48 protein-coding genes and 1 pseudogene are annotated in these 50,993 nt (G+C 66.4%); 23 read left to right on the top strand and 26 right to left on the bottom strand.

What is annotated here, in order from left to right; translation table 11 throughout:
• Positions 1 to 65: 65 nt before the first annotated feature.
• Positions 66 to 359, bottom strand: a complete 294-nt coding sequence (locus QMX96_RS18725; protein ID WP_043860925.1) for a hypothetical protein — start codon at positions 357 to 359, stop codon at positions 66 to 68.
• Between the two features lie 104 nt (positions 360 to 463).
• Between QMX96_RS18725 and pbpC the strand changes: the two genes are divergently transcribed.
• The 3 genes from pbpC (at position 464) to QMX96_RS18710 (ending at position 6,372) form a co-directional block, all read left to right on the top strand.
• Positions 464 to 2,806, top strand: coding sequence for a peptidoglycan glycosyltransferase PbpC (pbpC, locus tag QMX96_RS18720; RefSeq protein WP_282362209.1), 2,343 nt, complete (start codon positions 464 to 466; stop codon positions 2,804 to 2,806).
• Positions 2,807 to 3,092: 286 nt separating this feature from the next.
• A complete protein-coding gene (locus tag QMX96_RS18715; protein WP_349016794.1) occupies positions 3,093 to 4,589 on the top strand; it encodes a collagen-like triple helix repeat-containing protein in 1,497 nt (498 codons plus the stop codon).
• 109 nt (positions 4,590 to 4,698) lie between these two features.
• The gene (locus QMX96_RS18710; RefSeq protein WP_043860928.1) at positions 4,699 to 6,372 is read left to right on the top strand and encodes a POTRA domain-containing protein; all 1,674 of its coding nucleotides are present in this window, start codon (positions 4,699 to 4,701) and stop codon (positions 6,370 to 6,372) included.
• Between the two features lie 92 nt (positions 6,373 to 6,464).
• On the opposite strand, the gene QMX96_RS18705 is transcribed toward QMX96_RS18710, so the two are convergent.
• Positions 6,465 to 6,872, bottom strand: a complete 408-nt coding sequence (locus tag QMX96_RS18705) for a response regulator (RefSeq protein ID WP_043860929.1) — start codon at positions 6,870 to 6,872, stop codon at positions 6,465 to 6,467.
• Positions 6,873 to 6,887: 15 nt separating this feature from the next.
• Positions 6,888 to 7,073, bottom strand: coding sequence for a Flp family type IVb pilin (locus QMX96_RS18700; protein ID WP_043860930.1), 186 nt, complete (start codon positions 7,071 to 7,073; stop codon positions 6,888 to 6,890).
• A gap of 324 nt (positions 7,074 to 7,397) precedes the next feature.
• Between QMX96_RS18700 and cpaB the strand changes: the two genes are divergently transcribed.
• From cpaB to QMX96_RS18660, 8 genes are read left to right on the top strand one after another with little or no spacing between them, the layout of a single operon-like run.
• The gene (gene cpaB / locus QMX96_RS18695; RefSeq protein WP_054916709.1) at positions 7,398 to 8,339 is read left to right on the top strand and encodes a Flp pilus assembly protein CpaB; all 942 of its coding nucleotides are present in this window, start codon (positions 7,398 to 7,400) and stop codon (positions 8,337 to 8,339) included.
• Positions 8,340 to 8,360: 21 nt separating this feature from the next.
• Positions 8,361 to 9,656 carry a type II and III secretion system protein family protein gene (locus QMX96_RS18690; protein WP_054916708.1) on the top strand — a complete coding sequence of 432 codons (1,296 nt, stop codon included), beginning with the start codon at positions 8,361 to 8,363 and terminating at the stop codon, positions 9,654 to 9,656.
• Positions 9,653 to 10,843: a pilus assembly protein gene (locus QMX96_RS18685; protein WP_043860933.1), complete on the top strand. Its 1,191-nt coding sequence runs from the start codon at positions 9,653 to 9,655 to the stop codon at positions 10,841 to 10,843. Before QMX96_RS18690 ends, QMX96_RS18685 begins: the two co-directional genes overlap by 4 nt.
• Complete coding sequence (locus tag QMX96_RS18680) at positions 10,844 to 12,118, top strand: CpaF family protein (protein WP_210014663.1); 1,275 nt, start codon at positions 10,844 to 10,846, stop codon at positions 12,116 to 12,118.
• A 35-nt stretch (positions 12,119 to 12,153) separates the two neighbouring features.
• Positions 12,154 to 13,002, top strand: a complete 849-nt coding sequence (locus QMX96_RS18675) for a type II secretion system F family protein (protein WP_282362210.1) — start codon at positions 12,154 to 12,156, stop codon at positions 13,000 to 13,002.
• Between the two features lies 1 nt (position 13,003).
• Positions 13,004 to 13,888 (top strand): type II secretion system F family protein, encoded by an 885-nt coding sequence (locus QMX96_RS18670; protein ID WP_054916706.1) that lies wholly within the window; start codon positions 13,004 to 13,006, stop codon positions 13,886 to 13,888.
• Positions 13,889 to 13,902: 14 nt separating this feature from the next.
• Positions 13,903 to 14,586 carry a tetratricopeptide repeat protein gene (locus QMX96_RS18665; protein WP_043860936.1) on the top strand — a complete coding sequence of 228 codons (684 nt, stop codon included), beginning with the start codon at positions 13,903 to 13,905 and terminating at the stop codon, positions 14,584 to 14,586.
• Entirely contained in the window at positions 14,583 to 14,840 is a 258-nt protein-coding gene (locus QMX96_RS18660) for a DUF3613 domain-containing protein (RefSeq protein ID WP_054916705.1), read from the top strand. The genes QMX96_RS18665 and QMX96_RS18660 overlap by 4 nt, the downstream gene beginning before the upstream one ends.
• Before the next feature lie 240 nt (positions 14,841 to 15,080).
• Here the strand turns inward: QMX96_RS18660 and QMX96_RS18655 are convergent, their stop codons facing one another.
• A complete protein-coding gene (locus tag QMX96_RS18655) occupies positions 15,081 to 15,860 on the bottom strand; it encodes a response regulator transcription factor (RefSeq protein WP_043860938.1) in 780 nt (259 codons plus the stop codon).
• A gap of 134 nt (positions 15,861 to 15,994) precedes the next feature.
• Positions 15,995 to 16,465, bottom strand: a complete 471-nt coding sequence (locus QMX96_RS18650) for a prepilin peptidase (RefSeq protein WP_043860939.1) — start codon at positions 16,463 to 16,465, stop codon at positions 15,995 to 15,997.
• A gap of 75 nt (positions 16,466 to 16,540) precedes the next feature.
• Here QMX96_RS18650 and QMX96_RS18645 point away from each other — a divergent pair, with 75 nt between their 5' ends.
• Together QMX96_RS18645 and QMX96_RS18640 are read left to right on the top strand one after the other, a co-directional pair.
• Entirely contained in the window at positions 16,541 to 16,984 is a 444-nt protein-coding gene (locus tag QMX96_RS18645; protein ID WP_043860940.1) for a TadE/TadG family type IV pilus assembly protein, read from the top strand.
• Complete coding sequence (locus QMX96_RS18640; protein WP_282362204.1) at positions 16,981 to 19,656, top strand: PAS domain-containing sensor histidine kinase; 2,676 nt, start codon at positions 16,981 to 16,983, stop codon at positions 19,654 to 19,656. The genes QMX96_RS18645 and QMX96_RS18640 overlap by 4 nt, the downstream gene beginning before the upstream one ends.
• Here QMX96_RS18640 and QMX96_RS18635 read toward each other — a convergent pair.
• From QMX96_RS18635 to QMX96_RS18595, 9 genes are all read right to left on the bottom strand, one after another.
• The gene (locus QMX96_RS18635) at positions 19,641 to 21,590 is read right to left on the bottom strand and encodes a pilus assembly protein TadG-related protein (protein ID WP_282362202.1); all 1,950 of its coding nucleotides are present in this window, start codon (positions 21,588 to 21,590) and stop codon (positions 19,641 to 19,643) included. The two genes, QMX96_RS18640 and QMX96_RS18635, sit on opposite strands and share 16 nt — an antisense overlap.
• Before the next feature lie 105 nt (positions 21,591 to 21,695).
• Positions 21,696 to 22,265: a DUF4136 domain-containing protein gene (locus tag QMX96_RS18630; RefSeq protein ID WP_058540784.1), complete on the bottom strand. Its 570-nt coding sequence runs from the start codon at positions 22,263 to 22,265 to the stop codon at positions 21,696 to 21,698.
• Between the two features lie 19 nt (positions 22,266 to 22,284).
• Positions 22,285 to 22,914, bottom strand: coding sequence for a DUF4136 domain-containing protein (locus tag QMX96_RS18625; RefSeq protein WP_058540783.1), 630 nt, complete (start codon positions 22,912 to 22,914; stop codon positions 22,285 to 22,287).
• Positions 22,915 to 22,944: 30 nt separating this feature from the next.
• On the bottom strand, positions 22,945 to 23,694 hold the full coding sequence (locus QMX96_RS18620; RefSeq protein WP_282362201.1) for a methyltransferase domain-containing protein: 750 nt from the start codon (positions 23,692 to 23,694) through the stop codon (positions 22,945 to 22,947).
• Positions 23,691 to 23,996, bottom strand: a complete 306-nt coding sequence (locus QMX96_RS18615; protein ID WP_043860945.1) for a MazG-like family protein — start codon at positions 23,994 to 23,996, stop codon at positions 23,691 to 23,693. Before QMX96_RS18615 ends, QMX96_RS18620 begins: the two co-directional genes overlap by 4 nt.
• 122 nt (positions 23,997 to 24,118) lie before the next feature.
• The gene (locus QMX96_RS18610) at positions 24,119 to 24,709 is read right to left on the bottom strand and encodes a LysE family translocator (protein WP_282362200.1); all 591 of its coding nucleotides are present in this window, start codon (positions 24,707 to 24,709) and stop codon (positions 24,119 to 24,121) included.
• Between the two features lie 49 nt (positions 24,710 to 24,758).
• Positions 24,759 to 25,604, bottom strand: coding sequence for an AraC family transcriptional regulator (locus QMX96_RS18605; RefSeq protein WP_282362199.1), 846 nt, complete (start codon positions 25,602 to 25,604; stop codon positions 24,759 to 24,761).
• Positions 25,605 to 25,628: 24 nt separating this feature from the next.
• The gene (locus QMX96_RS18600) at positions 25,629 to 26,501 is read right to left on the bottom strand and encodes a MaoC/PaaZ C-terminal domain-containing protein (RefSeq protein ID WP_282362198.1); all 873 of its coding nucleotides are present in this window, start codon (positions 26,499 to 26,501) and stop codon (positions 25,629 to 25,631) included.
• Positions 26,502 to 26,503: 2 nt separating this feature from the next.
• Positions 26,504 to 27,856: a 3-oxoacyl-ACP reductase gene (locus QMX96_RS18595; protein WP_054916637.1), complete on the bottom strand. Its 1,353-nt coding sequence runs from the start codon at positions 27,854 to 27,856 to the stop codon at positions 26,504 to 26,506.
• A 124-nt stretch (positions 27,857 to 27,980) separates the two neighbouring features.
• On the opposite strand from QMX96_RS18595, the gene QMX96_RS18590 reads away from it, so the two are divergent.
• Positions 27,981 to 29,258: an acetyl-CoA C-acetyltransferase gene (locus QMX96_RS18590; RefSeq protein ID WP_043860950.1), complete on the top strand. Its 1,278-nt coding sequence runs from the start codon at positions 27,981 to 27,983 to the stop codon at positions 29,256 to 29,258.
• Here QMX96_RS18590 and QMX96_RS18585 read toward each other — a convergent pair.
• Positions 29,245 to 30,261 (bottom strand): bile acid:sodium symporter family protein, encoded by a 1,017-nt coding sequence (locus tag QMX96_RS18585; protein ID WP_043860951.1) that lies wholly within the window; start codon positions 30,259 to 30,261, stop codon positions 29,245 to 29,247. The genes QMX96_RS18590 and QMX96_RS18585 overlap by 14 nt on opposite strands.
• An 85-nt stretch (positions 30,262 to 30,346) precedes the next feature.
• On the opposite strand from QMX96_RS18585, the gene QMX96_RS18580 reads away from it, so the two are divergent.
• Together QMX96_RS18580 and QMX96_RS18575 are read left to right on the top strand one after the other, a co-directional pair.
• Positions 30,347 to 31,138, top strand: a complete 792-nt coding sequence (locus QMX96_RS18580; RefSeq protein ID WP_088514185.1) for a helix-turn-helix transcriptional regulator — start codon at positions 30,347 to 30,349, stop codon at positions 31,136 to 31,138.
• Positions 31,139 to 31,330: 192 nt separating this feature from the next.
• Positions 31,331 to 32,224 (top strand): PA4780 family RIO1-like protein kinase, encoded by an 894-nt coding sequence (locus QMX96_RS18575; protein ID WP_043860953.1) that lies wholly within the window; start codon positions 31,331 to 31,333, stop codon positions 32,222 to 32,224.
• A 4-nt stretch (positions 32,225 to 32,228) separates the two neighbouring features.
• Here the strand turns inward: QMX96_RS18575 and cueR are convergent, their stop codons facing one another.
• From cueR to QMX96_RS18560, 3 genes are read right to left on the bottom strand one after another with little or no spacing between them, the layout of a single operon-like run.
• Positions 32,229 to 32,630, bottom strand: a complete 402-nt coding sequence (cueR, locus tag QMX96_RS18570; protein ID WP_043860954.1) for a Cu(I)-responsive transcriptional regulator — start codon at positions 32,628 to 32,630, stop codon at positions 32,229 to 32,231.
• Complete coding sequence (locus QMX96_RS18565; RefSeq protein WP_058540777.1) at positions 32,627 to 35,029, bottom strand: heavy metal translocating P-type ATPase; 2,403 nt, start codon at positions 35,027 to 35,029, stop codon at positions 32,627 to 32,629. The genes cueR and QMX96_RS18565 overlap by 4 nt, the downstream gene beginning before the upstream one ends.
• Before the next feature lie 54 nt (positions 35,030 to 35,083).
• Entirely contained in the window at positions 35,084 to 35,470 is a 387-nt protein-coding gene (locus QMX96_RS18560) for a hypothetical protein (protein ID WP_054916634.1), read from the bottom strand.
• Between the two features lie 136 nt (positions 35,471 to 35,606).
• Here QMX96_RS18560 and QMX96_RS18555 point away from each other — a divergent pair, with 136 nt between their 5' ends.
• Both QMX96_RS18555 and QMX96_RS18550 read left to right on the top strand, forming a co-directional pair.
• Positions 35,607 to 35,807, top strand: a complete 201-nt coding sequence (locus QMX96_RS18555) for a cation transporter (RefSeq protein ID WP_043860957.1) — start codon at positions 35,607 to 35,609, stop codon at positions 35,805 to 35,807.
• Positions 35,808 to 36,059: 252 nt separating this feature from the next.
• Positions 36,060 to 37,241 (top strand): multidrug effflux MFS transporter, encoded by a 1,182-nt coding sequence (locus tag QMX96_RS18550; RefSeq protein WP_043860958.1) that lies wholly within the window; start codon positions 36,060 to 36,062, stop codon positions 37,239 to 37,241.
• On the opposite strand, the gene QMX96_RS18545 is transcribed toward QMX96_RS18550, so the two are convergent.
• Complete coding sequence (locus QMX96_RS18545) at positions 37,225 to 37,389, bottom strand: sensor domain-containing protein (protein WP_116052671.1); 165 nt, start codon at positions 37,387 to 37,389, stop codon at positions 37,225 to 37,227. The genes QMX96_RS18550 and QMX96_RS18545 overlap by 17 nt on opposite strands.
• Positions 37,390 to 37,503: 114 nt before the next feature.
• On the bottom strand, positions 37,504 to 38,517 hold the full coding sequence (locus tag QMX96_RS18540; RefSeq protein WP_043860959.1) for a zinc-binding alcohol dehydrogenase family protein: 1,014 nt from the start codon (positions 38,515 to 38,517) through the stop codon (positions 37,504 to 37,506).
• Between the two features lie 111 nt (positions 38,518 to 38,628).
• Here QMX96_RS18540 and QMX96_RS18535 point away from each other — a divergent pair, with 111 nt between their 5' ends.
• A complete protein-coding gene (locus tag QMX96_RS18535) occupies positions 38,629 to 39,549 on the top strand; it encodes a LysR family transcriptional regulator (RefSeq protein ID WP_043860960.1) in 921 nt (306 codons plus the stop codon).
• A 356-nt stretch (positions 39,550 to 39,905) separates the two neighbouring features.
• Complete coding sequence (locus QMX96_RS18530; RefSeq protein WP_282362196.1) at positions 39,906 to 40,634, top strand: helix-turn-helix transcriptional regulator; 729 nt, start codon at positions 39,906 to 39,908, stop codon at positions 40,632 to 40,634.
• 58 nt (positions 40,635 to 40,692) lie between these two features.
• Here QMX96_RS18530 and QMX96_RS18525 read toward each other — a convergent pair whose 3' ends face one another.
• Positions 40,693 to 41,646 carry an adenosine deaminase gene (locus tag QMX96_RS18525; RefSeq protein ID WP_054916632.1) on the bottom strand — a complete coding sequence of 318 codons (954 nt, stop codon included), beginning with the start codon at positions 41,644 to 41,646 and terminating at the stop codon, positions 40,693 to 40,695.
• A gap of 146 nt (positions 41,647 to 41,792) precedes the next feature.
• Here QMX96_RS18525 and QMX96_RS18520 point away from each other — a divergent pair, with 146 nt between their 5' ends.
• The gene (locus tag QMX96_RS18520; protein ID WP_282362195.1) at positions 41,793 to 42,878 is read left to right on the top strand and encodes a calcium:proton antiporter; all 1,086 of its coding nucleotides are present in this window, start codon (positions 41,793 to 41,795) and stop codon (positions 42,876 to 42,878) included.
• Positions 42,879 to 42,882: 4 nt separating this feature from the next.
• Here the strand turns inward: QMX96_RS18520 and QMX96_RS18515 are convergent.
• The 5 genes and pseudogenes from QMX96_RS18515 to QMX96_RS18495 form a co-directional block, all read right to left on the bottom strand.
• A pseudogene (locus QMX96_RS18515) lies at positions 42,883 to 44,238 on the bottom strand (8-oxoguanine deaminase).
• 115 nt (positions 44,239 to 44,353) lie between these two features.
• A complete protein-coding gene (locus tag QMX96_RS18510; protein WP_043860965.1) occupies positions 44,354 to 45,040 on the bottom strand; it encodes an SDR family oxidoreductase in 687 nt (228 codons plus the stop codon).
• 361 nt (positions 45,041 to 45,401) lie between these two features.
• Entirely contained in the window at positions 45,402 to 45,986 is a 585-nt protein-coding gene (locus tag QMX96_RS18505; protein ID WP_043860966.1) for a YigZ family protein, read from the bottom strand.
• Positions 45,987 to 45,995: 9 nt separating this feature from the next.
• Positions 45,996 to 46,655: a TetR/AcrR family transcriptional regulator gene (locus QMX96_RS18500; RefSeq protein WP_043860967.1), complete on the bottom strand. Its 660-nt coding sequence runs from the start codon at positions 46,653 to 46,655 to the stop codon at positions 45,996 to 45,998.
• Between the two features lie 100 nt (positions 46,656 to 46,755).
• Positions 46,756 to 47,673 carry a LysR family transcriptional regulator gene (locus QMX96_RS18495; RefSeq protein ID WP_043860968.1) on the bottom strand — a complete coding sequence of 306 codons (918 nt, stop codon included), beginning with the start codon at positions 47,671 to 47,673 and terminating at the stop codon, positions 46,756 to 46,758.
• Between the two features lie 124 nt (positions 47,674 to 47,797).
• Between QMX96_RS18495 and QMX96_RS18490 the strand changes: the two genes are divergently transcribed.
• Together QMX96_RS18490 and QMX96_RS18485 are read left to right on the top strand one after the other, a co-directional pair.
• Positions 47,798 to 49,144, top strand: a complete 1,347-nt coding sequence (locus QMX96_RS18490) for an aspartate aminotransferase family protein (protein WP_043860969.1) — start codon at positions 47,798 to 47,800, stop codon at positions 49,142 to 49,144.
• Between the two features lie 62 nt (positions 49,145 to 49,206).
• Positions 49,207 to 50,700, top strand: coding sequence for a CoA-acylating methylmalonate-semialdehyde dehydrogenase (locus tag QMX96_RS18485; protein WP_043860970.1), 1,494 nt, complete (start codon positions 49,207 to 49,209; stop codon positions 50,698 to 50,700).
• Positions 50,701 to 50,993 lie beyond the last annotated feature (293 nt).

Genomic DNA, 50,993 nt, shown 5'->3' with positions numbered 1-50,993 from the left:
GGTCAAGCCCGCTCCCACAAGGGTCGCAGTAATCCCTGTGGGAGCGGGCTTGACCCGCGATGCTGTCACCGCACCACCCAGCTCAACACCCACAACCCCAGCATCAGCCAGATGATCCCCATGATGATCGAGGCGCGCATGAACGCGCGCACCGCCGAGTACAGCAACAGCAGGCCGATCACCAGCATCAGGATGCTGACCAGCGAGGTGTCCATGCCCAGTGTGCGTGCCAGGCCGTCGATGAAGTTGCCGCCGGCATTGGCCAGCAGATTGAACAACCCGCTCAGGGCATCCACCACGAAGCGGATCACCGCGCCGAGCGCTTGCCCCAGCCATTCGAAAAAACCTTCTACATGCATAATCGCTTCCTGATCGACGCTACGGCGCAGTCGCCGTGCCCAGAGCTTTGGCCATCATCCTGCCGGCTCGGTTCCTCACCCACGCAAAAAGGTGTCCGCGCCTGATGTTCAGCTTAGCCCGACCCCGCTCGCGCATCGCCCGGCTGCTGTGCGCCGCCTTTGTCTGCGTGCTGTTGCTGTGGCTGGCTGATCGCCTGTGGCCATTGCCGATGCCGGCCGACGATCTGGCGCGGGTGGTGCTGGCCGAAGACGGCACGCCGCTGTGGCGCTTTGCCGATGCCGAGGGCGTGTGGCGCTACCCGGTCACCCTAGAGCAGGTGTCGCCTTACTACCTCGAAGCCTTGCTCACCTACGAGGACCGCTGGTTCTACCGGCACCCCGGGGTCAACCCGCTGGCCCTGGGCCGTGCCGCCTGGCAGAACCTCACGGGCGGGCGCGTGCTGTCGGGCGGCAGCACGCTGTCGATGCAGGTGGCGCGCCTGCTCGACCCGCACTCGCGCACGCTGCCGGGCAAGTTGCGCCAGGTGTGGCGCACCGCGCAGCTGGAATGGCACCTTTCCAAACGCCAGATTCTGGAGCTGTACCTCAACCGCGCACCGTTCGGCGGCACCCTGCAGGGTGTGGCGGCAGCCAGCTGGGCGTACCTGGGCAAGTCGCCCTTGCAACTGACCCCGGCCGAGGCCGCGCTGCTCGCAGTGTTGCCCCAGGCGCCCAGCCGTCTGCGCCCCGACCGCCACCCGGAGCGCGCGCGCCTGGCCCGGGACAAGGTGCTGCAACGCCTGGGCGAGTACCAGGTGTGGCCGCAGCAGCGCATCGCCGAAGCGCAGGAAGAACCGCTGCTGCTGGCACCACGCCAGGAGCCGGCGTTGGCTCCGCTGCTGGCTCGCCGGCTGAACCGTGCCGACAGCCCGCCGCTGATCCACACCACCCTCGACGCTGCGCTGCAACGGCGCCTGGAAGACCTGCTGCTGGGCTGGCGCGCACGCCTGCCCGAGCGCACTTCGGCGGCGATCCTGGTGGTGGAGTCGCAGACCATGGCAGTGCGCGCCTACCTGGGGTCGGTGGACCTTGGCGATGAGCGCCGTTTCGGCCACGTCGACATGATCACTGCCCTGCGTTCGCCGGGCTCGACCCTCAAGCCGTTCCTGTACGGCATGGCCATGGATGACGGCCTGATCCATTCGGAGTCGTTGCTGCAGGATGTGCCACGCCGCTATGGCGACTATCGCCCCGGCAATTTCTCGATGGGTTTCAGTGGCCCGGTGGCGGCCAGCTCGGCATTGGCGTTGTCGCTCAACCTGCCGGCGGTGCAGTTGCTCGAAGCCTACGGGCCCAAGCGCTTTGCCGCGCAGATGCGCATGGGCGGCATGCCGCTGAGCCTGCCGATGGCGGCCGAGCCGAACCTGTCGCTGATCCTGGGCGGCGCCGGCAGCCGCCTCGAAGATCTGGTCAGTGGCTACAGTGCGTTCGCCCGCGACGGCATGAGCGCGCCGCTGCGCCTGCAACCGGATGCGCCGCTGGTCGAGCGCCGGCTGCTGTCGCCGGGTTCGGCGTGGATCATCCGGCGCATCCTCAGTGGCCAGGCGCGTCCCGACCGCGACCCGCACGCCGAACTGGTGCAGCGCCCGCAGCTGGCCTGGAAGACCGGCACCAGCTACGGCTTTCGCGATGCCTGGTCGATCGGCGTGGGGCCGCGCTACCTGATCGGCATCTGGATCGGCCGCCCCGACGGCACCCCGGTGCCGGGGCAGTTCGGCCTGGCCTCGGCCGCGCCGCTGATGCTGCAGGTGCATGACGTGCTGAGCAACCGCGACAGCCAGCGCGGCATTGCCGCCCCGGTGCCGGCAGTGCCGGGCAACGTCGGGGTGGCCGCGATCTGCTGGCCGCTGGGCCAGCCGATGGCACGCACCGACCCCAACTGCCGGCGCCAGCGCTTTGCCTGGACCCTGGACAACACCACGCCGCCGACCCTGCTCGCGCAGGACCAGCCCCTGGGTGTGGGGCTGCTGGAGAAGGTGTGGGTGAATGCCCGGGGCCTGCGGGTGGATGCAGCCTGTGCGGGGGCCGCGCCGCGCGACATCGCGCTGTGGCCGGCACCACTGGACCCGTGGTTGCCGCGCCTGGAGCGGCGCGAGGCGCGTTTGCCGGCCATCGACCCGAGCTGCCCGCCGCAGGTACCGGCCAGTGCCGCGCCGTTGTCGGTGGTGGGGATACGCCCGGGCGACCAGTTGCGTCGTCCCGCCACCAGCCGCGATGCCCTGCACCTGAGCGTTTCGGCGCTGGGTGGCGAAGGCCAGCGCTGGTGGTTCCTCAACGGCGCACCCCTGGGCGAGACCACAGCCCAGGCGGCGCTGGCCGTGAACCTGGAGGAGGTGGGGCGCTACGAGCTCAGCGTGCTGGATGCCAGCGGGCAGACCGCGCGGGTCGAGTTCCAGGTCAACGACTGACCGTGCACCCGTAAGATGGATATAACGCGAAAGGGGAAGGGCTGCCAAAGCACCTTCCCCTTGCTTTCAAGTGCCTGAAGCAAAAGGGCTTTTGCTGGTGCTGCGACTGTATATATCGGGTTAATACCAAGCTCAGAATTGTTCCCCTTGCGCCTGCGCGCTCAGATAGCTGCAACGGACGTGGAGTGGCCGGAAACCCGGTGCTTCACACCTATAAAAGCAGCGGCAGCAGTAGCAGGGAGTCGCCATGAAAACTCAAGCGTGGATCAAAGCAAGTACGGCAGTGATGTTGATCTTGACCGTGAGCCTGGCCGGTTGCAGCAGCGGCGGTGGCGGTCACAAGAGTCACGTAAGCAGTTCCACACCCGATTCGGGTACCGATGGCGGCAGTGGTGGTGGCGGTACCGGCGGCGGTACTGACGGTGGTGGCGGCACAGGTGGTGGCGGTACGGACGGCGGTGGTGGTACTGGCGGTGGCGGTACGGACGGCGGTGGTGGCACCGGCGGTGGCGGTACGGATGGCGGCGGTGGCAACAATGGTGGTGGCGGCAACAACGGTGGTGGCACGACCTCGACCACGGTCGTCGGCCAGGTGGTGGCCCAGGTTGGCAGCGGCGTGTCGGGCGTGGGCACGGGCGTGTCCGGCGTGGGCAACGCCGTCAGCGGCGTACCGGTAGTGGGCAGCACCGGTGCCGGCGACCTGGTGACGGCCAGCGGCAACGCCGTCACCAGCATCGGCGATGGCCTGGGCAAGGGCCTGGGTACGCTTGGCACTGGCAGCAATGCCCTGGGCGAGACGGTCAAGGGCGTGGGCAACGGGGTGTCGGATATCGGCGGCGGGGTCAAGTCGGTGGCCAGCAGCCAGTTGATCGAACAGATACCCGTGGTCAACGGTGTGGTGGACAAGGTCGGCGACGTGGTGGTGATGCTTGGCGATACCCTCAGCACCCAGAGCACCACCGGCAAGCTGGGCAACCTGAACCAGCAATTGAGCAACCAGGTGGTCAAGGTGGTGTCGCTGGTGGAAGGCGCCACCGGCAAGGTGGGTGATGCCACCGGGGTGGGTGCACCGGTCAGCGGCCTGTTGAACAAGGTTGGCAGCGCAGTCGACGGGGTGGGCGACAAGGTCGCCAGTGCCGGCAACGGCAACCCGCTGACCACCGCCGTCGGCGGGCTGGTAAGCCATGTCGGCACGGCGGTCGGCACCAGCGGTGGCCTGGTCAACACCGGCACCGGCAGCGGTGGCAGCGCCCCCGGTGCGGGGCTGCTGGAAACCGCCGGTGGCGCCGTGGCGGGCCTGGGCAGCGGGCTCGGCGCCGGCAGCAGCAACGGCCTGCTCGACGCCGCAGGCAGCACGGTCAACAAGGTGGGCCAGACCGTGGCCTCGCTGGGGCCGGTACTGGGCGGCAATGGCGTGGCCAGCGTGCCGGCCGGGGTGCCCACCGCTGCGCTGGGCAACAGCGTGGGCGCCGGCCTCACCCCGGTGGTGAGCGGTGTGACCAGCGTTACCCAGCAGGTAGGCGCGGCAACCGGCATCGGTGCGCCGGTCAACGGCCTGGTCACCAAGGTGGGCAGCGCAGTCAGCGGGGTGGGCAATCAGATTGCCGCAGCCGGCAACAACCCGGTCACCACCCAGCTGGGGGCGACGGTCAATGCCGTGGGCGGCACCGTGGGCCAGGTCGGTACCCTGGTCAACGGCAACGGGCAAGGGGGCGGCGGCGTGGGCGGTCTGCTCAATGGCCTGACCACCGGCCTGAAAGGCGGCCTCGGGGGTAACAAGTAACTAAATGGCCATCATCGATTAGACGATTTTACGGGCAACACCTACGCTTGAGGCTGACGAGGGAACCGTCTTTGGTTCCCTCGTATTTTTCAGGATCATGGAGTGTCCTATGCGATCGATGTTCGTCGCGTTATTGGGTCTGTCCTGGGTGGCTTCGCTGCATGCCGAGCCCCTGCCGAGCTTCCTCAACAGCAACGAGACCGAGCGCAAGCTGCCAGCGCCCAACCTGCCCGCCGATGCCTTTCGCCCCGTCACTCCCCAACTGAACCTGCCCGCACCGGATGCCGGCCAGCAGCCACAGCCGCTGCTGATGGGCACGCGGGTGCGCGTGCAGCGGGTGCGCATCGAAGGCGGCACCATCTACCCGCTCAGCGAACTGCGCGACAACTACCAGGGCCTGCTCGACCGCGAGGTGACCCTGGGCGAGCTGATCGAGGCCACCCGCCGCCTCACCCAGCGCTACCAGCAGGATGGCTACCTGTTGTCGTATGCCTACCTGCCGCCGCAGGACTTCGCCGAAGGCCGTCTGCGCGTGGTGCTGGTGGAAGGCTACATACGTGATTACGAACTGCAGGGCGATGTGGGGCCGGTGTCGGCCTACCTCGACAAGCTGGTGGGCAAGCTCAAGGCCGAGCGCCCGCTCACCCGCAAGACCTTCGAACGCTACACCGCGCTGATGAGCCGGGTGCCGGGCCTGACCTTGCAGGCCCAGGTGCCGCCGCCGGGCACCACCGACGGCGCCACGCGGCTTATCGCGCAGGCCTCGCGCAAGCCGTTCACCAGTACCTTGAGCCTCACCGACGGCAGCCGCGACGACACCCAGGCGCTGCTCGGCCTGAACAGCAACGCCCAGACCGCGGTGGCCGAGCAGTTGAGCTTCAGCGCGCTGTTCCCGCCGGGGCAGGATGACGAACGCTACTACCGTCTCGACTACTCGCAGTACGTGGACGCCGAAGGCACCCAGCTCAATCTTTCGGCCTCGACCTACCGCAGCAACCCGGCGGCGCGGGTGCGCCTGGAGAACGGCATCGACCTCAAGCAGCACCGCGAGAACGACCGTTACTCCATCGGCCTGAGCCAGGCGCTGATCGCCTCGAGCAACGAATGGCTGAACGTGGCAGCGCGCTTCTATGCGGTGAACGACAGCACCGACTACCGGGTGGTCGGCCTGCCATTGAAGGTCAGTACCCGCACCGATGTGCGCGCCTTTGCCTTCGAGGCAGACTGGAGCAAGTCGGACGCGCAGCAGCTGCGCATACTCAGTGCCGGTGTTTACCAGGGCCTCGATCACTTCGGTGCCAAGACCGACAGCGACTACGACCTGGACTTTTTGCGCCTGCGCCTGTCGGGGGTGCAGAGCGACCGGTTCTTGCAGAACTGGCAGGGGGTGGCATCGGCGGCGCTGTACTGGACCGACGACAGCCTGCCCGACAGCGAGCGCGCGGTGTTCGGCGGGCAGAACTTCGGCCGCGGCTACCCCAGCGATCAGGCTTCCGGCGACAAGGGCTGGGGTGCGGCATACGAGGTCAACTACAGTTTCAAGCGCGATGGCAGCTGGCTCAAGGTACTGCAGCCGTACGTGGTGGTAGACGCCGCGCGTACCTGGTTCAACGAGCTGGCGGTGCGTGATTCACGATTGTCGTCGGCGGCGCTGGGGCTGCGCTTTGGCGATGCGCGCTACTACAACATCTCGCTGGAGGCGGCCAAGCCGATGTCGGATATCGCGCTGGACAGCTTCAATCGGCGGCCACGGTACACGTTGAGTTTCAGTTACCAGCTGTGACGACCGATCGCGGGTCAAGCCCGCTCCCACAAGGTACGCGCACTACCTGTGGGAGCGGGCTTGACCCGCGATGGCCGCGTGGCGGCCAGGCGTCACTGAACCAGTTGCAGGCGGGGCTTGGGGAACAGGTTGTCCAGGGTTTCCAGCAGGCGCAGGTGGTAGATCGGCTTGCGGAACAGGTCGAGTACCTGCAGGCGCAGCAGATCGCTGACCGCATCCATGTCGGCATGCCCCGAGGTGACGATCACCGGCAGGTGCTGACGCGCCGTGTGCTCGCGCAGGCGCCTGATCAGCGAGATGCCGCTCTCTTCCGGCATGTTCAGGTCGGTGATCACCAGGGCAATGTCGGGATGTCGCGTCAACTGCTGCAGGGCGAGCTTGACCGAGGTTGCCGTGTGACAACAGAAGCCCTCGCCCTCCAGCAGCTCGGCCAGCTCCAGCAGTGCGTCTTCTTCGTCATCCACCAGCAGCAGCTGTTGACGTGAGTGGGAAGCCGGCATGTTCAGGTCCTGTCATCAGGCTGAGGGCAGGGCGGCGACGATGTCGTCGAAGACCTTTTTCACCCCGCCCCCCACATCGGTCGAGACCCCGATGATCACCACGGCCACCATGGCGGCCACGATGGCATATTCGATACCGGACGCGCCGTCCTTGCGATGGAAGAACAGCTTGCAGTGCTTGAGGATGCGGGAAAGGACCATGGTACTTCTCCTTGCGCCACAGGCGCGGGTAATGGGGCCCGGAAACGGTGATTCCCCTTTGCCATCACAGCATCGTCAAGCGGTTCGAAACCGGCAAATGTAAGAAGGCATTAATACCAAAGTAAGGGTGTCAACGCTGGCGCCAATAAGCTGTTGTTTTCAGGGGGTGTCGGGTTTCGGACCGAAAAAAAACTGACGGGTAATGGCGTTTTGTCCTAGCTGCGCTACCGTCAAATAGCGAAATAGTTACTTGCAACTTCATGTTTGCGGGCCAGTTCGCACACCGCGCGGCCGAAGGGATGTTCAGGCAGAGGGAGCGCCGACATGAGCAGTCGCATCACCATGATCCTTGCCGTGCTGTTCCTGATCGGTGCCGTGCTGGCAGGTTACTGGGGGCTGGTGCTCAGCCGTGCATCCGAGGCACCGGAGCCGCCGCAAGCGGCGGCGCCAGGGCCGGCCGGCCCGGCCCAGCCGGTGGACCAGGCCACGGAGGCTGGCACCGACGCATTGCGCAAGCCCGTGCTGGTGCTGCGCCGCGACGTACCCGCCTACACCGTGCTGACAGCCGAGGATCTGAGTGTCGAGCGCCTGCTGGTGGCCCCGGCCGGCAGCTTCCAGCGCCCCGAGCAGGTGCTGGGCCGCACCAGCTGGCGGGCCCTGCCTGCAGGTACCTGGCTGGAGGAGAGCAGTTTCGAGGCCGGTGGGCCGCTGGCGCGCATGATCCACCCCGGCGAGCGCGCCCTGGCGGTGGCGGTGGACGAAGTGGTCGGCGCCGCCGGACAACTGCGCCCCGGCGACTACGTGGATGTGCTGCTGTACCTGCGCGAAGACAACCTCAACCCGCAGGCCTCGGCCCAGGTGGCCGTGCCGGCCTTGCGCCTGCTCAGCGTGGGCGAGCAACTGGGGCTGGCCAACGATGGCCGCCCGCCGGAGGCCGACACCGATGCCAAGGCGGCCCAGGAACAGCGTCGCGCCATGGCGCGCACCGTGGTGCTGGCGGTACCTGAAGCCCTGGCCAGCCGCCTGTTGCTGGCCGCCCAGGCAGGCAGCCTGCGCCTGGCGGTACGCAGCGCCGAAGAGAAACGCCTGGCCAGCTACTGGGCCGACCCGCAGGCCGCTGCACCGCAACTGGACAACGCCAACCGCGATCTCTTTCGCTTCAGTCAACTGGCCATGACCCCGGCCGCCGCCCCGGTTGCAGGCCAGGCGCCCAGGCACCAGATGCAGATCATTCGAGGCCCCCAGGCTTCAACGCCCACCCCCTGATCGAAGCAAGGATGCCCGTTGATGAGCAGTCGTTCCGAGCTGATGTTCAAGCGTTCCATCCTGACCCTGTTGTTGCTGGGGGGGCCGGCTGCCCATGCCCTGGCGGCGCCGTCGGGTTGTGCCGGGTTGAGCCCGGTGCCGGCCAGCATCGAGCTGGACCAGGGCCTGCAGCAGGAGATCCGCCTGCCGGTGCCGATCACCCGGGCGGCGGTTGGCGACCCCAACATCGCCGATGTGCAGGCCAGTGGCGAGCGCGGCGTGGTGGTCAGCGCCGTGGGCCCCGGCGCCACCAGCCTGATGCTGTGGACCGCATGCGCCAGCGTGCCGCGCCAGAGCATGCTGTTCATCAAGGGCCGGGCCACTGCCGAGATGGCCGACAGCGCCTTGCCGCCCAGCCTCGACCCCTTGCTGCCGAGCCAGGTGCAGGCCGATATCCGCTTTGTCGAGGTCAGCCGCACCAAGCTCAAGGAGGCCGGTACGCGGCTGTTCTTCAAGGGCTCCAACAACTCGCTGTTCGGCTCGCCGGGCAGCGTGCCCAACACCACGGTGTCGCCGGGCTACGTGCCGGGTGCGGTGACCAGCCCCGACGGTGGCGGCGTTGGCGGGCTGGTCAAGGTGCGCCCGAGCATCCCGCTGAACAACGATGTGTTCAATATCGTGTGGGGCGGCGGCAGCAGCCGCTTCCTGGCGGCCATCGATGCGCTGGAGAGCAGCGGCTTCGCCTACACCCTGGCGCGCCCCAGCCTGGTGGTACTCAGCGGCCTGACCGCGAGCTTTCTGGCCGGCGGCGAAATCCCCATTCCGGTGCCCAGCACCGGCAGCGACACGGTGACCATCGAGTACAAGGAGTTCGGCATTCGCCTGGCGTTGTCACCCACGGTGGTCAGCCGCGACCGCATCACCCTCAAGGTGGCGCCGGAGGTCAGCGAGCTGGACTACAACAACGCAGTGCGCATCGCCGGCGTCACCGTGCCGGGCCTGACGGTGCGGCGCACCGACACCAGCGTATCGCTGGCCGATGGCGAGAGCTTCATCATCAGCGGCCTGATCAGCAGCAGTGCGCGCTCGGCGGTGGACAAGTTTCCGGGCCTGGGCGACGTGCCGATCCTGGGCGCGTTCTTTCGCCAGTCGTCGATCAGCCGTGAGGAGACCGAGCTGCTGATGATCGTGACCCCGCGCCTGGTGCAGCCGCTGGCGGCCAATGCCAAGTTGCCCGAGTTGCCCGGCGAGCGCCTGCGCACCTACGACCCGAGCTGGGGGCGTCTGTTCTTTCTCGAGAACGGCAACTTCGAACAGCGCAGTGGATTGAGCCAATGAGCCAGAGCCTGAGCCAGACCTTCCTTGCGATCACCCGTGACGACGGTGACCTGCAGTGGCTGAAAACCGCCCTGGCGCCGCTGGGCCAGGTGGTGGGGGCCGGCAGCGGCAGCCTCGACGAACTGCTCGCACTGGTGGATGTGACCTTCGCCAACCTGGTGTTCGTGGGCCTGGACCGCGAGCAGGTGGTGAGCCAGTGCGCGCTGATCGAAGGGGTGCTGGAGGCCAAGCCGATGCTGGCGATCGTTGCCCTGGGCGATGGCATGGACAACCAGCTGGTGCTCAATGCGATGCGCGCCGGTGCGCGGGACTTCGTCGCCTATGGCTCGCGCTCAAGCGAAGTGGCCGGGTTGGTGCGCCGCCTGAGCAAGCGCCTGCCACCGGTGACCAGCAACCCGCACCTGGGCGGCCTGACGGTGCTGTACGGCACCCAGTGCGCCAGCGACGGCGCCCTGCTCACCAGTCACCTGGCACGGGTGGTGCAGGGCAGTGGTCAGCAGACCCTGTTGCTGGACCTGGGCCTGCCCCGTGGCGACAGCCTGGCGCTGCTGGGGCTGGAGGCCTCGTTTCACTTCGGTGATGCACTGCGCCACCTGCGCCGCCTGGATGCCACCCTGATCGACAGCGCGTTCGCCCGCGAACCCTCGGGCCTGCGCCTGCTGGCCTATACCGACAGCGACGAGGCACTGGAGCGCACCAGCGCGGCCGAGCTGTACATGCTGCTCAGCGCGCTGCGCCAGCACTTCCAGCACATCGTGGTGAACCTGGCCGGGCAGCCCGACAGCGAGCCCTTGCGCACCTTCGTCAGCCATTGCGACAAGCTGATCTGGTACACCGACCAGAACGTGCTGGACTGCCGGCGCAACCTGGAGGTGCTGACCCTGTGGCGCGAGAAGGGCATGAAACTGGAACACGCGAGCCTGCTGGTGGACCGCTACCTGCGCAGCGTGGCGCCCGACTCCGACGCGCTGGGCAAGCGCTATGGCCTGCCGGTGCTGGTGGTGCTGCCCTACAGCCCCGAGGTGCGCCTGAACGCCAAGAACCAGGGGCTGTCGCTGTTCGAGGTGGCCCCGCGCGAGGCCTTGACCCAGGCGCTCAAGGCCTTGGGCGAGCGGCTGGCACGACGTTCGGAAAGCCTGCAACCGAAGGCGGGCAACTGGATGAAGCGCCTGTGGGGGCACAAGTAGATGAGCGGCGACGAGCTGTTCGGCGGCCCGCGGCAAAACCCGGGCAGCGACCCGCAGGGGCTCAAGCGGGCCTTGCACCGGCACATCATCGATGCCATCGAGGACACCGGCCTCAACCTGCTGGAGGGCGCCCGCCCGGCGCTGGCGCAGTTCGTGGTGGAGCAGGTGGGCGACTACATCGCGCGTCAGCACCTGGCCGTGTCGCGCTACGAGATGGAGCGCCTGGCCGAGGAGATCGTCGACGAGCTCACCGGCTTCGGCCCGCTTGAGGTACTGCTGCGCGATGCGGGCGTCACCGAGATTCTGGTCAACGGCCCGCACCGGGTGTTCATCGAGCGCGCGGGCGTGCTGCAGCAGACCGACCTGCGCTTTATCGACGCGCATCACGTGGAGCGTGTGATGCAGCGCATCCTCGCACCGTTGGGGCGGCGCCTGGACGAGTCGTCGCCGATGGTCGATGCGCGCATGCCCGACGGCAGCCGGGTGAATGCGATCATCCCGCCGGTGGCGCTGGACGGGCCGTGCCTGTCGATCCGCAAGTTTCGCAAGGACATGCTCAAGAGCGCCGACCTGCTGGCCACCCGGGCCATCGACCAGGCGATCCTCGACTTTCTGCAACGAGCCGTGGGCAAGCGCTGCAACATCCTGGTCAGCGGCGGCACCGGCACCGGCAAGACCACCTTGCTGAACATCCTCAGCCAGTTGATCAGCCCCCGTGAACGCCTGGTGACCATCGAGGACGTGGCCGAGCTGCAGCTGGATCACCCGCACGTGGTACGCCTGGAAACCCGCCCGCCCAATGCCGAGGGGCATGGCGAGATCAAGGCCAGCGAGCTTATTCGCAACGCCCTGCGCATGCGTCCGGACCGCATCATCCTGGGCGAGATCCGCGGGGTCGAGGTGCTCGATGTACTGACCGCGATGAACACCGGCCACGACGGTTCGATGAGCACGGTGCACGCCAACAACGCGCAGGACGCGCTGCTGCGCCTGGAGACCCTGGTGGGCCTGACCGGTCGCCAGGTGGCCGAGAAGACCTTGCGCCAGATGATCTGCGCCGCGCTCGACGTGGTGATCCAGCTGGCCCGCCTACCCGATGGCCGTCGCTGCGTGAGTGAGGTGCTGGAGGTGGTGGGGGTGCGCGACGACGTGTATGTCACCAACACGCTGTTTCGCCTCGACCGGCGCGGCGGCGACGCCTTCCTGCGCGAGGCGGTCAACCCGGCCAGCGACAAGCTGCGCCGTGACCTCAACGATGCGGAGCCCGGGCCGTGAGCGGCGCGGTGTGGTTGTGGCTGGGGGGCGTGGTCATGTTCGGCATCTCGATGCGCCTGTTCTATACCAGCCTGCACCGCTCGGGCAACGAGCGCATTCTGCAGCGCCTGGGCCAGCACCAGCAGGCCGCCGACAACAGCGGGCCACGTGGCCCCGACTGGCTCGAGCTGATGCTGTTGCGTGCAGGTTTCGACCGCCGCAATGATCGGCTGATGGCGTGGGTGGCAGGCTGGCTGCTGCTGGCCGTGTGCGCCGGGCTGTACGGCGGCTGGCCTGGCCTGCTGCTGGTGCTGCTGGCGGGGCCGTTGCTGTTGCGCCTGTTCCTGGCCTGGCGCTACCAGCACCGGGTACGCCGCCTTATCGAACAGTTGCCGGTGCTGCTCGACCATTGCGTGCGCAGCCTGAAGGCCGGGCGCACGCTGAGCGATGCGGTGCTGGGGGCCATCGATGCCTCGCGCGAGCCGTTGCTGGGGGCCATGCAGCGGGTCAAGCGCAACGTGCAGTTGGGGGTGAGCCTGGACGATGCGATGTCGGATCTGGCCGAACTGTATGCGCGCGAAGAGCTGCGCCTGTTCGCCCTGGGCCTGCGCATCAACCACCGCTATGGCGGCAATGCCAGCGAGTTGCTGGAGAACCTGATCAAGGTGATTCGCGAGCGCGAGCAGGGCGCGCGGCAGCTGCGCGCGATGACCGGTGAAACCCGCATCACTGCCGTGGTGCTGGCGGTGCTGCCGGTCAGCGTGGCCGGCTACTTCATGTTCAGCAACCTCAATTACCTGCTGACCATGTGGCATGACAGTGTCGGCCAGCGCCTGCTGTTCAGTGCCTTCGTGCTGCAGGCGCTGGGGTGTCTGGCGCTGTGGCGCATGTTGCGGAGTATCTGAGATGGCCTTGTTGCTCAGTGCGGTGTTGTTGTTTGGCGCGTTCGCCCTGCTGCTGGGTCAGTGGCTGCGTCAGCGGCGCAGCCAGCGCCTGGTGGAGCAACGCCTGCAGGGGCGTGCGCCGGACGAGCCGGCACTGCGCGGCTGGTTGCAGCGCATGGGCGACAGCCGGCTGGGGCAGCGTTCGCTGAACCTGGACGGCGAGACCCGCCAGTTGCTCGACCGGGTGGGTTGGCGGCGTTCGCGCCAGCGCTCGCTGTTCGCGGCCTGCCAGGTGGGCTTGCCGCTATGCCTGATGGGGGCGGCGGTGCTGGTGCAGGAGGTGTTCTTTCGCGAGAGCCGTTCGCCCTGGTTGTTCCCGCTGATGGGGCTGGGGTTGGGCTACCTGCTGCCCAAGCGGTTGCTGGCGCTGCTGGCGGCACGCCGTCAGCGCCAGGTGGCGCAGGAGGTGTCGACCTTCATACCGCTGCTGCGCATCATGTTCGAGTCGGGCCTGGCGGTGGAGCAGAGCCTGCGCCTGCTGAGCCTGGAGGGGCAGCGCCTGCTGCCGGTGCTGAGCGAGGAGTTGCGGCTGTTGCTGGCGCGGGTCGATTCGGGGTTGGCGCTGGCCCCGGAGCTGGAGAAGACCGCACAGTTGCTGGGGGTGGAGGCGTTCAGCGATACCTGCATCATCCTGCGCCAGTTGCTGACCCAGGGGGGCGGTGCGATGAAGTCGCTGCTGGCGCTCAAGCAACTGCTCGATGACCGGCGCCTGACCACCTTGCAGGAACGGATTTCGAAGATGTCGGGAAAGATGTCGGCAGTGATGATGCTGTTTCTGTTCCCGGCGTTGCTGATCGTACTCGCCGGCCCGGGCTTCACCGCCCTGGCCAGGGCATTCGGGGCTTGAGAGGAGTGGACGCAATGAAGGCATGCATCGCGGCGCTGGGGTTGTTGTTGCTCGGTGGTTGCGCCACGGATGGCTCGGCGCCGTGGCTGGCCATGCCGGGCTCGACGGCCAGTTGTGCCAAGCCCGATTCGAGCCAGGAGCTGTCGCTGAACATGGCCGACGAGATGCTTGCCGACGGGCGCCCGCATGCCAGCCTTGCGCACCTGGAGGCGCTGCCGGCCGATCTGGCCCAGGTGCGGGTGCGCAAGGCCAAGGTGCTGCGCCTGCTTGGACGCAGCGAGGCCGAGCCGCTGTACCGCAGCCTGCTCGGCGGGTGCCTGGCGGCCGAGGGTGAGCATGGGCTGGGGCAGATGGCGGCGGCCCGCGGCGACAACGCGCAGGCGCTGCAGCATCTGCAACGGGCCATGCAACTGGCCCCCACCGACGAGAAGATCCGCAACGACCTGGGGGTGGTGTACCTGAACCAGGGCAAGCTGGAGCAGGCGCGCTTCGAGTTTCTGACCGCAATCGAACTCAAGGACAGCGACCGTCTGGCGGCGGTCAACCTGGTGACCTTGCTGCTGTACCAGGACAAGTGGCAGCAGGCGGCCGACCTGGTGAGCCGGCTGGGCCTGAGTGCGGCGCAATTCAACGAAGCGCAGGCGCGCGCCCAACAACTCAAACCTGGCAGTGTGGCTGCCGTGCAGAGGTCGTCATGAACAGTCGGATACTGGTGATGCTGGTGATGCTGCCGGGCCTGGCCCAGGCGATCGAGCCCGGGCCTTCGTCCAGGGCACAGTCGGCCACCGAGGCGTGGTTGCAGGTGCAGGCCAGCGGCGCGCAGGCCTCCAAGACCCCGCAGAGCGCCACGCCCAAGGAGCGCGACCAGAGCATGCAACGCTGGCTGGATACCTACAAATACGTGATTCCGGATTTCTTCCGGTGGGAGAAGACCAGCAATAGCGACAAGTGAGAGCGCATTGCACCAGCGGTGGGAGCAGCCCTGTATCTGAGCGGATTCATCCGCGATCTGGCGCACAGCGGCAGCCAGGCCTGCGCCCCGGTCTGCCTGATACACCGTGCACTCGAACTTAGCGACCGCTTCACGCTCGATTCGCTGGCAAGCCAGCTCCCACGGCCTTCGGCCAGAAGCAGTCCTTGCACAGAGCGAAAACCCGTGAGAGCGGGTGACTCCGCTCCCACAGGAATTCGATCAATGCGCCGTGATGCGCTGACGCAGCGCCGAGGGGTTGGGCGCCAGCGCCAGGGCCAGCTGGGTGCGGTTGTGCATGTGGGTCAGGCGCAGCACCTGCGACACATACAGCTTCACCGTGTTCTCGGTAATGCCCAGCTCGCAGGCGATCTGATAGTTGGTCTGGCCCTTGCCCACCAGCCGCGCGACGTCCAGCTGGCGCGGTGACAGCTGGTCGAAGATCGCCGGCATGCTCTCGGCTGCCGTTGCATCCTCGCCACCCAGGCCCGTGCCCACCACCTGCTCGCGGGCCTTGCCCAGGTCCTGGTAGAGGTCGTCGATGGATTCGGCCAGGTACTGCAGCTTCTGGTTGAGGTGGCCCAGGTGCTGGAAGTTCTTCTGCCGCTCCAGCAACGCGGTCTCCTGGCGCTTGAGCCCTTCGAGCAATTCGGGGAGGTCCACCGGCTTCTGGTAGTAGTCGGCGAACCCTTCGCGCAGCGCCTTGATCACATCCTGCTTCTCGGCCCGCCCGGTGAGCATGATTGCCTCGAAGATCCGCTGCTTGCCGGCAATGGCCTTGAGCGCCTTGACCAGCTCGATGCCGTCACGCTCGGGCATGTGCAGGTCGCACAGCACCAGGCCGATTGCCGGGTCTTCGGTAAACCGCTCGATGGCCTGCTGGCTGCTGTGGCACGGTACGCACCGGTACCCGCTGCCCTCGATGAATTCACACAGCTCTTCGACGATCAACGGCTGGTCGTCGACGATCAACACCTTGAATGGACTCACTGGCTTGTTCACACGCAACTCCCTGCTGACGTGCCCTTCCTGGTACGGCCATGACGCTTGTGGTATCGAGGGGCAGTGACTAGAAAAATAGACGCAGTTGGCGGCTATGTACAACGTATGTACAGCAGGTTAGACGGGTTGTTCGATCAATGGATCCATACCGCAGCCAATAAAAAACCGGCCAGCACGAAGGGGGCGAAGGGCTGTTTTTTTGACGCTTCTTCGATCACCTGCCTGAAGCGTTGCTTAACCTTCTGACTCAGAAGGGACCACAGCCAGCGGCGGCTGAGCAACCAGATCACCACCGCCACCCCGGCACCGATGAAGGTGCCCAGCAGGTACATCCGATCAGTGGCAAGCGCCAACGCACCCAGCAGTTTCACATCGGCGGCGCCCAGGCGCCCGAGCATGTAGCCGGGCAGGGTCAGCAGCATCACGATCAGCAGCGCCCAGCCGCCCTCGCTGGCATCGGCGCCGATCCAGGTGTGCCCGGTGATGAAGAGATAGGCCAGGGCGCAGGCTGCGGCGCCAAGGGTCAAGGTGTTGTTGATCTGCCTTTCTCGGGCATCCTGTTCGGCACACAATGCGAGCCACAGCAGCAGGACGATGCTTTGCATAGGCGAAATGCCATCCCTTGGTCGTGATTGATTCTATGCTTGATTGCGGGTGTCATTGTCAGGGTAGACGCGATCATGAAAGCAGGCCTTGCAAGACGGCAAAAAGGTGCGGCGGCGATCGAATTCGCCGCCGTGTTCGTGGTGTTCTTCGCGGTGTTCTACGGGGTGGTCAGCTACGCCCTGCCACTGCTGATGCTGCAGTCGTTCCACCAGGCCAGCAGCGAGGCGGTGCGTCGCTGCATGGCGCTGGACCCGACCAGCGCCACCTACCGCACCGATGTGCCGGCACTGGCCCGCGAGGTACTGGCCCAGCAGTTGGCGTGGATGCCGGGAACGCTGAAGTTCCAGCCCGGCACCGACGCGGTCGTGACCCTGAGCAACACCAACCTGCTGACCGTGCGCATCAACTACGCCAAGGCCCGGCTCACGACGGTGCTGCCGGTGCTCGACCTGCCGGTGGTGGGCGAGGTGCCACGCCTGCCGGCAACCCTTGGCGCCACCGCGAGCCTTCAGCTTTGAGCGGTGGCCACGGCCTGTTCGATCGCTGGCGCGGGCGCCCGGCCGCCGCGGTGGCCGCACCGCAGGCCTCGGTACCGGCGGCGGTGGGCCTGCAGCTGTGGCTCGATGACAAGGGCCGCGTGCTGCGCCTGGGCGGCCCGCTGCGCAGTGCCCTGGCGCTGCCCGCGCAGTCTGCTGCGCGGGTGCAGGATTACGTGCAGGCGCACAGCCTGCTGGTGCTCGAAGGCGAGCCCGCCGACTGGCAGGCACAACCGCTGGACCTGGACTTCAGAACCGCCAATGGCAGCACCCTGCACACCCGCGGCTGGTTGCTGGCCCAGGGCGAGGACTGGCTGTTGCAGTTGTTCGATGTGGGCGATCTGCTGCAGCAGCGTCAGCAGGGCCAGGATGCCCGGCGCCAGCAGCAACTGGCCCGCCAGGTGGGCGCAGCACTGCGCGATTGCAGCCTGGAGCGCCTGCCCCAGGTGGCCGCCGAGCAGTTGCAGCGCCTGGCCTGGCACTGGCGCATGGGCTGGGCGGCGCTGCTGCTGCGCACCCCCGGCGGCTGGCAGACCTTCGCGCGGGACGCATCGAGCGTGCCCTGGGCCGACGATGCACGCCTGAGCGCGGTACTCGACCGCCTGCCGTCGGGGCGCGTGCTGTGCAGTGCCGAGTTTCCGGCCTTGCAGGTGCTCTGCCCGACTCACCCGATGTATGTGGTGGGCCATGCGCAGCAGCATCAGGCCCAGGCCTGGCTGCTGTGCGCGGACGAGGGTGGGCAGGCCCGGCCCGAGGCGGCCCCCCTGCTGCTCGATGCCATGGCCGAGCCGCTGCTGGCGCGCCTGGCCGGCGACCGGCTGCAGGCCAGCCAGCAGCGCCTGAACAATGTACAGGGGTTGCTCGGTGCGGGCTGGTGGGAGTGGTCGCTGCACGAGCCCTACCTGCACCTGGCACCGGGGCTGGCGGCCAGTTTCGGCGTGAGTGCGCAACTGGCGCTGCCGGCCTGGTGGGCGCTGCTGCACCCGGCCGACCGGGAGGCGGCGCAACTGGCGTTCGAGGCGCTGCAGCGCGAGGGCTGCAGCCTGCAACTGTGCGTGCGCCTGCAGGCCGCGTCGCTGCGCTGGTACCGCATCTGTGGCGATGTGCACGGGCTGGGGCAGCAGCGACGTCTGCAGGGTTTCATGCTCGACATCAGCGATATCAAGGCCCAGGAGCAGCAGGCCAGGGCCGCGCACGCACGGCTGGACAACCTGATCGCCAGCTCGCCGGCAGTGATCTATATCCAGCGCTATGACGCCGGTGCGCTGCAGGCCGAATTCTTCAGTGCCAGCCTGCAGCCGCTGCTTGGCTGGACGCCCGCTGCCGACCTGCAACCGGCGCACTGGGTACACCCCGACGACCAGGCGCTGTGGCTGCAACGTACCCGCGACCTGCTGCGCGAGGGCCAGGTGCGCAGCCGCTACCGCCTGCGCGATGCGCAGGGCATCTACCACTGGGTGCTGGATGAAGCGCGCCTGCTGCGTGACGACCTGGGCCTGCCGGTGGAAGCCGTGGGTATCTGGCTCGACGTGACCGAGGCGACCCTGGCCGCCGAGCGGGTGCGCGAGAGCGAGGAACGTTACCGGGTGCTGGTGGAGGACTCACCGGCGATGATCTGCCGCTACCGGCCCGACCTGACTGTGTTGTTCGGCAACCGCCCGCTGGCCGACTACCTGGAGTGCCTACCTGACCAGTTGCCCGGGAGCGACCTGGGGCAGTGGATGTCGCCGGCCCAGCGCGAGGCGTTCGTGCAGCGCCTGGCCGGCCTGACCCCGCAGCAGCCGGTGAGCAGTGCCGAAATCTGCCTGGAGCTGCCGGGGCGCGAACATGCCTGGTGGGTGTGGTCCGACCGCGGCCTGTTCGATGAGCAGGGCCGTCTGCTGGAGGTACAGGCGGTGGGGCGCGACAACACGGCGCTGCGGCGCAGCCAGCAGCAGCTGTTGCAGAGCGCGAAGATGGCCACCCTGGGCGAAATGGCCACCGGCCTCGCCCACGAGATCAATCAGCCGTTGAACGTGATGCGCATGGCGGTGGTCAACGCGCTCAAGCGCCTGGAGAACGGCGACGTGCAGGTGGAATACCTGCAGGACAAGCTCAGGCGCATCGATGCGCAGGTGCTGCGGGCCTCGAAGGTGGTGGACCACATGCGCGTGTTCGGGCGGCGTTCGGAGGTCGAACAGCAACTGTTCGAGCCCTGGCAGGCGGTTGAGGGTGCCGTGTCGTTGCTGGCCGACGGCCTGGCCGGCAAGGGCGTGGCGCTGAACCTGGGCCCGGTGCTGAGCGGCTGCCATGTGCGCGGCCATGCCGATCAGCTGGAGCAGGTGCTGATCAACCTGGTGGTGAATGCCCGCGACGCCTTGCTGGGCCGGCGTGAGGCCGACCCGCAGTTGCGCCCCTGGATCGCGGTGGAGGCCGAGCCGGTGGCGGGTGGGGTGCGCCTGCAGGTGCGCGACAATGCCGGCGGCATCGACCCGCGGCTGCTGGAGCGGATTTTCGAGCCGTTCTTCACCACCAAGCCCAGCGGCGTGGGGACCGGGCTGGGCCTGTCGGTGAGTGGCGGAATCATCGAGGGCATGGGCGGGTTGCTCAGCGCACACAATGGCGCCGAGGGCGCGTGTTTCGTGATCGAGCTGCCGGTTCAGAGCATCAGCTGAGCGCGGTTGCCGTCACAGGTGAGGTTGGCACCGACCTCGACGTTCACCAGGTCCAGCCCCAGTGCCTTGAGCAGTGTGTTGACCAGCGGGTCGACCAACTTGCCGAGCAGGTTCCTGATCACTGGCTGCAGCAGCGCCTTGACGTCATCGAGCAGGTTGCCGGCCACCACCAGCACGTTGCCGAGCAGGTTGCCGTTGAGCGGGCGGTACACCTGCAGCTCGATGCCATTGATGGTGTTGTTCAGGCTCTGCACGATATCGCTGGCCGAGGTGGCCATGTAGGCCGGTGGCAGGTCGATGTCCGGTGGCGCGCTGGCGTTGCGAAACAGCAGGTCGGTGGCAGGCCCGGTGGAGTTGCTGCCCAGCAGCGGCGCATTGACCTTGAGCCCTACGCCACCGCCAGCGAAGGCGGTGCGCGCGCCGCAGGTGGACGGCAGTATCAGGAAGCGCGTGCAGTATTTGCTGCCGATGTCGATCAGCGGCAGCGGCGAGATGGCGGTGTTGCCCGTGCTGAAAAAGGCCTGGGGATCGCTGAACATGCCCACCGAAACGTTGAGCGCCGAACTGCGGGTGCTGGCGGTCAGGGTCTTGTCCGGCTTGCAGCTGTAGCGGGTGACCTGGCTGCTGGCGCTGGCGACTTCCAGGCCGATGTCCAGGTGTACCACCCCTGGCAGCAAACGGACGTCGCTGACCTTGCACGGGATCGCCAGCAGGCAGAACACCGACTCCAGCGTGGCCACCAGATTGAGGCTGAGCAGGTTGCTGACCACGTTGGTCAGCGGTTCGGCCAGGTCGAGCACGGCGTTGAGCAGGCCGGTGATGCTGTTGAGCAGCGGCAGCTCCAGGCTGACCAGCGCACGGACCTGAGCGGTGTGCACCTTGATGGTGTCGTACTGCGGGTTGCCCACGGCGGAGATCTGTTCGGGTTCTATGACCTTGAGGCGCAGGTTGGCCTTGACCAGCGGCGGGATGTTGAGCGGCACCTCGGCGGTGGCCGCAGTGTTCTTGTTGGCCAGCATCACCGAGGCCTTGAGCAGTTGCAGCAGTTGCATCTGGGCATCCAGGCCGGACTGGACCGCGCCGTTCTGGATGTCGAGGATATCGCCCAGCTTGACCAGCGGGTTGTTGCCGGCACCGAGTACCAGCTTGCCGAGGTCGGTCACCACCTGGGCCGCCGCGCCGCCGCGCCGGGCGAGTTCAACGGCGACATCGAGCAGGTCGGTCAGGTGCAGCTGTTTGCCCAGCAGTTCATCGTAATTGCCCACCTGCACCCCGGCCTTGATGGCCAGGGCATCGAGAAAACTCAGCAGGTCGACGTTGACATCGGCGATGCCCTGCCAGCCCAGTACGTCGAGGTTGACGTTGCCGCCAAGGGCTTTGAACAGGGCGTTGAGCACATCGGACTTGCGTGTGTCGATGGTCAGCAGGGTGCTCTTGAGACGCAGCATCGCCTGCGGTGGCTTGGGCAGCGAGGCCACCGCACTGGCGTGCAGGGTGGTGGTGGCCGGCACGGCGTCGCCGCTCAGCAGGGCCTGTACACCGGCGGCAATGCTGGTGGCCACGGCGCTGCTGGCACTGACCCGGATCGCTTCGCTCTTGCTCGGGTTGACGGTATAGGTGCGCCGGCTGCCGGCACCGGTCTGCAAGGTGCCGCAGGTGGTGGCCAGGGTATGCTTGGCGCCGGGCGCGAAGCCGTTGCGTGCGGCGCTGGCCTGGGCCACGGTCGCCGCCTGCGGGCCGCTGCCGGTGCACACCGCACTTTGCCCAGCCGCTTCGAGGGCGGCCATGTCGACCACCCGCTGCAGCGAACGCTGTTCCAGATAGAGCCGCCCGCTATCGATCACCAACAGGGCGAACACCAGCGCCAGGGCCAGTGTCAGGGCGGCCATCAGGCCGATCGCGCCACGCTGCCGGGTTGGGAATCGGGTAGCCACGAGCACTCCTTTGCCGGCACCAGGCCGTGCGCGAACGCATGCGTCAAAGAAGTGTAGTCAAGATAATGGCCAGTCGCCTTGAGGTGGCGACCGGCCATCGCCGGCTCAGTGCGGCGGGTAGTTGGCCAGTACCTTGGCCACGGTATTCTGGATCGCGGTGTTGCGCTCGGCGGGGCCGGGCGGGTAGTTGTTCATGATCTGCTCGGCGCTGCCGCGCCATACCAGCTTGCCGTCGCGGCTGTCGAACAGGTCGACCTGGATGGTGGCGACCTTGTAGTCGACGCTGCGGGTCTCGTTGTAGGCCGGGCCGCCCCAGTAGCCACCCCAGTAACCGCCCCAGGCACCGCCGTAGTTGGTGGTGATCTGCTGCTGGCGGTTTTCGACGATCAGGTAGGTCTGCACCTTGAGGTCACCCCTGGTGTTGCCCTGGGCCGGGCGCAGGCCACGCTGGTCGAGCTGTTCGCTGACGGCCTGGCGGATGCGCTGCTCGGTGAGGTCGCTCTTGATTCGCGGGTCGTCCGGGCGATATTGCAGGGCCGGCTCCTGCCAGCTCCAGCTGCGGTAGGCCGCAAAGTCGCGGCTGGCATCGAAGTCCTGGGTGACGTTGTTGCTCTGGCAGGCGCCGAGCAGCGCCAGCAGGGCCAACAGGGGGAGTAGAGCGAGACGGCGCAGCATGATGATTCTCCGGTTGCCTTCAGCTTGGGGGGTAGCCATCCAGGGCCTTGTGCACGGCATCGCGCAGGGCGCGGGCGCGCTCGCTCGGTGAGCCCTGGCTGGTGGTTTCTGCGCTGGCGCTCCAGACCGGCTGGCCGCTGCCGGCATCGAACAGGTCCAGGCGTACCACCATCACGTCGACCTGGTAGGTGCGTATGATCGGCACGCTGCCATACACACCATAGCCGTTGCGATAGCCACCGTAGCGGTTGTAGCCGATGCCCCCGTAGCCGTAGTTGTCATAGGGGTAGTAATCGTCGCGTACCTGGCGCAGGCGCCGTTCCATGCGCAGGTCGGCACTGACCAGCAGGTCGCTGCGGGTGTTGCGCGCAGGCCGCAGGCCGCGCTGGTCGAGGGCGGCGCTGACTGCGTCGGCAAGCTCGGCCGGGTCGCTGGAGGCGCTGCCGGCCGGGAGCTGGCCGTTGCGCCATGACCAGCTGCGGTAACGGCCATAGTCACGGGCTGGTGCCGGGTAGGCGCTGGCGTCGAAGGTGGTGGCCGCCTGGGGCGGGGCCGGCGGCAGCGGTCGGGAGCTGGCCACATACGGGTTGCTGCCCTGGCAGGCGGCCAGGGCCAGGCACAGCAGGCCCAGGATCAAACGGTACGGCATGGCAGTCTCCCGGCAGACACGGCTCGGTACTCAGCGTGGGTGGCACATCCAGTGCAGGTAGCGGCCCAGGCCGGCAAAGGCCGGGTGGCGGCGGTGCGCCAGTTCCATTTCGAGCAGGTCGAGCAGTTCTGCCTTGGCCTGGAACTCGACGGGCATGTAGTCGTGGAACACCCGTACACCGCTCTCGCTGTGTATATCCCACAGACCTTCAAGGTGCGCCCGGAGTTCGCGCGGATCAAGTGGTTTTTGCGGGGTCAGGCTCTGCTTTTCACCGGCCAGGCTGGCCCCGCGCAGTTTGCGGAAATGGCCCTTGAGCAGGTTGCGATACACCAGTGCGTCGCGGTTGTAGAAGGCCAGCGACAGCAGGCCGTCGGCGCGGGTGAGCTGGTGCAGCACCGGCAGGATGGTCTCGGGTTCGGCCAGCCATTCGAGCACGGCGTGGCACAGCACCAGGTCGTAGGGTTCGGTGAGCTGGCCAAGCAGTTCCTGCCAGGGCGCCTGGATGAAAGTGGCTGGCTGGCCGGCGGCGGCGAAGCGTTCGCGGGCGCCCTCGAGCATCGGCGCGGCGGGTTCGGCCAGGGTCACCCGGTGGCCGCGCTCGGCCAGCCACAGGGCCATGTGGCCCAGGCCCGCGCCGATGTCGAGCACGCGCAGGGGGCGGTCGGGCAGGGCTTCGGCGAGGTCGGCCTGGAGCACCGCGAGGCGGATGGCGCCCTTGGCGCCGCCGTAGATCTTTTCGGCGAAGCGGGTCGCCAGGGCGTCGAAGTGGCGGTCTTTCATCGGGCGAAGCGCCGTTCGCTGTCGGCCAGCTTGCTGCGCACCACCTGGTCCATGTCCAGGCCCAGTTCGCTACACAGCAGCAACAGGTAGAGCACCACGTCGCCGACTTCCTGGCCGGCGTGTTCGAGCTGCTCGGGGGACAGCTGGCGCGACTGGTCCTCGCTGAGCCACTGGAAGATCTCCACCAGCTCGGCCATTTCCACGCTGGCGGCCATGGCCAGGTTCTTGGGGCTGTGGAAGCCGCGCCAGTCGTTGTTGTCGCGGATGGTGTGCAGGCGGGTGGTGAGTTCTTGCAGGTTCATGGGTGGGGGCTCTCCTCGTGCGGCGTAGCTTAGCGCGGGTCGGCGGGTTTTTCAGGGGATTGTGCTGGCCTGTTCGCCGGCAACGCCGGCTCCTGCAAGCCCTGTGTCAGGTGCATGGGGCCTTACTGCCAGAGGCTGGCCCAGGCCGACACCAGCAACAGCAGCGCCAGCCCCTGATTGACCCGGCGCAGCACCACCGGCGAACCGCTCAGGCGCCGCGCCCCGCTGCCGAGCAAGGCCCAGCCACCCAGGCACGGCAGCGCGATCACGAAGAACACCAGGCTCAGGTGCGTCACCTGCAGCAGGCGGTCGCTGGCTGCGGCATCGATGAACACGCTGGCCACCGCCAGCGCCATCATCCACGTCTTGGGGTTGATCACCTGCAACGACGCCGCGCCCCACAGGCCGAGCCTTGCCGACGTCGCGCCCGATTGCTGCACCTGCACTGGGCTGCGAAAGATCTTCCACGCCAGCCATGTCAGCCAGGCCACGCCCAGCCCGTTGAGCAGCGGCTGCACCGCCGGGGCCCGGAACAGTGCCTCGCCCATGCCGCTGCCCACCAGCCAGACGATCAGCGCGGCGCCTGCACCGGCCCCCAGGATGATTGGCAATGCAGCGCGCAGGCCATGGCTGGCGCTGTTGCTCAGTACCAGGAAATTGGTCGGCCCGGGGGTGATGGACGCAACGAAGGCAAACAGCATGAAGGCCAGCATGGGCAGGCTCCTTGGTAGAGGGGCTTGCATGCTCGCGTGTTGGCGCGCGTCAGTCTGGAAGCTTTGTGCAGCGCCTGCGGTACTGTGCCGGGGTCATGCCATAGGCGCGCAGGAACCAGCGCCCCAGGTGGCTCTGGTCGGCAAAGCCCAGCGCTGGCGCCACCTGTGCCGGGCTTGATCCTGCCGCCAGCAGCCGGCGTGCATGGGCCAGGCGCAGTTGCACCAGGTAGGCGTGGGGCGCCAGCCCGAACGCGGCCTTGAAGGCGCGGCTCAGGCGAAAGCGGTCGATGTTGCACGCTGCGGCCAGTTGCTCGAGGCCGATGTCGTGGTGCAGGTGTGCATGCAGATAGTCGCGCGCCCTTTGCGCCACCAGCGGCAGGCGCGGGTCGGGGTCGAGCCGGCGGCGCCATTGCAGATGCCCGCTCAGGTGCTCCAGCAACTGGTCCAGTGCCGCCTGGCGCACCATGCGCAGCTCCGGTTCGTGCAGCGACTGGAAGGCGCATGCGGTGGCCGCTGCCAGGCGCGGGTCGCTGGCCAGGGTGTGGGCAAAACCGGGTTGGCTGGCGGGCGGGGCATGCTCGGTAAAGCCGCGCAGCTCGCGCTCCAGCCATTGCGGGTCGAGGTAGAGCATGCGGTAGGTGAAGCCCTCGGGGCTGGGCGCATCGCCGTCGTGCAACTCGCCGGGTTCGAGCAGAAACACCTTGCCCGGTGTGCTCTGGTGGCGGGCGCGGCGACAGGTGAACTGCTGGACGCCCTGTTCGGTCACGCCCACCAGGTAGCTGTCGTGCCAGTGCGGATCATAGGCATGCCCGCGAAAATGCGCGCGCAGGGTCTCGATGCCGGTATCGGGCTCCTGGCGCAGGTCCAATTGCTGTTCATCGTGTGCTACCGGCAAAGAAAGCCGTTATCGCCCGGTCCGTCAGGCAGGTCTAGAAGATTCGTGCAGCGTGTGCCAACTGCCGGTCATGTGCACCAGGTCGCCATGGCCCACCAGGCGGAACTGGCCGTCGGGTGCGACTGCGCTGCCCTCCAGCACCACTTCGCTGGGCAGGCGCACGGGCTTGTGAAAGGCCACGTCCACCTCGTAGCCGCTGAGCGGCAGGTGCCCGCGCAGCGCGGCCAACGCCATGGCCTTGCTCCACATGCCATGGGCGATGGCCTGGGGAAACCCGAACAGGCGAGCGCTGAGCGCACTCAGATGGATGGGGTTGTAGTCGCCGCAGACCTTGGCGTAGCGCCGGCCGATGTCGCTGTCGGCATACCAGCGGGTCAGCTCGCCCAGAGGCAGCGGTTCAGGGGGGTCGACGGCGGGTGGCTCGCCTTCGAGCTTGACGCCGCGACACAGCATGCGGCTGCGCTCGTGCCAGAGCAGCCCCAGGCTGTCTTCGGCTTCGGTCATCAGGTCGAAGGTCGCACCCTTGGCGTGGGGCTGCAGGTTGTCGACGAACACGCTGAAGCGCAGCGTGCCGATGCCACCCAGCGGGCGCACCACGCGGATGAGGTTGTTCAGGTGCACCAGGCCCAGCAGCGGGAACGGGAAGTCGTCGGCGGTCAGCAGTTGCAGTTGCAGGGCGAACGCCATCACATGGGGGAAGGTCGGCGGCAGGTGGCTGTCGTCGCCGAAGTGGCAGAGCTTGCGGTAGGCCTGCAGGCGCTGTGGATTCACGCCGATGGCGCAGTGCAGGCCGCTGGCGGGCAGGCTGTCGCCGGTGATGCTGCGCTTGCGCGCAGCCTTCAGGTACAGCCCGCTCAGCCCTTGCGTGCGGTGCAGATCGTGCCAGTGTCGGTCCATGCTCATGCCCCCATCACGGCCTGGCCGCATACGCGCAGCACCTGGCCGTTGACCGCGCCACTGCCGGGCTGTCCCAGCCAGGCCACGGCTTCGGCAACGTCCTGCGGCAGGCCGCCCTGGCCCAGGGAACTCATGCGTCGCCCGGCTTCGCGCAGGGCGAAGGGGATGGCCGCCGTCATGCGTGTTTCGATGAAGCCGGGGGCCACTGCATTGATGCTGGCACCCCGCTTGGCCAGCAGCGGCGCCCAGGCCTGGGCCAGGCCGATCAGGCCGGCCTTGCTGGCGGCATAGTTGGCTTGCCCGCGGTTGCCGGCGATACCGCTGATCGAGGCCAGCAGCACGATGCGTGCGTTGTCGTGCAGCGCGCCGCCGTCGAGCAGCGCCTGGGTCAGCACCTGGGGGGCCTTGAGGTTGACCGCGAGCACGGCGTCCCAGTACTCGGGGGTCATGTTGGCCAGGGTCTTGTCGCGGGTGATGCCGGCGTTGTGCACGACGATGTCGATGCCCTCGGGGAGCGCTTCGAGCAGGTGCGCCGATGCATCGCTGGCGCAGATGTCCAGCGCCACGCTGCGCCCACCCAGGCGCGCGGCCAGGGCGTCGAGGTCGGCCTTGGCCTGGGGCACGTCGAGCAGCACCACCTCGGCGCCGTCACGGGCCAGGGTTTCGGCAATGGCGGCGCCGATGCCGCGGGCCGCACCGGTGACCAGCGCCTTGCGCCCGGCCAGCGGGCGCGACCAGTCCTGTACCTGGGTGGCGCAGGCGGTCAGGCGCAGCACCTGGCCGCTGATGAAGGCGCTCTTGGGCGAGAGGAAGAAGCGCAGCGCACCTTCGAGCTGGTCCTGCGCGGCCGGGTCCACATACAGCAGTTGCAGGGTGGCGCCGTTGCGCAGTTCCTTGGCCAGCGAACGGCTGAAACCTTCCAGGGCCCGCTGCGCCACGCTGGCCAGCGGGTCGTCCAGCGATTCGGGCGCGCGCCCCAGGATCACGATGTGCGCACTGGCAGCCAGGCTGCGCAGCAGCGGCTGGAAGAACTCGCGCAGTTGCTTGAGCTGGTCGCTGTCGCTCAGGTGGCTGGCGTCGAACACCACGGCCTTGAGCTTGGGCCCCAGGCCCGCGACCCAGGCCGGCAGTTCGAGGCTTTCATCGGCATAGCTGTAGACCTCGTCGGTCAGGCGCCTGGCAAAGGCGGCCACGTTCGTCACCAGCGGCCCGCCGCCGAGCAGCAGGGCGCCTTCGACCGGGCGCAGCCTGCCGGCTTCCCAGCGCTCCAGGCGGGCGGGGGTGGGCAGGCCGACGGCACCGGCCACGCGCCGACCGAATGAAGAGTTGGCGAAGTCGATATAGCGGTCGCTCATGTGAACGTCTCCCGGAAATTAAGCACCAAAGTGTGGACCATGTTTCGCCTTCGGTCGTTCGACTGGCGAAAAAACACCTACGCTATAGCGGGTCTATCCCGTCTCGGAATAAGGAAGTCTGTGCATGCGCGCTTTACGTCGGGTCGCGATCATCGGCGGCAATCGAATCCCGTTCGCCCGCTCCAACGGGCCCTACGCCACGGCCAGCAACCAGGCGATGCTGACTGCGGCAATCGAAGGGCTGGTGGAGCGTTTCGGCCTGCATGGCCTGCAACTGGGCGAAGTGGCGGCGGGCGCGGTGCTCAAGCACTCGCGCGACATGAACCTGACCCGCGAATGCGTGCTGGGCTCGCGGCTGTCGCCGCAGACCCCGGCCTATGACCTGCAGCAGGCCTGCGCCACGGGGCTGGAAACCGCGCTGATGGTGGCCAACAAGATCGCCCTGGGGCAGATCGACAGCGGCATTGCCGGCGGCGTGGACACCACCTCCGATGCGCCGATTGCGGTCAACGAGGGGCTGCGCAAGTTGCTGCTGCAGGCCAATCGGGCCAAGACCACGGGCGACAAGCTCAAGGTGTTCCTGCAACTGAGGCCCTGGCACCTCAAGCCCGAGCTGCCGCGCAATGGCGAGCCGCGTACCGGGCTGTCGATGGGCGAGCACTGCGAGCTGATGGCGCAGACCTGGCAGATAGGCCGTGCCGAGCAGGACGAGCTGGCCTTGCGCAGCCACCAGAACCTGGCCCGGGCGTTTGCCGAAGGCTGGCAGGATGACCTGCTCACGCCCTTCCTGGGCCTGACCCGCGATCACAACCTGCGCCCGGACCTGACCCTGGAGAAACTTGCCAGCCTCAAGCCGGTGTTCGAGCGCAGCGCCAAGGGCACGCTGACGGCGGGCAACTCCACGCCACTGACCGATGGCGCTTCGGTGGTACTGCTGGCCAGCGAAGAGTGGGCGCGCGAGCGCGGGCTGCCGATCAAGGCGTATTTTCTCGATGGTCAGAATGCTGCGGTGGATTTCGTCAAAGGCCAGGAGGGGCTGCTGATGGCGCCGGCCTATGCGGTACCTCGACTGCTGGAGCGCAACGGCCTGACCCTGCAGGACTTCGACTTCTACGAGATCCACGAAGCCTTCGCCGCCCAGGTGCTGTGCACGCTGAAGGCCTGGGAAGACGCCGACTACTGCCAGAGCCGGCTGGGCCTGAGCGAGCCGTTGGGCGCCATCGACCGCGACAGGCTCAACGTCAAGGGCAGTTCGCTGGCTGCAGGGCACCCGTTCGCCGCCACCGGCGGGCGCATTCTGGCCAACCTGGCCAAGCTGCTGGACGAGGCCGGCCAGGGCCGCGGGCTGATTTCGATCTGCGCCGCGGGCGGGCAGGGCGTGACCGCGATCATCGAGCGCTGACCAGCGGCGCCTCCTTGGCCAGGGGCGCCGGGCGGTTGGCGTAGTGTTCGGCCATGATCGAGCACACGATCAACTGCAGCGGGTGATAGATCATGATCGGCAGCAGAATCAGCCCCAGCCCGGGATGGGCGCCGAAGATCAATGCGGCCATCGGTGCGCCGGCGGCCAGGGATTTCTTGCTGGCGCAGAACACTGCGGCGATCTCGTCGGCCGGGCTGAACCTGAGCAGCCGCGCGCTGCGGGTGGTCAGCCACAGGATCAGCGCCAGCAGCAAGGCGCTGCCCAGAACGGCGGTGAGCAGTACCGAGCCACCCTGCTGCTGCCACAGCCCCGAGATCATCGAGTTGCAGAACGCCGCGTACACCAGTAGCAGGATCACCACCTTGTCCATCACGTTGGTGTAGCGCTTGTGGCGGGCAAAGAAGCGGCCCAGCCACGGGCGCAGCAACTGCCCCAGCACCAGCGGCAGCAGGAGCATGGCGCACAGGTCGAGCAGGGTGGCGCCCAGGTCGATGCCATCGCTGCCGTTGCCCACCACCAGGCTCACCAGCCACGGGGTCAGGAAGATGCCCAGCACGCTGGACAGGCTGGCGTTGAGGATCGCGGCGGGTACGTTGCCGCCGGCGCTGCCGGTCAGCGCCACCGACGAGGAGATGGTCGAGGGCAGGGCGCACAGGTACAGGAAGCCCAGCATCAGCAGCGCCGGCACATGGCTGCCCAGCACGCTGTTGCCCAGCCACCACAGCAGCGGGAAAACCACGAAGGTGAAGCCCTGCACCATCAGGTGCAGGCGCCAGTTCTTCAGGCCATGGCGGATCTGTTCGCTGGACAGGTTGATGCCGTGCAGGAAGAACACCACGAACACGCCGATGTTGATCACGTATTCGGCGTGCATCGAGCCGCCGCTGGCACCGAAGTGCGGGAACAGCCAGGCGAGGAAGGTGGCGAGAAACATGCCGCACAGGAACCAGTCGGTTACCACGCGCTTGAGGTGAGCTTGCATAGGCGGGCCTGCGAATCATCTTGTAATAAACAAGCGGCAGGCTAACCTGTGGCCATTCTTCCGTCTCGCGACACAAGGCCAAACGATGCCGAGTAACGGACAAAATCTGCTGCCACGCCCAATCCCGCTGCTCGATGCCCTGCCGCGGCCACTGTATGCGCGTGCCGAAAGCCTGGGGGCCGGCTCGTGGACGCCGCGTCATCGACACGACTGGATACAGTTTTCCTATGCGATCAGCGGGGTGCTGGGGGTGTACACCGCCGAGGGCAGTTTTTTTGCGCCGCCGCAGTGGGGCGTGTGGATACCGGCCGGGGTGGAGCATGAGGTGATTACCTCGACCCGTGCCGAAATGCGCAGCCTGTATGTGCGTCAGGCCGATGCGGCGTGGGCCGGGCCGCGCTGCCGGGTGCTGGAGGTGACGCCGCTGGCCCGTGAGCTGATCAAGCAGTTCTGCCTGTTCCCGGTGGATTACGCCGAAGGCGAGAGCCCCGAGGCACATCTGGTGCAGGTGCTGCTGGAGCAGTTGCAGGGGCTGCCCGAGGTGGGTTTTTCGTTGCCGCTGCCGCAGCACCCGCGCCTGCTCGAGGTGTGCAATGCATTGCTGGCGCACCCGGAGCAGGACGCCGGCCTGGCCTACTGGGCCGAGCGCCTGGGGCGTTCGCAGAAGACCCTGATGCGGTTGTTTCAGCGCGAGACGGGGCTGAGCTTTCGCGGCTGGCGCCAGCGCATGCGCCTGCTGTCGTCGCTGCAGGCGCTGGAGCAGGGGCAGAGCGTGACCCAGGCGGCGCTGGGTTGCGGCTATGAGTCGACGTCGGCGTTCATCGTGGCGTTCAAGGGCTTGTTCGGGGCAACGCCGGGGGAACTGTTCAGGCAGTGAGTGTCTGCCATGTCCGGGAAGCCAGGGGGCACTCGGTGCAGGCGGGATTAAATTATTTGGACATTATCGGGTCCACTTCCTTTGAGGGCCTTGTTGTATCGTGAGCGCGCATCTGGCTCATGGCTGTGAGACGATGGCCGGCAACCCGTGATACCCGTGTGTTTGGCAAAACAGGACCCAGAACAAAAGCCGATGAAGACTCCAAAACGCATAGAACCACTGATAGAAGACGGGCTGGTCGATGAAGTCATCCGACCCCTGATGAGTGGCAAGGAAGCCGCGGTGTACGTGGTGCGGTGCGGTACCGAGCTGCGCTGCGCCAAGGTCTACAAAGAGGCCAACAAGCGCAGCTTCCGTCAGGCCGCCGAATACCAGGAGGGCCGCAAGGTGCGCAACAGCCGCCAGGCGCGGGCCATGGCCAAGGGCTCCAAGTATGGGCGCAAAGAGGCCGAGGAGGCCTGGCAGAATGCCGAGGTGGCAGCCCTGTTTCGCCTGGCCAGTGCCGGCGTGCGGGTACCCAAGCCGTTCGATTTTCTCGATGGGGTGCTGTTGATGGAGCTGGTGTCCGATGCCCATGGCGATGCGGCGCCACGCCTGAACGACGTGCACCTGGAGGCCGATCAGGCCCGCGAGTACCACGACTTCGTGATCCGCCAGATCGTGCTGATGCTGTGCACCGGCCTGGTGCATGGCGACCTGTCGGAATTCAACGTGCTGCTCGGCCCTGACGGCCCGGTGATCATCGACCTGCCCCAGGCGGTGGATGCGGCCGGCAACAACCATGCGTTCAGCATGCTCGAGCGCGATGTGGGGAACATGGCCGGGTACTTCGGCCAGTTTGCCCCGGAGCTCAAGGCCACCCGCTACGCCAAGGAAATGTGGGCGTTGTACGAGGCCGGCGAGCTGACTCCGGAAAGCCCGCTGAGCGGGCAGTTCGCGGAGGACGAGCACAGCGCCGATGTCGACGGGGTGATGCGCGAGATCGAAGCGGCACGCCTGGACGAGGCGCGCCGGCAGGCTGCACGCGCCGAGGCGGAGAACGGCCCGGCCAAGGCCGAGGAACCGCCACCGCCATGGATGCAGTAACGCGCTAGTGACAGCAGCTGCCGGCTGCCAGGTCCTTGAGGATCGGGCAGTCGGGGCGATCGTCCCCCTGGCAGTGGGCGACCAGCTCGCTCAGCGTATCGCGCAGGCTCACCAGCTCGTCGATGCGCCGGTTCAGGTCGGCGATATGCTCGTTGGCCAGGGCTTTCACGTCGGCGCTGGCGCGCTGGCGGTCCTGCCACAAGGTCAGCAGTTTGGCCACTTCCTCCAATGAAAACCCCAGGTCTCGCGAGCGCTTGATGAATGCCAGCGCGTGCAGGTCGTCCTGCTGGTAGAGGCGGTAGCCACTGTCGCTGCGCGAGGCCGGCTTGAGCAGGCCGATGGACTCGTAGTAGCGGATCATCTTGGCGCTCAGGCCGGTACGTTTGGCGGCTTGTCCGATGTTCATGGGGCATCGTCCTGTGGCGGCGTTTGCGGTTTCCAGGTTTTGAGCAGCAAGGCGTTGCTGACCACGCTGACGCTCGACAGGGCCATGGCCGCACCGGCCAGCACCGGGTTGAGCAGGCCGAAGGCCGCCAGCGGAATACCGATCAGGTTATAGATGAAGGCCCAGAACAGGTTCTGGCGGATCTTGGCGTAGGTCTTGCGGCTGATCTCCAGGGCGGCCGGTACCAGGCGCGGGTCGCCGCGCATCAGGGTGATGCCGGCGGCCTGCATGGCCACATCGGTGCCGCCACCCATGGCGATGCCGATGTCGGCGGCGGCCAGGGCCGGCGCGTCGTTGATGCCGTCACCCACCATCGCTACCACACCCGATTTCTTCAGTTCGAGAACAGTGGCGGCCTTGTCGGCCGGCAGCACCTCGGCGTACACGTCATTGATGCCAAGGGCCTGGGCCACCACCTTGGCGCTACCGCGGTTGTCGCCGGTCAGCAGGTGGCTGCTGATGCCCTGTTGGCTCAGCTGGCGTACGGCGGCGTCTGCGCCAGGCTTGAGGCTGTCGCCGAAGGCGAACAGGCCCAGCACCCGTGGTTGCGCACCGCGCTCGATCAGCCACGACAAGGTGCGCCCCTCGGCCTCCCAGGCCTGGGCGCTGGTGGCGAGTTCACCCGGTTGCAGGCCGCTTTCTTCCAGCAGGCGACGGTTGCCCAGGGCCAGATCGCGGCCATTGAGGTGGCCGGCGATGCCGCGGCCGGTCAGCGATTGGCTGTCGTCGATGTCGGGTACGGTCAGGCCCTGCTCCTGGCAGGCATCCAGTACCGCCTTGGCCAGCGGGTGTTCGCTGCCGCGTTGCAGGGCGCCGGCCAGTTGCAGCAGTTCGCCTGCCTCGATGCCCTGGGCCTTGCTGTGAACGATGCGCGGGCTGCCGGAAGTGAGGGTGCCGGTCTTGTCGAACACCACGCGGTTGACTGCATGGGCACGCTCCAGCGCTTCGGCGTCCTTGATCAGGATGCCGTGGCGCGCGGCCACGCCGGTACCGGCCATGATCGCGGTGGGTGTGGCCAGGCCCAGGGCACAGGGGCAGGCGATGACCAGCACGGCCACGGCATTGATCAGCGCGGTTTCGATTGGCGCGCCGGCCAGCCACCAGCCGACCAGGGTTGCCAGGGCCAGCACCAGCACGGCTGGCACGAACACTTGGCTGACCCGGTCGACCAGTTTCTGGATGGGGGCCTTGGCGGCCTGGGCGTCTTCGACCAGGCGGATGATGCGCGCCAGCACGGTTTCAGTACCCAGGGCCAGCACACTTACCAGCAGGCGGCCTTCGCCGTTGATGGCGCCGCCGGTCACGCGGTCGCCCGGCTGCTTGGGCACGGGCAGGCTTTCGCCGCTGATCAGGGCTTCGTCGGCATGGCTCTGGCCCTCGATCACCTCACCGTCCACCGGGAAGCGTTCGCCAGGCAGCACGCGCACCAGGTCATGCAGGCGCAGGGCGCTGATGGGTACGTCGCGCTCCTGGCCGTCGATCACCTGCAGGGCGCGCTCAGGGCGCAGGGCTTCGAGGGCGCGGATGGCACTGGCGGTCTGGCGCTTGGCGCGGCTTTCCAGGTACTTGCCCAGCAGCACCAGGGCGATGACTACCGCCGAGGCTTCGAAATACAGGTGCGGCATGCTGCCTGCAGTGGCCCGTGCCCATTCGTACAGGCTCAGGCCGTAACCGGCGCTGGTGCCCAGGGCTACCAGCAGGTCCATGTTGCCGGCCCCGGCGCGTACCGCCTTCCAGGCCGCGACATAGAAGCGTGCGCCCAGGATGAACTGCACGGGGGTGGCCAGTACGAACTGTGCCCAGGCCGGCAGCATCCAGTGGATGCCGAAGGGCTGCAGCAGCATCGGCAGCACCAGCGGCAGGGCCAGCAGTATGGCCAGGCCGACCGACCAGCGCTCCTTGCGCAGGCGTCGCTCGGCGTCGGCCTGGTCGGCCTTGCCCGCTTGCGGCAGGCTGGCCGTGTAACCTGCCTGGGTCACCGCGTCGATCAGCAGCGCGCTGTCGACCTGCCCCAGCAGCTCGATGTGCGCGCGCTCGTTGGCCAGGTTGACGCTGACCCGCTGTACGCCGGGCACCTTGTTCAAGGCCCGCTCCACGCGCCCGGCACAGCTGGCGCAGGTCATGCCGCCAATCTGCAGTTCGAGGCTCTGGGCGGGCACGCTGTAACCGGCCTGGCTGACGGCGTCGACCAGTGCCGGCAGGGCGTCGGCAGGGGCTTGCACCCGGGCGTGTTCGGTGGCGAGGTTGACGCTGACGTGTTCGGCGCCGGCGACTTTGCGCAGGGCGCGCTCGACACGACCGGCGCAGCTGGCGCAGGTCATGCCTTGAATCGGCAGATCGAAGGTGGTTGATGCGGACATGGGGCTCTCCTCCTTGGACAGGCGCCAAGCATCAACCTTACCCCATTGGCAAGGTCAATAGCCCAGAGCGGCCTTCTTCAGGCTGAGGCCATTGTTGTCCATGACGATGCGGTACTTGTTGACCTGGCCCGCCAGTACGTTGATTCGCGTGCTGCGCTGGTTCTCGATGCCGTTGTTGCAGCCCGGTGCCTGCCCGGGAAGCAGGCGCAGGCGCACGTTCACCGGGCCGCCCGGCAGGTTGAACGAGGTGGAGTGTTCCTGGAACAGTCGCGCCGACAGCTGGTCGTTGAGATAGATGCCGATCTCGCAGGACGTGGCGACCTCCAGACGCTCGCGGGAAATGATCAACACGCTGTAGTCCGACGGCCCTTCGGCGCTGGCCAGGGGCACGATGCTGCACAACCCGAGCAAACCGATAAGGCCCAATGCTGCCCTGCCCATGAATGAATCTCCTGCTGATCGTTCGACAAGGGCGCAGCTTGGCCGAGCTTGGCGCGGATTTCCAGTTCGGCATGCACTTGACCTTGCCCCGATGGCAAGCTTGAGACTGCGCTCAAATCCCAAGGAGGTAGTTCCCATGCAAGTATTCACTGTTCAAGGCATGACCTGTGGCCACTGTGTGAAGGCCGTGACCCGTGCGGTACAGAGCCAGGATGCACAGGCCATCGTAGAGGTGGACCTGGCCAGCAAGCAGGTGCGCGTCGACAGTTCGCTGCAGGCGCCGCAGATCGTGCAGGCGATTGTCGATGAGGGTTACAAGGCCGAGCTTGTGGCCTGAACAAGCCGGTAGCCGCTTCGCCTGTAGGAGCCAGCCTTGCTGGCGAACCGGCGCGAAGCGGCTACCGACCCTGCATGGGCGGTGTGTCTGCTGCACTGTGCATTCCGGTGTGCGAGCGCTGCGCGCTCGATCCCCGGCAAGGCCGGCTCCAACAAGGGGCGCACGTGCCAGCGAATTCGGCAAAAGATTCGCGGCTTATCCATGGCAGCCCGGTTAGACTAAGGCACTTGCTTAGCCTGCTATGGATTCCCGATGAACCTGCGCACCATCCTGATCCTCGGCGCACTCAGTGCGTTCGGGCCGTTGGCGATCGATTTCTACTTGCCCGGCTTCCCGGCAATGGCCCTGGCCTTTGCGACCGACGAAAAACACATCCAGACCACCCTGGCGGCCTATTTCCTGGGCCTGTCGCTGGGGCAGCTGGCCTATGGCCCGGTGGCCGACCGCTTCGGTCGACGCATTCCGCTGCTGGTCGGGGTGACCCTGTTTACCCTGGCGTCGCTGGCCTGTGCCTTTGCACCGAGCCTGGACGCCCTGATCGCCGCGCGTTTTGTACAGGCCCTGGGTGGTTGCGCAGGGATGGTGCTGTCACGGGCCATCGTCAGCGACAAGTGTGATGCCGTGGCTTCGGCCAAGGTGTTCTCGCAACTGATGCTGGTGATGGGCCTGGCGCCGATCCTTGCCCCGATGCTGGGCGGGGTGCTGGTCAACCTGTATGGCTGGCAGTCGATCTTCCTCGTGCTCACCCTGTTCAGCGCCGGCTGTACGCTGGCCGTTGCCCTGGGCCTGCCGGAGAGCCTGCCTTCCAGCCAACCACGCCAGCCGCTGTCGGGGGCGTTGCGCCAATACGGGCGCCTGCTCAAGGACCGCGTGTTCATGGGGCATGCACTGACCGGCGGCATCGCGATTGCCGGCATGTTCGCCTATATCGCCGGGTCGCCCTTCGTGTTCATCAAGCTTTATGGCGTACCGGCCGAACATTACGGCTGGCTGTTCGGCAGCAATGCGGCGGGCTTCATCCTGGTGGCGCAGGTGAATGCGCGATTGCTGGCCAAGCGTGGGCCTGCCTTTTTGCTGGCCCGCACGGTGTGGGTATACCTGGCGGCCGGGCTGGTGCTGCTGGGAATCAGCGCGCTGCATACGCAGGCGCTGTGGCCGTTGCTGGTGCCGCTGTTCGTGTGCATTGCCAGCCTTGGCTGCATCATCCCCAACGCCTCGGCCTGCGCCATGAGCGGGCAGGGTGCCCGCGCCGGCAGTGCATCGGCGTTACTGGGGTGCGTACAGTTCAGCGTAGCGGCAGGTGCGGCTGCCCTGGTGGGGGTGCTGCATGACGGCAGCGCGCTGCCGATGGCGCTGGTCATCAGCCTGTGCGGTGCGGCGGCGGTGGGCGTGGCAATGTTGACCCGACGCCTGCAGCTCAGCCGACCTGCTTGAGCGGGTGCGGGGCCCGCAAGCGTTGTTGCAGGGTGTCGACAAAGGCGCGAGCCTCGGCCTCGCTGCGAAAGCTGACCACATGCTGGTCGAGCTGAACCTGCCACGGGCACCCGGGTTTGCGGGCTGATGCACTGACGATAATCTTCATCGCTGCCTACCTGTGTGGTTGGGTAAATGCAGCAGCATTGTAGCGCCGCGACCGGGCCCCGGCATGACCGGCGTCAGTGTACTGACTGACGGTCATGCCGGGGCCCGGAGGGGCTCAGAACCCTTCCAGCACGATCTTGCCCTTGGCTGCACCGCTTTCGAGCAGCGCGTGGGCCCGGCGCAGGTTGGCTGCATTGATCGGGCCGAAATGCTCGCCCAGGGTGGTCTTGAGGGTGCCTGCGTCGATCAGCTCGGCCACGCGGTTGAGCAGCGTGTGTTGTGCCTGCATGTCGGCGGTTTCGAACAGCGAGCGGGTGTACATGAATTCCCAGTGCAGCGACAGGCTCTTGCGCTTGAGCTTGGTCACGTCCAACTGCTTGGGGTCGTCGATCAGCGCCAGTTTGCCCTGCGGGGCGAGTGCCTCGACCAGCTGATCCAGGTGCTGGTCGGTCTGGGTGAGGCTGGCAACGTGGGTAACGCTATCGATACCCTGCGCCTTCAGGGCCTGGGCCAGGGGCTGACGGTGATCGACTACCACATCGGCGCCCAGTTCCCTTACCCAGGCCTGGGTTTCGGGGCGTGAAGCGCTGGCGATGACCTTGAGCCCGGTCAGTTGGCTGGCCAGTTGAGTCAGGATCGAACCGACGCCGCCGGCGCCACCGACGATCAGCAGGCTCTGGCCCAGGTCGGCCTTGCCTTCGGCGATCTGCAGGCGTTCGAACAGCAGCTCCCAGGCGGTAATGGCGGTCAGCGGCAATGCGGCGGCTTCGGCGAAACCCAGGGTTCGGGGCATGTGCCCGACGATGCGCTCGTCGACCACGTGCAGCTCGCTGTTGCCCCCGGCGCGGGCGATGGAGCCTGCGTAGTAGACCTTGTCGCCAGGCTGGAACAGGCTGACCTCGCTGCCCACCGCCTTGACCACACCGGCAACGTCCCACCCCAGCACCTTGGCCACGCCGGCCTCGGGTTGCACGTTCTGGCGCACCTTGGTGTCGACCGGGTTGACCGAGATGGCGTGCACCTGCACCAGCAGGTCGCGCGGGCCAGGCTGCGGGGCGGGCAGCTCGATGTCCTGCAGCGCGGCGGGGTCGGCAATCGGCAACGATTGATAGTAGGCAATGGCTTTCATGAAGAGGTCCTTGAGGGGGGGAGTGCCGCCATCATCAGTGCTTTCACTTGGGGTTAAAACCCGATAAAACGGCAGATACTTTCAATTTTTTTTTGATAATGAGGCCGACAAGTGCTGCGTACCGATGATCTGCAACTGTTCGTGCGCGCCGCGGAACTGGGCAGCCTGTCGGCCGCTGCGCGCCAGCTCGACCTTTCGCCGGCAGTGGCGAGCGCAGCGCTCAAGCGCCTTGAGGCGCAATTGAAGGTGCGCCTGCTGGCCCGTTCGACGCGCAGTCTGCGCCTGACCGCTGAAGGCGAGGGGTTCCTCAACCACGCCCGGGTAGCCTTGGCCAGCCTCGAGGAGGGACGGCGGGCGTTGGCTCAGGGCCAGGCCGAGGTGAGCGGCGTGCTGCAGTTGTCGGCACCGTCGGATTTCGGACGCAATGTGCTGTTGCCCTGGTTGGACCAGTTGCAGCAGGCGCACCCGTTGCTGAACGTGCGCCTGCTGCTGGGCGATCGCAATGCCGACCTGTTTCGCCAGCCGGTGGATGTGGCGCTGCGCTACGGCACCCCCGAAGACTCGAGCCTGGTGGCGTTGCCCCTGTGCCCCGACAACCGCCGGGTGCTGTGCGCCGCACCTGATTATCTGGCGCGCCATGGCCAACCGGCGACGGTTGCACAGCTGGCCGAGCACAACTGCCTGCTGTACCAGTTGGGTGGCCGTGTGCATGACCAGTGGCGCTTCAGTGACGGGGCCGCGACACAGACGGTGCTGGTGCGTGGCGACCGCTTTTGCGACGACGCCGACGTGGTACGGCGCTGGGCCGTGGCAGGTGTGGGCATTGCCTACAAGTCCTGGCTGGATGTGGCAGCCGATGTGAAGGCCGGGCGCCTCGAAGTGCTGCTGCCCGGGGTGCGGGGTGAAGCTGCGCCGCTGAATCTGCTGTGCACCCACCGGGCGCAGCTCGGCAAGCCGGTGCAGTTGCTGCGCGACGAACTCAAGGCCAGATGCCGGCACCTGCTGGAGCCGCTGCTGGCGATGACCGGCTAGGCAGGGCCGGCTGTCGGGCGCTGGATCAGGGTCATACATTTCATTTTAGGTTGAGTGACTTGTTTACCTTGGATGTAGGGCGTTGCGCGCTCATCGGCCCTTGAGCGCAACCCTCGCTCTGCAGGGAAAGCCGCCCCCATGCGGCTGTGGTGCCAGGGGCGGAAGGCCCGCCACCCGAAAGTGACCTTTGCAGAAGGCCACATGGTTGCCCAAAACGGGCAATTTTGCCGGAGATAGAGGCCGTTTAAGTGCTTACAGGCCGGCATATACTTGCCCCCGCAGTCGTTACCAGCAAGAGACGTTTCCATTGCAGGGGCGGGCAAGTTACGTCTTCGGAATCCGCAGGGAGTGCAGATATGAAACCTGTAGCAAGTATCAGTGTGATCGCCAGCCTGCTGGCTGACCCCAAGCGCAGCGCCATGCTGTGGGCCTTGATCGACGGTCTGGCCCGCCCCTCCGACGAGTTGGCCAGGATGACCGGCCTGACACCTTCTTCCACCTGCGCTCACCTTGGGCGCCTGCTGGCAGGGGGGCTGCTGAAGATAGAGGCGCGCGGGCGCAAACGGTATTTTCGGCTGGCAGCCCCGGAGGTGGGCGCCGCTGTGGAGGCGCTGGCCAGTGTGCCGGTGCGCGAGGATTTTCGTCAGGGCGTGCGTGTCAGCCGGGAGGCGCCGGGGATCCCGCTGGCGATGCGCCGCGCACGCTTGTGCCGTGACCACCTGGGCGGTGAGCTGGCGGCCGACCTTTACCAGCGCTTGCAGGAGGCCAAGTGGCTGGAGCTCTGCGACCGCCAGTTGGAGGTCAGCTCGCTGGGGCGCCTGCACTTTGCCGACTTTGGCATCTTCGTCGAGGCATTGGCACTGCGCGAGGGCAGAGCCTGCAGCGCGTGCAGTTGCTGCAGCGAGTGGAGCGAGCAGCGCCCGCACCTGGGCGGGGCTCTGGGCAGCAGCCTGCTCAGGCTTTTCGTGCAGTCGGGCTGGGTGCGCATGAACGGTGACTCGCGCGCCTTGCACGTCACCCCCGCCGGGTTGCGTGAAATCCCGCTGATTGCACAGTCGCCCATGCCGTTGGCGGTGGGGGAGTAGCCGCAGGTGGCGGGCAAGGCCGACCCACCGGTGATGGGTCGACCTGCCCGCGCAGAGGTCAGGGCTTGAGCAGGCGCGCATCCAGGCTGTTCTGCGCCAGACGCCTGGCCTGGTCCTGGGTCATGCCGAGGTGGGTATGCAGGGCATGGAAGTTCTCGGTCACGTAGCCACCGAAATAGGCTGGGTCGTCCGAGTTCACCGTGACCTTCACGCCACGTTCGAGCATCTCGAGGATGTTGTGTTCGCGCATGTGGTCGAACACGCACAGCTTGGTGTTGGACAGAGGGCAGACGGTCAGCGGGATCTGTTCGTCGATGATGCGCTGCATCAGGCGCTCGTCCTCGATGGCGCGCACGCCGTGGTCGATACGCTGGATCTTGAGCAGGTCCAGGGCTTCCCAGATGTACTCGGGCGGGCCTTCCTCGCCGGCGTGCGCGACGGTCAGGAAGCCTTCGCTACGGGCGCGGTCGAACACGCGCTGGAACTTGCTGGGCGGGTGGCCTTGCTCCGAGCTGTCCAGCCCCACGGCGATGAAGGCATCGCGAAAGGGCAGGGCCTGATCGAGGGTGGCGTGGGCCTCGTCTTCGCTCAGGTGGCGCAGGAAGCTCAGGATCAGGCCACTGCTGATGCCCAGCTTGCGCTGGCCATCCTTGAGGGCTGCGCTGATGCCGGCCAGTACCACCTCGAACGGGATGCCCCGGTCGGTATGGGTCTGGGGGTCGAAGAACGGTTCGGTGTGGATCACGTTCTGTGCCTTGCAGCGCAGCAGGTAGGCCCAGGTAAGATCGTAGAAGTCCTGCTCGGTGCGCAGCACGTCGGCGCCCTGGTAGTACAGGTCGAGGAACTCCTGCAGGTTGTTGAACGCATAGGCCGCGCGCAGGGCCTCCACATCGTTCCAGGGCAGGGCGATGCCATTGCGTTCGGCCAGAGCGAACAGCAGTTCGGGCTCGAGCGATCCCTCCAGGTGCAGGTGCAATTCTGCCTTGGGCAGCGCGTTAAGCCAGTCGTACATAGCGTGTTCTCATCAAGGTGCGGTTGCGCGCCATTCTACAGCGGTTGACGAGGGGCGGCGCGAAACCTGGCCGGATGGTCCGGCAGCAGGAAACCTTCCACAGCAGCTACAGTCTCTAGCCAAACCCCTTCTGTTCAAGGCCGCCGATGCTCAAGCTACTGACCCAGGAAAAGCTCTTGCTGCTGGCCGTGGTGACCGCCCTGCTGGCCTGGCCATTGGAGCCGTTGTTGCTGGGGCACGGCCATGGCTTGGCGTTGTTGGCCGGGTTCGCGCTGGTGGGGGCGATCGTGTGCGCCTCGATGCGGGTTGCACAGCATGCCGAGCTGCTGGCGGAAAAGGTCGGCGACCCCTACGGCACCATGATCCTGACCCTGTCGGCGGTCTTGGTGGAGGTGGTGATCCTGGCCATCATGATGAGCAATGAGGCCTCGCCGACGCTGGTGCGCGACACCATCTACTCGGCGGTGATGCTCGATATCAACGGGATCCTGGGCCTGGCCGCGTTGATGGGCGGGCTCAAGCACGGCGAGCAGAGCTACAACGACGATTCGGCACGCACCTACAGCGTGATGATCATGACCGCGATGGGCGTGTCGATGGTGGTGCCCGAGTTCATCCCCGAAGCCCAGTGGCATCTGTATTCGGCCTTCACCATCGGCGCGATGGTGGTGCTGTATACGCTGTTTCTGCGCATGCAGGTGGGGCCGCACAGCTACTTTTTCAGCTACAGCTACCCGCAGAAGAAACGCCGCGACCCGGTGGCAGGGACGCCGGGCGGCCACAAGGCGCGATCGATCGCGATTCTGATTTCGGGGGTGGTGGTGATCGGCCTGCTGGCCGAAGTCATGTCCAAGACCCTGGACTATGGCCTGGAGGGCAGCGGAGCACCGCCGGTACTGACGGCAATCGTGGTAGCGGCCATCTCTGCCGCGCCAGAGATTCTCACCGCATTGCGCGCGGCGCTGGCCAACCGCATGCAATCGGTGGTCAATATCGCCCTGGGGGCCTCGCTGTCGACGGTGATCCTCACCGTGCCGCTGATGGAGGCCATGGCCCTGTACACCGGTCAGCCGTTCCAGATGGCCATGACCCCGGTGCAGACGGTGATGATCTTCATCACGCTGATCGTCAGCGCCATCAACCTGAACGATGGCGAAACCAACGCGATCGAGGGCATGACCCACTTCGTGCTGTTCGCCACGTTCATCATGCTGGCGCTGCTGGGCCTTTAGCTGCCTAGCCGGCGATCAGTTGCGCGGCGGCCTGGCGGTGATCGGCGATCAGGCCCTTCACGTCCAGCCCTTCGATCTGGCCATCGATCACTCGCCACCGGCCGCCGACCATCACCCGGTCGGCTCGGTCGGCACCGCACAGCAGCAGGGCCGAGAGCGGATCATGGCTGCCGGAAAAACGCAGTTCATCCAGCTTGAACAGGGCCAGGTCGGCCTGCTTGCCCACGGCCAGCTCGCCGATGTCGTTGCGCCCAAGCAGTTGCGCCGAACCTCGTGTGGCCCAGCCCAGCACGCGCTCGGGGGTGATGGCCTCGGCACCGTAGCGCAGGCGCTGCAGGTACAGGGCCTGGCGGGTTTCGAGGATCATGTTGGACGCATCGTTGGAGGCCGAGCCATCCACACCCAGGCCCACTGGCGCCCCCGCGTCGGTCAGTTCCACGGTGGGGCAGATGCCCGATGCCAGGCGCATGTTGGAGCTGGGGCAATGGCAGATGCCGGTGCCGGCAGCGCCCAGGCGGGCAATCTCGTCGGGGTTGAAGTGGATGCCGTGGGCCAGCCAGGTGCGCGGGCCGAGCCAGCCGACACTGTCCAGATAGTCGACGGTACGCAGGCCAAAGCGCTGCAGGCAGAAGTCCTCCTCGTCGAGGGTTTCGGCCAGGTGCGTGTGCAGGCGCACGTCCAGCTCTTGGGCCAGGGTCGCGCTGGCGCGCATGATTTCGGGCGTGACCGAGAACGGTGAGCAGGGGGCCAGGGCGATCTGGATCTGCGCGCCCGCGTCACGCTCGTGGTAGCTGTGGATAAGTCGTTGGCTGTCGGCCAGGATCACCTCGCCCTGCTGCACCGTCTGCTGCGGTGGCAGGCCACCATCGGCTTCACCCAGGCTCATGGAACCGCGGGTGAGCATGGCGCGCATGCCGAGTTTGCGCACACTCTCCACTTGTACGTCGATGGCGTTTTCCAGGCCGTCGGGGAACAGGTAGTGGTGGTCGGCAGCGGTGGTGCAGCCCGACAGCAGCAGTTCGGCCAGGGCTACTTGGGTCGCCAGCTCCAGCTTGGCCGGGGTGAGCCGGGCCCACACCGGGTACAGCGTCTTGAGCCAGGGGAACAGCGGCTGGTTGACCACCGGAGCCCAGGCACGGGTAAGGGTCTGTTAGAAGTGGTGGTGGGTGTTGATCAGGCCTGGCAGTACCACGTGCTCACGGGCATCGAAGGTTTGCTGGCAAGGTGTGGCGGGGGTTTGGCCGAGGCCGAGGACTTCGCGGATGATGCCGCCTTCGAGCACCAGGCCGCCACGGGCGTCGAGGGTGTTGGCGGTAAAGATGGCAAGCGGGTTTTTCAACCAGATACGGGTCGCAGGCATGGTGCCGGCTCCTCTGAAAGTGGGTTCAGGTTAGCCAGCTCAGTGTTGCCCTGTCTGCTGATCCAGGTCCGCCGCGGTGGGCGAAGGGCCGAGTCTACACCCACCGCGCGTCAGATCACCAGATCAGTTTTTCGCCCTTGTAGTTGATGAAATGCAGGCCACCCTTGCCGCTGTTGAGGGTGACCTGTTCAACCATCCCGCCCGTGCTGGTAGGCACGTCGATTTCAGCGCCTTCGCCGCCCATGTCGGTCTGGACCCAGCCCGGGTGCATGGCCAGCACGGTCAGGCCGGTGTCGCCCAGCTGCACGACGAAGCTGTTGATCATGGAATTGAGCGCCGCCTTGCTGGCCTTGTACAGGGCCAGGTCGGGCGCGTCGGGGATGCTCACGCTGCCCAGCACCGAGCTCATGAAGGCGATCACCCCACCCTTGTCGTTGAGCTGCGGGCTCAAGCGCTGCGCCACGCGAATCGGCGCGACGCTGTTGGTCATGAACAGTTCGCCGATATCCGCCAGTTGTACCCGCTCCGGGTTCTGGTCATCAGGGCCCTTGACCCCCGCATTGACGAACAGCAGGTCGAAGGTCTGACCCTTGAGGCGCGCCTGCAGTGCATCGAGCTGATCGGTGCTGTTCATTTCCAGGGTCTCGACCTGTACGCCGGGCACCGCGGCCAGCGCAGGGGCCCTGGCAGGGTCCCGAACGGTGGCGGTCACGTTCCAGCCCTGCTCGCGCAGGCGCTGCACAAGGCCAAGGCCCAGGCCACGGGATGCGCCAATGATCAGTGCGGTTTTGGGGGCGGTCATGGGATAACTCCGTACAGGTGGGCAGAGGATACGCAGCGTAGCATGGCCTGGAGGCTGCTCATAAAATGATCAATCGACGCTGAGCATTGGCCGGCAGGCCTTTGGCGCAGGCGCTCACGGTTTATCCACAGCTTGCTCCACAGTATTTGTGTGCAAGCGCCAGGCACGGTTTTGTGGCCATGGAGCCGGCCCTCGAGGACACCTGGCTGGGGATAAGTCACTGATTCGACGCCGCTTGATGGCCTGTCATCAAATCTTGATCAAAATATGATCGTTTCTCTGCGAGCCTTGATCCAGAAGGGCTGCAGCCGAGTGCTAAGAGGTTATCCACAGCCGGGCCCACAGTGGATGTGGGCAAGTGTCAGCGCCGTTCGAGCAGAATGCGCCCGCGGCTCAGGTCGGCCAGTTGTCGTTGCACCGGTTCGATCTGCTCCTCGCCAAGCGCCAGCAACAGGTCGACACCGTTGGCGGTGAACTGCTCGTCCATCACCAGGCCGTCGGCTTCGGCGACGCGTAGCTTGAGCAGGGCCAGTTCGCTGAATGCGCAACTGCAGTGCAGCTCGACACGGCTTACCAGCAGGCGCTTTTCGGCCTGTTGCAGGCACTTGTTGGCGCCACCGCCATAGGCCCGGGCCAGGCCACCGGTGCCCAGCTGAATGCCGCCGTACCAGCGAATCACCAGCACCACTACCTGGTCGCAGTCCTGCGCCTCGATGGCTGCCAGGATCGGGCGCCCGGCCGTACCGCCGGGTTCGCCGTCGTCGCTGCTGCGGTATTGCGCCCCCAGTTTCCAGGCCCAGCAGTTGTGGGTGGCGGCCAGGTCGCTGTGCCGTTCGATGAAGGCCTGGGCCTCGGCCGGGCTGCTGATGGGGCCGGCCAGGGTGATGAAGCGGCTCTTGCGGATCTCTTCGCGAAACTCGCAAGTGTCCAACAGGGTAAAAGGCATAAGCAGGGTTCAGTTCGGTGGGGTCAGGCCACAGCCTTTGAGGATGATGTGGATAAGGTTGTTGCTGGCGTCTTCCATGTCCTGCTTGGTCAGGCGGCTGCGGCCGGTTACCTGGCAGATCTGTGTGGAGAAGTCGGCATAGTGCTGGGTGCTGCCCCAGAGCAGGAAGATCAGGTGGACCGGGTCGAGGCGGTCCATCTTGCCGGCATTCATCCAGCTTTCGAACACGGCGGCCCGGCCCTTGAACCAGTCGCGGTAGTCCTGGCTGAAGTAGTCGGTCAGGCACTGGCCGCCGCTGATGATCTCCATGGCGAAGATCCGTGAGGCCTGCGGGTTGCGCCGCGAGAATTCCATCTTGGCGCGAATGTAGCGGCTCAGCGCCTCGGCCGGGTCGTCGTCGGCACTCAGGGTGTTGAAGGTGCTGTCCCACAACTCGATGATGTTGCTCAGCACCGCCACGTACAGGCCCAGCTTGTTGGTGAAGTAATAGTGCAGGTTGGCCTTGGGCAGCCCGGCGTTCAGCGCGATGGTGTTCATGCTGGTGCCCTTGAAGCCGTGACGGGCGAACTCGTCTTCGGCAGCCTGGATGATGGCCTGCTCGTTCTTCTGGCGGATACGGCCGGCAGGCCTGGCAGCCTGGAGGCGGTGTGCGGGGACTTCGAAGGTCATGGGCGATTCCGGACAGAGCGGGGTAGTGTGGCACATGCACTGATAACCCAGCCGTGGCAGGCGGGCAAGCGCTCATCGGCGAAAAAGCCGATAAACCGCATCAGCGGGTGGCCGCCAGGCTGTCCAGGAAGCTCTCGAGCACCAGGTGCGGGCGCCGTCCCTTGCGGGTAACCCAGCACAGGCTCAGGTCATAGAAGCGTTCGTCGGGTTTGAGGGCGCGCAGGCGCCCCTGCTGTACCCAGGCGTTGGCGTAGTGGTCGGGCAGGTAGCCGATGTAGCGCCCGGTAAGAATCAGGAACGCCATGCCTTCGCGGTCCGAGGCGCTGGCGGTGCAGTGCAGGTCCTGATACTGGGCCTGGATCTCGGCCGGCAGGCGGAAGGTGGGGGCGATCGCGTCCTGGCTGTTGAGGCGGTCGTCGTCCAGCTGGCGGTCATCGGCATAGAACAGCGGGTGCCCGACCGCGCAATAGAGCAGTGAGCGCTCACTGTACAGTGGCTGGTACTCGAGCCCCGACAGCGGGCTGGTCTGGGGGACCACGCCGACGTGCAGGCTGCCGTCGAGCACGCCCTGCTCGACCTGGCTGGGAGCGATCATGCGGATCTGGATGCGTACCTCCGGCCCCCGGTCCTTGAGCTGCGCCAGGGCATGGGTGATGCGCATGTGCGGCAGGGTCACCAGGTTGTCGGTGAGGCCGATGTTCAGCTCGCCGCGCAAGTGCTGGTGCAGGCCGTTGACCTCGGTGCGAAAGCTTTCCAGCGCGCCGAGCAGTTGCAGGGCGCTCTGGTACACCTCGCGGCCCTCTTCGGTCAGCGAGAACCCGGCACGGCCGCGCTGGCACAGGCGCAGGCCCAGGCGTTGCTCCAGGTCGCTCATCTGCTGGCTGATGGCCGAGCGGCCGATGCCCAGCACGTTCTCGGCTGCGGAGAAGCCGCCGCATTCCACCACGCTGCGGTAGATTTTCAACAGACGGATGTCGAAATCACTGACCTGCGCAAGCGGCTCCGGGCGACGGCTCATAGTTTAGTGTCCAGCTAACTGAAGATTAGAAAAGTAGGCTTTTTCAGACTTTATCCCCGTGACAACTTAGCTGCAACAACGTTTGCCTCCCTCATGTTGCTCATTGCCTTGCGAGGTTTGTCCCATGAATCTGCCTGAAAACGCTCCCCTCGGCCTTGCCAGCCAGCTCAAGCTGGATGCGCACTGGATGCCCTATACCGCCAACCGCAACTTTCAGCGCGACCCGCGCCTGATCGTCGCCGCCGAAGGCAGCTACCTGACGGATGACAAGGGGCGCAAGATCTATGATGCGCTGTCGGGGCTGTGGACCTGCGGCGCCGGGCATACCCGCAAGCAGATTCAGGAAGCGGTGTCGCGTCAGCTGGGTGTGCTGGATTATTCGCCGGCCTTCCAGTTCGGCCACCCGCTGTCGTTCCAGCTGGCCGAGAAGATCACCGACCTGACCCCGGGCAACCTGAACCACGTCTTCTATACCAACTCCGGTTCCGAATGCGCCGATACCGCGCTGAAGATGGTGCGTGCCTACTGGCGCCTCAAAGGCCAGGCGACCAAGACCAAGCTGATCGGCCGTGCCCGTGGCTACCACGGCGTGAACATCGCCGGCACCAGCCTGGGCGGCGTCAACGGCAACCGCAAGATGTTCGGCCAGTTGCTGGATGTGGACCATATCCCGCACACCCTGCTGCCGGGCAACGCATTCAGCAAGGGGATGCCGGAGGAGGGCGGTATCGCCCTGGCCGACGAGATGCTCAAGCTGATCGAGCTGCACGATGCGTCGAACATCGCGGCACTGATCGTCGAGCCGCTGGCCGGCTCCGCCGGTGTACTGCCACCGCCCAAGGGCTACCTCAAGCGCCTGCGCGAGATCTGCGACCAGCACAACATTCTGCTGATCTTCGACGAAGTGATCACCGGTTTTGGCCGTATGGGTGCCATGTTCGGTGCCGACGCCTTTGGTGTGACGCCCGACCTGATGTGTATCGCCAAGCAGGTTACCAACGGCGCCATCCCGATGGGCGCGGTGATCGCCAGCAGCGAGATCTACCAGACCTTCATGAACCAGCCGACCCCGGAATACGCGGTCGAATTCCCGCACGGCTACACCTACTCCGCGCACCCGGTTGCCTGCGCTGCCGGCCTGGCTGCACTCGACCTGCTGGAGAAGGAGAACCTGGTGCAGTCGGCTGCCGACCTGGCACCGCATTTCGAACGTGTGCTGCACGGAGTCAAGGGCGCGAAGAACATCGTCGACATTCGCAACTACGGCCTGGCCGGTGCCATCCAGATTGCCGCGCGGGACGGGGATGCCATCGTGCGTCCGTTCGAGATCGCCATGAAGCTGTGGAACGCCGGCTTCTATGTTCGCTACGGCGGCGACACCCTGCAGTTCGGCCCGACTTTCAACACCACCCCGCAAGAACTGGATCGCCTGTTCGATGCGGTGGGCGAAGCGATCAACCAGGTCGGCTGATCCCTCTCTTTATATAAGCAGGCGCGCGGTGCCGCGCCTGAACCCCCTTTCTGGAGTTCTGCATGAGCATTGTTCAGCATCTGATCCACGGTGAAATGGTTTCAAGCGGTGAGCGCACCGCCGATGTGTTCAACCCGTCCACCGGCCAGGCGGTACGCAAGGTGGCGCTGGCCAGCCGGGAAACCGTGCAGCAGGCCATCGATTCGGCCAAGTCGGCATTCCCGGCCTGGCGCAATACCCCGCCGGCCAAGCGGGCCCAGGTGATGTTTCGCTTCAAGCAACTGCTTGAGCAGAACGAGTCGCGCATTGCGCAGATGATCAGCGAAGAGCATGGCAAGACCCTCGAGGATGCGGCGGGTGAACTCAAGCGCGGTATCGAGAACGTCGAGTTCGCCTGCGCTGCCCCCGAAGTGCTCAAAGGCGAATACAGCCGCAACGTGGGCCCGAACATCGATGCATGGTCCGACTTCCAGCCGCTGGGCATCGTTGCGGGGATCACCCCGTTCAACTTCCCGGCCATGGTGCCGCTGTGGATGTACCCGCTGGCGATTGCCTGTGGCAACTGCTTCATTCTCAAACCGTCCGAGCGCGATCCGAGCTCGTCGCTGTTCATTGCCCAGCTGTTGCTGGAAGCCGGCTTGCCCAAGGGCGTGCTGAACGTGGTGCATGGCGACAAGGTGGCGGTGGACGCGCTGATCGAAGCCCCAGAGGTCAAGGCGCTGAGCTTTGTGGGCTCCACGCCGATTGCCGAGTACATCTATGCCGAGGGCACTCGTCGTGGCAAGCGTGTGCAGGCGCTGGGTGGTGCGAAGAACCACGCGGTGCTGATGCCCGATGCCGACCTGGACAACGCGGTCAGCGCACTGATGGGCGCGGCGTACGGTTCGTGCGGTGAACGCTGCATGGCAATCTCGGTAGCGGTGTGCGTGGGTGACCAGGTGGCCGATGCACTGGTGGCCAAGCTGGTGCCGCAGATCAAGGCGCTGAAGATCGGTGCCGGTACCAGTTGCGGTCTGGACATGGGGCCGCTGGTGACTGCGGCTGCGCGCGACAAGGTGGTTGGCTATATCGATGACGGCCTGGCTGCCGGTGCCGAATTGGTGGTGGACGGCCGCGGCTACAGTGTTGCGGGGCATGAGCAAGGTTACTTCGTGGGCGGTACGCTGTTCGATCGGGTCAGCCCCGAGATGCGTATCTATAAGGAAGAGATCTTCGGCCCGGTGCTGTGTGTGGTACGGGTGAACAGCCTCGAGCAGGCCATGCAGTTGATCAACGATCATGAATACGGCAACGGCACCTGCATCTTCACCCGTGATGGGGAAGCGGCGCGTCTGTTCTGCGACGAGATCGAAGTGGGCATGGTGGGGGTCAACGTTCCGTTGCCGGTGCCGGTGGCCTATCACAGCTTCGGTGGCTGGAAGCGCTCGCTGTTTGGCGACCTGCATGCCTACGGCCCGGATGGCGTGCGCTTCTATACCCGGCGCAAGGCGATCACCCAGCGTTGGCCGCAGCGCGCCAGCCATGAAGCATCGCAGTTCGCATTCCCAAGCCTTTGAGGTCGGGCTGAAACGAGGGAGGCCGCAAGGCCTCCCTCTTTTGTTTTTCAGCGTTTTTGACCGATGTGACAGATTTATTGCGAATAGCGCTTGACGGGTTTCCAGAAGTCTTTATACTTCGCCCCACTTCCAGCGTAGCAGGAACGAAAAACTCCTTGAATATCAGTGAGTTGGACGTTTCAGGTCAGGCTGGAGGTGCTTCGATCGAAAGATCGGCAGCGGTGAAAAAGGTGGTTGACAGCAGGTTGTAACGCTGTAGAATTCGCCTCCCGCTACGAGAGATCGAAGCGAGT

Origin of the sequence: Pseudomonas sp. PS01300 (assembly GCF_029960155.1) — a bacterium.
Classification (GTDB): domain Bacteria; phylum Pseudomonadota; class Gammaproteobacteria; order Pseudomonadales; family Pseudomonadaceae; genus Aquipseudomonas; species Aquipseudomonas palmensis.
The sequence above is the reverse complement of the archived record's forward strand: the minus strand, read 5'-3'. Positions and strand labels throughout refer to the sequence as shown.

What these genes read in the sequence shown, in the direction of transcription:
- QMX96_RS18725 (WP_043860925.1), bottom strand. Translation starts at nt 359, where the DNA reads ATGCATGTAGAAGGTTTTTTCGAATGGCTGGGGCAAGCGCTCGGCGCG.
- pbpC (WP_282362209.1), top strand. Translation starts at nt 464, where the DNA reads ATGTTCAGCTTAGCCCGACCCCGCTCGCGCATCGCCCGGCTGCTGTGC.
- QMX96_RS18715 (WP_349016794.1), top strand. Translation starts at nt 3,093, where the DNA reads ATGTTGATCTTGACCGTGAGCCTGGCCGGTTGCAGCAGCGGCGGTGGC.
- QMX96_RS18710 (WP_043860928.1), top strand. Translation starts at nt 4,699, where the DNA reads ATGCGATCGATGTTCGTCGCGTTATTGGGTCTGTCCTGGGTGGCTTCG.
- QMX96_RS18705 (WP_043860929.1), bottom strand. Translation starts at nt 6,872, where the DNA reads ATGCCGGCTTCCCACTCACGTCAACAGCTGCTGCTGGTGGATGACGAA.
- QMX96_RS18700 (WP_043860930.1), bottom strand. Translation starts at nt 7,073, where the DNA reads ATGGTCCTTTCCCGCATCCTCAAGCACTGCAAGCTGTTCTTCCATCGC.
- cpaB (WP_054916709.1), top strand. Translation starts at nt 7,398, where the DNA reads ATGAGCAGTCGCATCACCATGATCCTTGCCGTGCTGTTCCTGATCGGT.
- QMX96_RS18690 (WP_054916708.1), top strand. Translation starts at nt 8,361, where the DNA reads ATGAGCAGTCGTTCCGAGCTGATGTTCAAGCGTTCCATCCTGACCCTG.
- QMX96_RS18685 (WP_043860933.1), top strand. Translation starts at nt 9,653, where the DNA reads ATGAGCCAGAGCCTGAGCCAGACCTTCCTTGCGATCACCCGTGACGAC.
- QMX96_RS18680 (WP_210014663.1), top strand. Translation starts at nt 10,844, where the DNA reads ATGAGCGGCGACGAGCTGTTCGGCGGCCCGCGGCAAAACCCGGGCAGC.
- QMX96_RS18675 (WP_282362210.1), top strand. Translation starts at nt 12,154, where the DNA reads ATGTTCGGCATCTCGATGCGCCTGTTCTATACCAGCCTGCACCGCTCG.
- QMX96_RS18670 (WP_054916706.1), top strand. Translation starts at nt 13,004, where the DNA reads ATGGCCTTGTTGCTCAGTGCGGTGTTGTTGTTTGGCGCGTTCGCCCTG.
- QMX96_RS18665 (WP_043860936.1), top strand. Translation starts at nt 13,903, where the DNA reads ATGAAGGCATGCATCGCGGCGCTGGGGTTGTTGTTGCTCGGTGGTTGC.
- QMX96_RS18660 (WP_054916705.1), top strand. Translation starts at nt 14,583, where the DNA reads ATGAACAGTCGGATACTGGTGATGCTGGTGATGCTGCCGGGCCTGGCC.
- QMX96_RS18650 (WP_043860939.1), bottom strand. Translation starts at nt 16,465, where the DNA reads ATGCAAAGCATCGTCCTGCTGCTGTGGCTCGCATTGTGTGCCGAACAG.
- QMX96_RS18645 (WP_043860940.1), top strand. Translation starts at nt 16,541, where the DNA reads ATGAAAGCAGGCCTTGCAAGACGGCAAAAAGGTGCGGCGGCGATCGAA.
- QMX96_RS18630 (WP_058540784.1), bottom strand. Translation starts at nt 22,265, where the DNA reads ATGCTGCGCCGTCTCGCTCTACTCCCCCTGTTGGCCCTGCTGGCGCTG.
- QMX96_RS18625 (WP_058540783.1), bottom strand. Translation starts at nt 22,914, where the DNA reads ATGCCGTACCGTTTGATCCTGGGCCTGCTGTGCCTGGCCCTGGCCGCC.
- QMX96_RS18620 (WP_282362201.1), bottom strand. Translation starts at nt 23,694, where the DNA reads ATGAAAGACCGCCACTTCGACGCCCTGGCGACCCGCTTCGCCGAAAAG.
- QMX96_RS18615 (WP_043860945.1), bottom strand. Translation starts at nt 23,996, where the DNA reads ATGAACCTGCAAGAACTCACCACCCGCCTGCACACCATCCGCGACAAC.
- QMX96_RS18610 (WP_282362200.1), bottom strand. Translation starts at nt 24,709, where the DNA reads ATGCTGGCCTTCATGCTGTTTGCCTTCGTTGCGTCCATCACCCCCGGG.
- QMX96_RS18600 (WP_282362198.1), bottom strand. Translation starts at nt 26,501, where the DNA reads ATGGACCGACACTGGCACGATCTGCACCGCACGCAAGGGCTGAGCGGG.
- QMX96_RS18595 (WP_054916637.1), bottom strand. Translation starts at nt 27,856, where the DNA reads ATGAGCGACCGCTATATCGACTTCGCCAACTCTTCATTCGGTCGGCGC.
- QMX96_RS18590 (WP_043860950.1), top strand. Translation starts at nt 27,981, where the DNA reads ATGCGCGCTTTACGTCGGGTCGCGATCATCGGCGGCAATCGAATCCCG.
- QMX96_RS18585 (WP_043860951.1), bottom strand. Translation starts at nt 30,261, where the DNA reads ATGCAAGCTCACCTCAAGCGCGTGGTAACCGACTGGTTCCTGTGCGGC.
- QMX96_RS18580 (WP_088514185.1), top strand. Translation starts at nt 30,347, where the DNA reads ATGCCGAGTAACGGACAAAATCTGCTGCCACGCCCAATCCCGCTGCTC.
- QMX96_RS18575 (WP_043860953.1), top strand. Translation starts at nt 31,331, where the DNA reads ATGAAGACTCCAAAACGCATAGAACCACTGATAGAAGACGGGCTGGTC.
- cueR (WP_043860954.1), bottom strand. Translation starts at nt 32,630, where the DNA reads ATGAACATCGGACAAGCCGCCAAACGTACCGGCCTGAGCGCCAAGATG.
- QMX96_RS18565 (WP_058540777.1), bottom strand. Translation starts at nt 35,029, where the DNA reads ATGTCCGCATCAACCACCTTCGATCTGCCGATTCAAGGCATGACCTGC.
- QMX96_RS18560 (WP_054916634.1), bottom strand. Translation starts at nt 35,470, where the DNA reads ATGGGCAGGGCAGCATTGGGCCTTATCGGTTTGCTCGGGTTGTGCAGC.
- QMX96_RS18555 (WP_043860957.1), top strand. Translation starts at nt 35,607, where the DNA reads ATGCAAGTATTCACTGTTCAAGGCATGACCTGTGGCCACTGTGTGAAG.
- QMX96_RS18550 (WP_043860958.1), top strand. Translation starts at nt 36,060, where the DNA reads ATGAACCTGCGCACCATCCTGATCCTCGGCGCACTCAGTGCGTTCGGG.
- QMX96_RS18545 (WP_116052671.1), bottom strand. Translation starts at nt 37,389, where the DNA reads ATGAAGATTATCGTCAGTGCATCAGCCCGCAAACCCGGGTGCCCGTGG.
- QMX96_RS18540 (WP_043860959.1), bottom strand. Translation starts at nt 38,517, where the DNA reads ATGAAAGCCATTGCCTACTATCAATCGTTGCCGATTGCCGACCCCGCC.
- QMX96_RS18530 (WP_282362196.1), top strand. Translation starts at nt 39,906, where the DNA reads ATGAAACCTGTAGCAAGTATCAGTGTGATCGCCAGCCTGCTGGCTGAC.
- QMX96_RS18525 (WP_054916632.1), bottom strand. Translation starts at nt 41,646, where the DNA reads ATGTACGACTGGCTTAACGCGCTGCCCAAGGCAGAATTGCACCTGCAC.
- QMX96_RS18520 (WP_282362195.1), top strand. Translation starts at nt 41,793, where the DNA reads ATGCTCAAGCTACTGACCCAGGAAAAGCTCTTGCTGCTGGCCGTGGTG.
- QMX96_RS18510 (WP_043860965.1), bottom strand. Translation starts at nt 45,040, where the DNA reads ATGACCGCCCCCAAAACCGCACTGATCATTGGCGCATCCCGTGGCCTG.
- QMX96_RS18505 (WP_043860966.1), bottom strand. Translation starts at nt 45,986, where the DNA reads ATGCCTTTTACCCTGTTGGACACTTGCGAGTTTCGCGAAGAGATCCGC.
- QMX96_RS18500 (WP_043860967.1), bottom strand. Translation starts at nt 46,655, where the DNA reads ATGACCTTCGAAGTCCCCGCACACCGCCTCCAGGCTGCCAGGCCTGCC.
- QMX96_RS18495 (WP_043860968.1), bottom strand. Translation starts at nt 47,673, where the DNA reads ATGAGCCGTCGCCCGGAGCCGCTTGCGCAGGTCAGTGATTTCGACATC.
- QMX96_RS18490 (WP_043860969.1), top strand. Translation starts at nt 47,798, where the DNA reads ATGAATCTGCCTGAAAACGCTCCCCTCGGCCTTGCCAGCCAGCTCAAG.
- QMX96_RS18485 (WP_043860970.1), top strand. Translation starts at nt 49,207, where the DNA reads ATGAGCATTGTTCAGCATCTGATCCACGGTGAAATGGTTTCAAGCGGT.